Genomic DNA, 57,671 nt, shown 5'->3' with positions numbered 1-57,671 from the left:
GATCTCCACGTTCGAGCGATGTCAGGGCGCTTTGATAGCTACGGATCTTAAAAGGGTTTTCGTCGTGAAGCTCCATCAGCTGAATACTCAGCTTTAGTTTCTTTAAAATAGTTTTATGATCCAAAACAGTTAGTTTTTCGTGTCAGTATTCAGACAAATGTCTTTAATTATTGTTTCAATTTAAAGCTGATAAAGGTAACTTTTGAGAATGGACTGATGTCAGGTGACCGATGTCGGAAGAAAAAGAGAAGATAATTCAATAAATTGAAAAATATGAACTACTGGATGGTCAAAACGGAACCCAGCTCTTATTCTTGGGAGGATTTTGCGAAAAAAGGAGAAGACATTTGGGATGGAGTGAGAAATTATCAAGCCCGAAATTTCCTTAAAGAAATGCAGCAGGGTGACCCGGTTCTTTTTTATCACAGTGGAAAGGACAAAGCGGTAGTTGGGATTGCAGAAGTATCAGCGGAGGCATTTCCGGACCCAAAAGAGGAGACGTGGGTGGCCGTAAGCCTAAAGGCAAAACAAGCACTCAAGAATCCCGTGACCTTGGAAATCATCAAAGCTGAAGACGGGCTGACTGAAATGTTGATGTTACGTCAATCCAGACTTTCGGTGATGTCTGTGACTAAAGAAGAATTCAACTTGATTCTGACTCTGAGCAAATGAAAGCCTTTCTCACTCTATTGCTTTTTTTAAGTCTAGGTGCTGCACTTCTGGCTCAGGTGAAATTTGTTTCCAGATTTGAAGTACCCACAGAGCCCTATGATCCTATTTTTGAAATGATGCGTTTGCCCGATGGACTAGTCTCTTTTAGGACATTTCAAGCGCGCAGTTTTACAAGCCCAAAAGTTTTTCAATTTTTTGTTTCAGATTTTGATTTAAATACCCGGGGATTGGTTGAGCTCAGCCTCCGACCAGGGTTTGATATGATTGGCTACGACACGGATGGTTCAAATCTTTTTGTGTTGATGTCAAAAGGTTTCAATACCAACGCGGACAAGTACATTCTGCAAATTAATCTGGTGACCAATCAAGGCTTTGAATATGCCGCTGAGAACCTGCTCAACATAGAATTGGTGGAGTTTTTGGTTCAAAATCGCAAAGCGGTTTTTATGGGTAATGCCGAAGGAAGGCCAGCGCTTCAGATTTTTGATTTGGACGATAAAAGTATCCATACTGTGCAGGGAGTATATGGAAACAATACGCAAGTGCTTCAAATCCGGAAAATGCCTGAATTGGAATCTCTGGAAGTTGTGGTGAGCAGACGGGGACAATATAAAAAAAGGGAGACTTCTATTTTAACTTTTGATATGTTGGGGAATCTCGTCCGGGAAGTAAAGGTGGACCAGTTTGGCGAGCCGGGTCAGGAGATTCTTGAGGGTTTGCTCTTGGCGGATCAAAACTATCAACAGGTAATGATAGGGGCTTTTGGACTGGAGGGGCGAAGTGGATACCAAGGGGCTTATATTTTGGAAATCAATGAATTCGGAGAGTATGGTTTCAAACTCTACACGTTGGAAGACTTTCCGAATTTTTTCAATTACCTGCCGGAAAAGCAGAAAAATAAACGAGATCAAGCAGTTCAGAAGGAACTCGGGAGATCCAATATTCCCCTGATTAAAAACACATTTTCAATTCGGGATGTGAGGGAAACCAATGATGCGTATTACCTGTATTTTGATCAGATTAATATCATAAGTGCCAGAGGGGGGCGTCCGGGAGGATTCTCTCCAACAAATTCCTATCGCTATGACCGAATCAATCGCATGGGATATGTGCCATATCATATGGATCCATTTATTGCGCCGGGGATGCCACTGCAGGCCTACACCTTTTCAAACGAGTACCAATATGAGTCTGCGCATTTCATAAAAATATCAAAGGAAGGTCAAGTTTTATGGGATAATGCCGTGACCTTTAATGGGTTTACTACGGATTATCCTGAGCCATTTGGAGAAATAGCCATCGTAGGCGATGATTTATATCACCTCTATGCCGTGGATGACGTGATCAAAGCCAGTTTTTTCAGAAATGGGGAGAAGATTTTTGAACAGATGAGTTTTCCACTGGAGCCCGCAGATCCAAACGATCGAATCAAAAACACTGATTTTTCCACACTTCGCCTAGTGCATTGGTATGATCGGTATTTCATCCTGACTGGACAGCAATCGATTCGGTTTTTAAATTCCAGTGGAAGAGAAGAAATTCGCGAGGTCTTTTTTCTAAATAAAATTCTGGTGAATGGTGATTTGTACCAGCCAGTAGAAGTTCGGGAGTAGTTTTATTTTCTATATTTACGCCCAAATCCAACCCATGCAAAAGCGGCTCGTACTCGATCAGCAGCAGATTGCCATCACACTGAAGCGATTTTGCTACCAACTTATAGAAAATCACGACGATTTTGAGGATACCGTGATCTTGGGACTTCAGCCACGTGGCACTTTACTTTTAGACAAAATCGTAGCTCTTTTAAAAGGGATATCAGGGATTGAAGTCCCCTCAGGATACCTGGACGCCACTTTTCATCGGGATGATTTTCGAAGAAGAGATTTTCCCCTCAAAGCCAATGAAACAAAAATTGACTTTCTGGTTGAAGGGAAAAAAGTAATCCTCATCGATGATGTACTCTACCAAGGGAGGTCTGTGCGGGCAGCGATGGATGCGATGATCGCATTTGGGCGACCACAGAAAGTCGAATTGATGGTATTGGTAGACCGAAGACTGACACGGGATTATCCTATTATGCCTGACTACTTTGGTGTAAAAGTAAATACGCTGGACAGTCAATACGTGGTGGTGGAATGGAAAGAGCAGGGGAACCCGGCAGATGCAATTTGGATCACAGAGAAAGTTAAAAATTAACCATGTCGCAACTTAGCACCAAACACCTGCTTGGAATCAAAGACATCACCGAGGCCGATATTCGCCTGATTCTCGAGACAGCAGCCAATTTTAAGGAAGTGATCAATCGGCCAATCAAGAAAGTTCCTTCCCTTCGCGACATTACCATTGCCAATATTTTTTTTGAAAACTCCACCCGCACCCGACTCTCCTTTGAACTTGCCGAAAAGCGCCTCAGTGCCGATGTGGTCAACTTCTCCTCCTCAAACAGTTCAGTAAAAAAAGGGGAAACCTTGGTCGATACGGTCAATAATATCCTTGCGATGAAAGTGGACATGGTAGTCATGCGTCACGCGAGTCCGGGCGCGCCACATTTTTTGGCCAGAAATATCAAAGCAAACATCGTCAACGCCGGGGACGGTACACATGAGCATCCCACCCAAGCGCTTTTGGATGCCTTTTCCATGCAGGAAAAACTTGGAGATCTTGCAGGAAAGAAAGTCGCCATCATCGGTGATATACTTCATTCCAGAGTTGCCCTTTCCAATATATTTTGTCTTCAAAAGTTGGGGGCTGAGGTGATGGTTTGCGGACCGATTACACTTTTACCAAAGTACATTGCCAGCTTGGGAGTGAAAGTGGAGTTGGATGTGAAAAAGGCACTGGAATGGTGCGATGTAGCCAATGTGCTCAGAATCCAGCTGGAGCGGCAGCAGATCAAATATTTCCCAAGCTTACGAGAATACTCCCTTTATTACGGGATTAATAAAAAGATGCTTCAGGCACTGAATAAGGAAATTGTAATCATGCACCCCGGACCGATCAACCGTGGCGTGGAACTGAGTTCGGATGCGGCAGATTCCGAGCATTCCATCATTCTCAATCAGGTGGAAAATGGAGTGGCCGTACGAATGGCTGTGTTATACCTTTTGGCGGGAATCAAAGGGTAACTAAGAGTTGAGATTATAAGGAAGGGTTTGAAAAGTAGTATTTGTATCAAGGTTATGGGCTAAGTCTCTCTTAATCAGTGATATTATTTAAAAAATTGTGGCGTATCTTAAATTCAATTCAAAAAGATGTTTGTTTTATTAAGAGTAGTTGATGATGTCCAGAAAAGAGCGCCACGATCGCTTAATTAAGATTATTGAGAATTTTCCTGAAAGCAGATTGTATTGGTTGGAAAGTGTTATTGATATTTTAAACTGTCCTCATAGATTTGTTTTAAAGGACGAAAGCTCGATGCTCTATGAATGGTCATTGTCATTTGGTGATGCGTTGATGATTCATCACGCATTCTCAAAAGAGCCTTTTACAAAAGACAAATTTGAACACGCTTTAGTTACCACTGCGAATTTGGTTGGAATTGAGGCGGATTTTGCACCAAGAGGCTTTAGAGGACATGATATAATTGTTGAAAACACTAAGATTAGTCTTAAGACTCAAGCTGATAAATCAATCAAGATAGATTCTATTTGGATTAGCAAATACATGGAATTAGGTAAGGGAGACTGGTCAGATCAGCCTTCTCAACTATTCGGATTAGTAGAAGCCTTCACTAATCATTTGAAGGACTCAGAAAAAATATGGATTTTAAGATGCTTAACGAAGTTTCCAAATTGGAAATATGAATTAGTGGAAATTCCAAAAGATTTGTTACTTAGAAGTAGGGATGGGGTTTTAGAAATGAAACTTGACAGCCGGCAAATGCCTAAACCCGGTTATTGTTCTGTTTATGGTGGTTCTGGCAGTCTAGATTTTCAATTATACTTTGACGGAGGCGGTGAAAGAAAATTGCAAATTAAGAACTTGAATAAAGGATTATGTAAGGTAATTGGTGAATGGAGCTTTGAACCTTCACCCTACATCGTAGAATAGTAAAGGTTGTGCGGCCAAAATTCTTCTTTCTGCTAATTGAGCATAATTCAAATTTAATTCTATTCCGGTTCCCAAGCGTCCCAATCTTAGTGCCTCAGCACATACTGTACCCGATCCTAAAAAAGGGTCAAAAACAATGTCACCCGGTTTAGTTCCCGCTAGGATACAAGGATTTACCAAAGTTGGGGGAAAGGTAGCAAAGTGAGCTCCGTTATATGGTTCAGTATTAATATTCCAAACACTACGACGGTTTTTCTTAGCCAGTCCATCCTTTGTGTCTTCCATAATAGAATGTTGATTGAAGTAATATTTTTCAGACTTGGTCATTAAGAACATATATTCGTGACCAACTGTCAAACGGTCTTTAACGCTCTCCGGCTGACAATTTGGTTTGTTCCAAATTATATCATTCCTTAAATACCATCCGTCAAGTTGACATGCAAGGGCTACCATCCAAGCAACACCAATCAAGTCTTTCTTTTTAAGTCCTTCAGGAGTATCCGGTCTATATGACATGGCCCTCCCTTTATTTTTACCGTCTTCTTGCCTCCATTTTCTCCCGCCAGAAGTGTAGGTGTTTCCGATATTTAACCAAAAAGTCCCATCGTCTTTTAACACCCGACGAACTTCTGAAAAAACTTCGACGAGATTTTGCACATAGGAATTAATATCGGGTTCAGCTCCGATCTGACCTTTAACCTTATAATCCCTGACCCCCCAATATGGAGGAGATGTTACAGTGCATTGAATGCTTTTTGAAGGTATTTGACTAAGTATATCTCTTACATCTCCATTAGTGATAGTTATGGGGACTTCATAGGTTGGCGATTTGTAGGCAGCAGATATCATAGGTTAAATTTTTGTGATAAATTTAGATATTTCCCGATGTCGAAAATTAAAATTTACGAATAGTATTGCTATACAGAAGGTCTATTATCTGTAAAGAATTAATAACCAAGCAGTCTCTCCTAATTTCGTGTATTTTCGTTTGGGTGTCATTTCCTCCATCTTCCTCCTCCGACAAAAAAGCCGAGGGTAAATCCAAAGTATTCGTTGACAGCTTCTCCGATCACTTGACCGCTCACATTTTGAAGATCACTGGTAGGTACAAAATTGTATTCGGCACCAATTCGGAATTTACCTAATTCTACACCTGCTCTTAGCATCGGTGCCCAGGCAAAGGAGGCTTCCTAATTACCAACATCACCATCTCCAAAGTCAGAATCATCTATTTTGACACTACTCAAGGCATAGAACCCAAATCCTCCACCGATAAAAGGTGCGACACGACTGTTCCCATTATTGAAGTAGTAGTTTAGAGTTCCTGTCATCGAGGCATTCGCTGAAACCTCTCCATTATAATCCTGAGGAATGGAATAGTAAGTCACATCTTTTGCCAAAGCAGCTACTCCCAATCTTAATCCAAAGGCGAGATTGTCACTTAATAAAATCTGAGGCTCCAAGTTTACCAAAGCTCCGATTCCTCCTCCTTTAGGCATTGCCGCGCCAAAGTCCATTTGATAGCGAAAACCTCCCGCTCGCTGAGCATTCACCGCGTGAATTGAGAGCATAATCATCACTACTGTGAAAAGTTTTTTCATATTTTTTCGTTTTGAAATTTCAATTTTATAAAAAAGATTCAAATCAGCATAACAGGCAGGCTTAGCCATTGTTATTTCCTTTGAAACTTCATTGATGGATTAAATTCTGCACTTCTCTAAAGTAAACTAGGACATCCTTGCTAATTTGCCGAAAATCACGAAACTAATTTAAGATGCTCACAGTAACCAACCTGATCAAAAAATACGGCAAGCAAAATGCCGTCGATGATATTTCATTTGAACTCGACGGAGGAGAAGTCGTGGGGTTACTGGGTCCAAATGGAGCAGGGAAAAGTACGACCATGAAATGTATTGTGGGATTGCTTCGCAAAACGTCCGGGGAAATCACTATTGGAGGGCATGATCATTTGAGTGTCGAGGCCAAGCGCTTTTTTAGCTACATCCCTGAGACACCTTATGTCTACGATTTACTGACGGTGAAAGAGCACATGCAGTTTATTGCCCAAGCCTACGGAGTGAAAGACTGGCAGGGTAAGGCAGGAGAACTGATGGAAATGTTTGAATTGGATGATAAGGCCAATAAATTAGGTCGCGATCTTTCTAAGGGCATGCGCCAAAAAGTATCGATTTGTTGCGCACTGTTGCCTGATCCGCAATTACTGTTTTTTGATGAGCCGATGATCGGTCTGGACCCTAAAGCGATTAAAAACACCAAAGAGGTTTTTAAAAATCTGAAAGAAGCCGGAAAAACTATTTTAGTGAGCACGCACTTGATCGACAGTGTGGAGACGATCGCTGATCGGATTATGATCCTGAAAGACGGTAGCATCATCGGAAATGACACCATCGCCAATCTCAAGCAGCAAGCTGCGCAAAGTGAAATTTCATCTTTGGAGGATCTCTTTTTAGAAATGACCAAAGATGCATGAAATAAAACTTTTGCTGAGAAAGGATCTGTATATCCTTGTCAACAATCTAAAACTGATTTTGCGAAACCCTTTCCGGTTATTGCCCTATGCCGGATTCCTAGCCTATTTTGTTTTTATCTACAGCCAAAGATCAAAGGACAGAAGGTCGGAGGACTTGGGTGAGATCCAAAATTTGGATCTCAAAGGGATGCCACAAGCCGATTTCGGTGTTCAAAATGTAATCGGTGGAATTACCATTCTGGCTTTGGGTTTTTTGGTGTTTCAGCTTTTTCGAGCGACCAAAAATAATGTCAGCTTTTTCAAAATGGCAGATGTGAATTTGCTGTTCACCGCACCTGTTAAACCCGAAAACCTGCTTTTGTACTATATGGCGAGGTCGATTTTGCCTTCCTTAGGCGGGGCTTTGCTGTTTATTGTATACGGTGCCAGTCAGATGGCGAGCCAATTCGAATTGAACCTGGGAAATGCGATCTTTCTTGTTTTGGGTTTTGCGCTATTCTTTTTCATGATTTTCCCGATCCGGTTTTTGATTTACACCCTTCATACCAAATATGGCGTGATGGAATATATCCGAGGCGGAATCATTGGTTTGGGATTGGCCCTTACCTTGATGATCCTGATTCCCGGCCTGATGGCGGAAAAATTCTGGCAGGGCATGTTTTCATGGATTGCTTCTCCATGGTTTAGTTTATTTCCTCTGGTAGGTTGGAGCAGGGGAATTATGAGTTATGTATCTCATGGGAATGTTATTCTTTCCGTCTCCTTCATTGGATTGTATGGTTTGACCTATTTTACCGTGGTCAAGTTAGTGATTCGATATGCAGGATATTACTATGAGGATGTGCTGGAGGCGACCAAAACCAACGAAGACAAGCTGGACAAAGTCCGGGGTAAGCAGGAAGTGGATGAGGGAACGTACAGCCTAAATGCAAAAAAACAGTTGGCTTTGCCGGATTTTGGGGCTGGAGCCAAGGCGTTTTACTGGAGAAATTATGTGCACAGTAGCAGGCAAGACTTTCATCCTTTGTTTGGAATTTATTCCTTGAGTTTGGCAGGAATCGGGATTGTATTTGCCGGCTTATCCAATTTTGACTGGTTTTCCCACAAAGTGCTTTATTTCTACCTGCTTTTCATTCTCTTTTTCTACTTCATGGCAGGCATAGGCAGAGCCAATGTCGGGGATCTGAAAAAGCCGTTTTTTATTTTGGTGCCTGCCAGTTGGTCAGCCAAGTTTTGGAATATGATCAAGCTGGATATCGTACAGATTCTACTCTTTGCAGGCGTTTTAATCATTCCTTCCGTTTTATTGGCACATGTTAGTTTAGGTTTGATTCCTTTATTTTTGGTGGGGATAGTTGTGTTCTACCTCATTGGTTTTGCGATCAATCTTATTCCACAGATTGCGCTGGATGAGGGTTGGGATCGTAAGCTTATCAAACCCTTGATGATTGGTGGGATTTTCCTGTTTGGGGTGATTCCGGCCGTGATACTGAGTGTGTTGGTATTTATCATCACCAAGCAGTTTGTGTGGATGTTTCTTACCTGTGTGATTGGAATGTCATTTGTCGCGGCGATATTGCTTCATGTCACTTTGGATGTATTGAAGCGTTTGGAGTTTAAGGAAATGTGAAAAAGTATTCAGTGTTCAGTCTCAGTTGGCAGTTTTTCGATAAATCAAGCACTTAGGAGCAAAAAATTAGGCCTAAAGTCTAATGTTAAATCAGTAATTAGCCCTAGTCTTCGGAGTCAATAAGAATGGTTTTTTCACAAAATATTATTTGGTTAAAAAACCTTCAATTGGCTGAGTGCAGAAAAATTCCTGTAATTTTGGCTCATCCAAATGTAACAGCACTATGATCTATAACTCCATTATCGATACGATCGGAAATACCCCGATGGTCCGCCTAAATAAACTTGCCAAAGACATCAAAGGCGAAGTCTTGGTCAAAGTGGAATACTTCAATCCGGGCAATTCTATGAAGGACCGGATGGCGATCAAAATGGTGGAGGATGCCGAAAAAGCAGGGATTTTGAAGCCAGGTGGAACTTTGATCGAAGGCACAAGTGGAAATACCGGAATGGGACTTGCTTTGGCTGCAATTGCCAAAGGGTACAAGTGCATTTTTACCATGGCGGATAAGCAGTCAAAGGAAAAAATCGACATTTTGAGAGCAGTGGGAGCGGAAGTGGTAGTTTGCCCAACAAACGTCTCCCCCGATGATCCAAGATCCTATTATTCTGTGGCCAGAAAACTGAATGCGGATATCCCCAATTCTTTTTACCCCAATCAATACGATAATCTCTCCAACACAGCGGCTCATTATGAGACTACCGGGCCGGAAATCTGGAATGACACGGATGGCAAAATCACGCATTATGCAGCCGGTGTAGGTACCGGTGGATCGATGTGTGGCACAGCCAAATTCCTGAAAGAGCAAAATCCAAACGTCGTTACAGTAGGAATCGACACCTATGGCTCTGTTTTCAAGAAATATAAAGAAACCGGAATTTTTGACGAGAAGGAAGTGTATCCTTACCTGACCGAAGGAATCGGAGAGGATATCTTGCCAAAAAATGTGGATTTCAGCCTGATTGATCACTTTATCAAAGTGACGGACAAAGACGCAGCGGTGATGACTCGTCGCTTAGCACGTGAAGAAGGACTTTTTGTAGGCTGGTCTTGTGGATCAGCAGTGCATGGCGCATTGGAGTGGGCTAAAGAAAATCTGAAAGAAGGCGATCAAATGGTGATTATTTTACCGGATCACGGAACGCGATACCTGGGCAAAGTTTACAATGACGAGTGGATGCGAAATCATGGTTTTCTGGAGGATAAGACCTATTCCACTGCCCGCGATATTATCTCTCAGCGAAATGGAAGTTATGCTATCCTTGCTGTGAAAAAGACCGATTCAGTCAAAGAAGCAATTGCTTTGATGAATGGAAAAAGTATCTCTCAAATCCCTGTGATGGAAAATGGAGAAGTCGTAGGAAGCTTGACAGACAATAAGTTGCTGTCTAAAATCATCGATAATCCGGGTTTGAAAGATGGGAAAGTGGCCGATGTTATGGAAGGCTCCATGAAATTTGTGGCTTTGGATTCTACACTTGATGTGCTTTCTTCTATGGTGGAAAAAGAAAAAGCGGTCCTGGTACGAGATACCTTGGATAACATCCATATCATCACCAAGCATGATATCTTGGAGGCGTTTACTAAATAGAAGATAGTAGAAGCAAGAAGCAAGACACAAGACACAAGACACAAGAAGTTGACTTGGTGATCCAATAGTCAACATCGGATGTTTAGGATTGGAAATTGGGTGAAAACCTTGTAAAGTTTGAAAGTAACAAAGTTGGAAAACGGTTAGAAGTTTAACTCTATTTGTCCGCCCGTTAATCAAAAATCGTAACAAAAATCTGATATTGGGACTTCGAAAATCCACTCTAATTGAGCGAAAGCGTATTTTAAAATAATGACCCAAACTCAGATCGAAAAGCTCTTTCGGCAATTTCCTGAATTTAGTATCCAAGAAAATCTATTGAAAGGCTGGGAGATGTTCAAAGTGCAATGGTTGAATACCATTGCGTTTTCGATGATGGTTTTTACTATTCAGGGTTTTTCCTCTTATTTTTTGGACAATTACAGTCTATTAGTAAGCATAATAATTTCACCTCCACTCACTGCCGGATTCTTTTTGGTTGCCAATCGAATCAGTCGGGGAGTGGAGGTTTCCTTTTCCAACTATTTTGATGGGTTTTCTTATTGGGGAATAGTGATTGTAACTTCACTGATCTCAGGCATTTTGACCTTTTTTGGGATTTTAGCTTTGGTGATTCCCGGAATTTACCTTGCAGTCGCTTTTATGTTTGGAATTCCCTTTGCACTTTTTTCCGGGCTGGATTTTTGGACTTCCCTTGAACTGAGCCGAAAGCTGATCACCATGAATTGGTGGAAGTTTTTTGGGTTTGTGATCGTACTGATTGGGTTCAATATTCTAGGTTTTTTATGCTTTTTCGTAGGACTTTTGGTTACCATTCCAGTGAGTTATTTTTCCATTTACTCGATTTTCGAGGAATTGACAACTGATTCATTGGCGGAGTCTGAGGCGTCTTCTAAATCTACGTAATAGTCTCCATGGAGGCGTATTATTGATAACTAAAAGTCTATAGTCCTATTTTTTTAATAGGATTTTTCTAATAATTTCAAAAATGATAAAAATTAGTTTAAAATTTCGTTTTTCTTAAATAGGAAAAATGAACTAACGGTATTGATATTGGCGGGGGGGGAGGTGACCGAATTATATTCTGAAATTTGACCATAGAAAAATCTAATTATTGGTTTTTTAAGATTGAGGCATAGTTAATTTTTTGGAGCTTTGAAAAGCAATTGATATTTTTCATTTCATCTATAAATTTTTAACCATGAAAAAACACTTGCTTTTACTGAGTTTGGTCATCGTAGCAAACGGTTGTATTAATGAAATGGAAAATTCAGAAATTCCTGAAAATGAGTTGGGTCAAGTCAAACTTGACGACGGACTTTTAAAGTTTAAAACTGTTCTGGATTATGAACGGGCTTTAGAGATCAAGGAAAATGTACAAGATTTTTACTCCATGGCTAGTTTGCTAGCCGAATCCGGAGTGCCGGGTTCAGAAGGGTATCGGGTTCTGGAAGAAAACGGAGTCCTCTCGGATTTTCAGGACTCTTATCTGCTTGAGCTTCTAGATCCTAATGGTATGATAATGATAGATAAATACCTCATTAAACTAGATTTTTTCTCACAGACTGCTTATGTAACTGATAATTTTGAAAAAAGGCAAGCAATGATTGATGAGGAATATTCAGATTCCGATATTTTGACTTATTCATTTGAGGAGGAATTATTAGAAATTCTTTTTGGATCAGTGGTCGATTATGAAAATAATATTAAGACTTTTGAAGAAAGGGCAAGAATTTTAAGCTGTCCAGGTAGTTACCCACCTGGTTCTACTTTTCCACCAATGATTTTTAACTCTAATTGTGATAGTAGAAAATGTGAATGGGTAAGTATTTATCCAGAGGCTGGCTGGGAATACAAAGCGGAGGCCATGCATGCCTATCAAGCCGCAGCGATTTACTTCCGATTGAAAACCGAAATTGCTCATTTTAAAAGAAACACAACCACATCGGGCGGTTGGTCTAGTGAGCCTGATCCAAATATGAACATCGTTTATTGGGGGAATTTTACTCCAAAAAATAGATCCACAGTTACATTATCGGGATGTTATGATTCATGTCAGGGCTGTACTCCTCCTCCTGCAAATAGGGAAAAAGTCCAAAAAATTCACCATGAAGCAGGTAGAAGATTGACTAGCTACAATCTATATGGGATTTTTGATGTTCACTTGGGTGGGAATCATGCAGCAAGTGGTTACCCTGAAGTTTTTCAGTTAATTAATATCCAAGAATAGATATGAAAAAGCTGTTGATAGTAATTTTCTTCTTTAGTTTATTGGATACCACTTTTGGACAAAGCCGATTTTCTATTGGGATACAAGGAGGGGTTAGCAAGCTTTCCACTTTCTCAGGAACGCTAGGCAATGAACTGCCCGGGTTTTCGCCCAAAAGTACTGTAAGTGGGTTGGGACAGATTCACGGGACTTATACCATGAATTCAAACTTGTTTGCAAGAGTTGGAGTAGGAGGGATGCACCTGGGCATGTCAACTACTATGGAAGGCCTGCAGGGAAATGTACTGTCCTTGGGAAACCAAACGTTGAATCCCCAATTAATTGCCAGTCTGGGCAAGAACTTTCAGTTTGGAACCGGAGGCTGGGGAGGTTATTTGGCTGCAGGAATCTCGATGACCAAGCTGGATTTAAGCGGGGAGAGAATTTATTCTTTGGAAAGCGAGGAGGGGATTCGGTTTCAGGGTGCATTAGTGACCAATGATCAAGGCGCTGTGGGAGAAGTTTTGGCCCATAACATGAGGATATATAATACTGGAAATAATATTCTTTGGCATGTTAGGCCTGAAGTAGGTGTGTTTAAGCAGATTGGTAAGAGTAAAATCTCTTTGGCTTTTATCTACGGCTATCAGTTAAGGGAAGAATTGTATGTGGTGAGTTATAATTCACTTTCATTATTTGAGGGAAATTATTCAGAAACTCATGGGACCTCCGGGTCTTTTGTTTCGCTTCAAATGGGTTATGAGTTTTCCTTTTGATTCAGAGGCTCATCACTCATGAGCCACAATCATAGCTTCAAGCCGATTTTTACACTTTTCTGTGAAATCATTTACAGCATCATCAGATGATTCTGGAGGAATAATTGGAGCCGAGAAATAAACTTTCACCTTCCCCGGAGAAAGCAAAAGTGATCCCCGCTTCATGATTCGATTCGCTCCGATTACTGCCATGGGCAAGATTGGAATACCTGTTTCGATAGACAGCCGAAATGCTCCTTTTTGAAATGGGAGTAATGTTTCATCTGTATCATTCCTGGTACCTTCGGGGGCAACGACTATCGAATTTCCTTGATTGAGGAATTTGACGAGCTTTTCCAGGCTGATCCTTCTGGATTCGGAGTCGCTCCGATCTACCCACACAGCCAACTTTCCGATGACTTGACCGAAAATGGGGATTTTGGAGAGTTCTTTTTTTCCAATGGCTCTCACTTCCTGGGGAATCACCATCGGAATGACAGGAGCATCGACAAAAGACCGATGATTGAAAATATAGATATAGGGTTTACTTCTGTCGATATGTTTTAGACCATGTACCTCGTATCGAATCCAGGAGAGAAAAGACCAAGTCCCTGCCCAAAGGCGGATGAAAAAGAAGGAAATTTTGTCGCCTCGCTGGCTGATCATCAAGGGAATCAGTACAAACAACCCAAATACCAGCATCAGCGCGATAAAAAGTAAGCCAGAATAAATGGTATAAATCCACTGGAAGAACTTGATCATCCGGAATAATAGTTATTTTTGAGTTCGAAAATTATCCTTTAACTCTTTGCTTGCAAAGCCCCGGAGCGATCTGGGGCTTTTATTTTTGTTTAAATATTGGGAATTTTCAAGCAGAAAAACGCAGATTGGCTCCTAGATAATCGCTGATATTTAATTGCTCATTCGAAACTTTTCTTTAAAAACTTCACTTTATGGAGTTGAAATTACCTTCAAATCATGCTGAATTTTCCATCATTTTAGCCGGAAATAAAAGAAAATCAGTACTTTTGCAATCCGTTCGGGTGAGCGGGGCGGTTTATAAGTTCAAAGCGCTGATTTCTAACCACAAAACTTCAGTCAGACGACTCTAAGACTGAGGCTAATCAGAGTCAAATTTCACTATGTCTAGTACAAAAGAATTTAATTGGGAAGCCTTCGATACCAAAGGTTTCGGAGAAGGTTACACCAAAGAGCAAAGAGCTCAGATGGAAGCTGTGTACACCGGTACTTTGAGCGAAATCACTGAAAAGGAAGTGATCAAAGGTGTCGTAGTAGGAGTAAATGACAAAGATGTAATCATCAACATCGGTTTCAAATCTGACGGACTTGTTCCGCTTTCCGAATTCCGAGATATCGCCGGCATCAAGCCAGGTGACGAAGTTGAGGTATATATCGAGGAGCAGGAAAATGCCTTGGGGCAGTTGATCCTTTCCCGTAAGAAAGCCAGGATCGTTCGTGCTTGGCAGGACATCGAAGGTGCGTTGGAAAATGACAGCGTAATCGAAGGTCTTGTGAAAAGAAGAACAAAAGGCGGTTTGATCGTGGATATCTACGGTGTAGAAGCCTTCTTGCCAGGGTCTCAGATCGATGTGAAGCCTATCAGAGATTTCGATGTCTATGTAGGCAAGAAAATGGAAGTAAAAGTGGTGAAGATCAACCACGCAAATGATAACGTAGTAGTTTCTCATAAGATCCTCATCGAGAAGGATTTGGAGAAGCAAAAAGCGGAAATACTCAACAACCTGGAAAAAGGTCAGGTATTGGAAGGTGTGATCAAGAACATGACCAACTTCGGTGTATTCATCGATTTGGGTGGTGTGGATGGTCTACTTCACATTACAGATATCTCTTGGGGTCGTATCAACCACCCGGAAGAAGTATTGCAGCTTGATCAGAAGGTACAGATTGTAGTTCTTGACTTTGATGACGACAAGCGAAGAATTTCTTTGGGCATGAAGCAGTTGACTTCTCATCCTTGGGATTCGTTGGCATCCAGCCTTGAAATCGGTTCAAGAGTACAGGGTAAGATTGTAAACGTAGCGGACTACGGTGCATTCCTTGAGCTTGCTCCCGGTGTAGAAGGTTTGATCCACGTTTCTGAAATGAGCTGGTCCCAGCACCTGAGAAACCCGGCTGACTTTGTGAAAGTAGGAGACGAAATCGAAGCAGTGGTGTTGACTTTGGACAAAGACGACAGAAAAATGTCTTTGGGTATCAAACAACTTACCGAAGATCCATGGACTAAGCAGGACATGAGTACTAAGTATGCGGTGGGTTCCAAGCACAAAGGTGTAGTAAGAAACTTGACCAACTTTGGTCTTTTCCTTGAATTGGAAGAGGGAATCGACGGTTTGGTTCACGTATCTGACCTTTCTTGGACTAAGAAAATCAAGCATCCATCTGAATTTGTAAAAGTGGGTGATGAGCTTAACGTTGCAGTTCTTGAACTTGATGTGGACAACAGAAGATTGGCATTGGGTCACAAGCAGTTGGAAGAAAACCCTTGGGATACGTTCGAAACTGTATTCCCGGTAGGTTCAGTGCATAAGTGTACTGTCAACTCCAAGAATGACAAGGGTGCTGTTCTTGAGCTTCCTTACGGATTGGAAGGATTCGCTACTGTAAAGAATTTGGAGAAAGAGGACGGTTCTCCGGTAGAGATCGGCGAATCTTTGGATTTCAAAGTGACCGAATTCTCTAAAGACGACAAGCGAATTGTACTTTCTCACACTGCAACTTTCAAGGAAGAAGCTAAAGCTCCTAAAAAAGCTGCTGCACCTGCCGGAAAGAAGAAAGAAGAATCAGTAGAGATGCCAGCTCAGGCTGAGAAATCAACTTTGGGTGATATCGGCGCGCTAGCTGAATTGAAGGAGAAAATGGAAGGAAAGAAGTAAGAAGCTAGATTCTAGATACAAGAATCAAAACATATTATTCTCAATATTGAAAATGCCGACTGAAAAGTCGGCGTTTTTTTTGAATATTTTTTTAATAAAAATCCCCAAGGAAGTATGGGATTCAGTTTGAGGTGAAAAACAAATTTTCAAATTAGCTTAAAAAGGCACTCGAGGTGCCACTGGTGCTTAGGATCCGGAATTGAGAGAGAGGAGAGGAACTGTTTGCCGATAAATTCTCAATTGTGCAGGATATTTTACATTGCCAATAAAAAATAAAAGCATCCGTTTGGACGGATGCTTTTGAAATGAGGTCGAGAGCGGATTCGAACCGCTGTACGAGGTTTTGCAGACCTCTGCCTAGCCACTCGGCCACTCGACCATTAGTTTTCGGATGGCAAATGTAAGATTATTATTTACTTCTTCAAACAATGATTTTTCAAATATTGGTTCATACATATTTGTTTTTTATAGAAACCAAGAGATTTATACATTTTCAATGAGGTAAAAGCTGATTATCAAGGGAGTACGACTTTTGATCGAAAATTTCATTATTTATATCAATTCTAAATAATATCAGGTCTAAAAAAAAAAATATAATTAACTGAATATCAATTAAATAAATATTAAAAAATAGCTAATTGAATCGTTTTAGTGTATCCGAATTCTTGTTTGAATAATTAGCGTCTGGTAGTACCTTTGCAGGGGTTAAAGAGAACCTTAAAACTATTTAATTAGCTAGTATATGTTATCTAAACGCTCGTTAGTAGGAATCCGATTGAGTTTCCAGACACTGGCAGTGCTGTTTTTCATGCTGATCGGAGCCTCGGCTTATGCAGTGGACCCTGCCGTGATAGACAGTGATGAAGCCATTGCGGTAGGCAAGACTGTGTTCAACGCTAACTGTAAGACTTGTCATAAGCTGGATCAAAAATATATTGGTCCGGCATTGAGAGGCTCAACAGTCAGAAATAGTGCTGAATGGGTTAAGAGATGGATTAAGAACTCAGGAGAGGTTATCGCTTCAGGTGATTCTTACGCGGTTGCCTTGTTCAAAGAGTATAACAACTCCATAATGCCTGCTTACACTTTCTTGAGTGATGCTGAGTTGGATGGATTATTATCCTACATCGAGTACGGGGACAAGGTAGATCCTGCAGCAGCAGCGGCCGTTGCCGGAGGAGCTGATGGCTCGACCGGTGCTGGAGGAGGAATTCCAAGTGAATACTTGACTGTGATTTTGGGAGTATTGGTTTTGGTACTGATTCTGATTTTGGTGGTTCTGGGATTGATTATTTCAGTGTTGACAAAATATATCAATAAGCAAGATCTTCCTGAGGATGAAAAAGAGTTCGTGTCACAGAAATTTGAATTCGCTAAAGTTTTTAAAAGTGATGGATTCATAATTGTAGTTACAGCACTGGTAATTGCCTTGGTGGCTAAAACAGCGATTGATGGCCTATATTCTGTAGGTGTGCAGCAAGGGTATGCACCGGCCCAGCCGATTGCATTCTCGCATGCGCTACATGCCGGTCAATATGAAGTTGCTTGTCAATATTGCCATACCGGTGTAGAAATCGGAAAATCGGCAAACATTCCTTCAGCAAACATCTGTATGAACTGCCATACTCATATCCAAAATGTGGGTGGGAAAGAAGGGATTTCCCCTGAAATCGCAAAAATTTACGCAGCAGTAGACAATAACCAACCAATCGAATGGGTTCGGGTACACAATCTTCCGGACTTGGCATACTTCAACCACGCCCAGCACGTAGCAGTGGGTGGTATCGAGTGCCAAACATGTCATGGTCCTATTCAGGAAATGGAAGTGGTTGGTCAGCATACCTCCCTGACAATGGGCTGGTGCATCGATTGCCACAGACAGACTGAAGTTGCAACTCAAGGTAATGCCTACTATGATAAGTTAGTTCAACTTCACTCTGATTCGAAAGATGCTTTGAAAGTCAAAGATATCGGTGGCCTAGAGTGTGCCAAGTGCCACTATTAATTCCTTATCCTATTTGCTAATTCATTCCTAGAAATAAAAATGAAGGAAAACAAAAAAACCTACTGGAAAGGGCTCGAGCAACTCAGCAACGATCCGGAGTTTGTAAAGCATGCCGACAAGGAGTTTGCAGAACTCCCAACCATACTGAATGAGGACGGCAGTGCCTCCCGAAGAGATTTTCTCAAAGTAATGGGTTTCAGTTTAGCCGCAGCGTCTTTGGCTGCATGCGAGGCTCCAATCAGAAAGGCAATCCCTTATGTAAATAAGCCGATTGATATCAACCCTTCCATTCCTAATTACTACGCATCAACATTCGCTTCAGGCGGTGACTATGCTGCTGTAGTGGTGAAAACAAGAGAAGGCCGTCCGATCAAAATTGACGGAAATGAGCTTTCCCCAATTAATAAAGGAAAAGTCAATGCCATCGTCGAAGCTTCTGTGCTTTCGCTATACGATAAGCAAAGACTCGCCAATCCTATGATCGGTGGAGCTGTGGCTGAGTGGGCTGCACTTGATACAGAGGTGAAAAGCAAGTTAGCTTCTGCCGGAACTGTCAAGATTGTAGCAAACACCATCCTTTCTCCATCCACGGAAAAAGCGCTTCAGGAATTCGGTGCAGCTTTTGGTGGAGCCGAATTGATCATGTATGATCCGATTTCAAACTTTGGCATTTCAAAAGCTGCAGAAACATTCTATGGTGCTGCTGTTATCCCTTCTTACCATTTCGACAAGGCCAAGACAATTGTCTCCTTTGGCGCGGATTTCTTGGGAACTTGGATTTCGCCGATTGAATTTGCCGGAGCTTACGCAAAAACAAGAAAAATCAGCAAAGAGAAGCCTGAAATGTCCAGACATTATCAGTTTGAGTCCAATTTGTCTATGACAGGTGCCAATGCTGATTACAGAACTCCAATCAAAGCTTCACAAAGCGGGTTGGCTGTATTGGCATTATATAACGCTATCGCAAGCAAGTCAGGTGCGGCTACCGTTTCTGCTTCAAAAGTAGAAATTGCAAATCTTGACAAAGCTGCTGCTGATCTTTTAGCTTCAAAAGGAGCTTCACTTGTCGTTTCTGGATCAAACGATCCAAATGTTCAAATAGTAATCAACGCAATCAATGAATTGCTTGGAAATAACGGTGCAACGGTAGATTTCGCAAATCCTGTTTTCTTCAGAAGAGGAAATGACGAGCGGATGAATCAATTCGTTGGCGAATTGAAAGGCGGACAAGTTGGTGGAGTAATTTTCTACAACTGTAATCCGGTGTATGACCATGCCCGTGGAGCGGAAATCGCTGAAGGTATTGCCAAAGCAAAAGTGAGTATCTCCACAAACGGAACGCTTGATGAGACTTCATCACTTGTTCAAATTGTTGCTCCTGATCATCACTTCTTGGAATCTTGGAATGATTTTCAGCCAAAGCAAGGTCAATTCTCTTTGTCCCAACCAACCATTTCCCCACTTTTTAAAACCAGACAAGCTCAGGAATCCTTCTTGATTTGGGCAGGTTCTACGACCAATTACTACGATTATCTTCAGGCAAATTGGAACGCTACTTTGTTTCCTCTTGCGGGTAAGGGTGCGTCTTTCCAGGAATTTTGGGATCAGGCACTGTTCAACGGAGTTGTATCTGTAGAAACTACTCCAAAAAGTGTATCCGCAATTGGAGATGCCTCTGCGGCAGCCTCAGCTGTTGCACAGACATACAAAGCAGATAATTCCGGTGCCGAATTAGTTATCTATTCTAAAGTAGGTATAGGAAGCGGTGCTTTTGCCAATAATCCTTGGCTTCAGGAAATGCCTGATCCAATCACAAAGGCAACATGGGATAATTACTTGACTGTATCTCAGAAATGGGCAACGGACAATGGTGTAACCATGTATGAAGAAAATACTCAAAAAGCTTCAATTACGGTAAATGGTAAATCATTGATCGTTCCAATTTTGGTTCAGCCGGGTCAGGCAAATGGTACTTTTGGTTTGGCTATAGGTTACGGAAGAACCAAAGCCGGCCGGGTTGCTGATGGAGTCGGGGTTAATGCTTACGATTTGCTGGATGCTTCTAAAGGCTTTGTAAATTTTGACATTACCACTGGCGTTGAGGTAGCTGTAACAGGAGATTCTTATAAAATTGCCCGTACACAGACTCACCAAACTTTCATGGGACGTGAAAACGTCATTCAGGAATCGGTTCTGTCTGCTTATCAGGCTGATGCTTCGGCCGGTCGATATAGACCAAAGATTTATAAGGATGGAGAATTTGTAAAGCCATCTAAATTATCCCTTTGGAAGGGCCATCAATATAGCCAGCACCACTGGGGGCTTGCCATAGACATGAACTCCTGTATCGGTTGCGGTGCTTGTACTGTGGCTTGCCAGGTAGAAAACAACGTAGCGGTAGTAGGAAAGCAGGAAGTTCTCAACAGAAGAGAAATGGCCTGGATCCGAATTGACCGTTATTATTCATCTGATGCTTCTGCCGAAGATTTGAAAGGGATGGAAATCGCCGCTGAAAATCCTGAAGTGACTTTCCAGCCGATGATGTGCCAACAATGTAACAACGCACCCTGCGAGACGGTATGTCCTGTAGCGGCTACTACTCACTCTTCTGAAGGTCTGAATCAAATGACTTACAACAGATGTATCGGTACAAGATATTGTGCCAACAACTGTCCGTATAAAGTACGCCGATTCAACTGGTTCAAATACCATGACAACAAAGACTTCGCAGGAGTGAACATCGCTCAGAATGATGATTTGGGTAAAATGGTATTGAATCCTGATGTCACTGTCCGAGTACGTGGTGTAATGGAAAAATGCTCCATGTGCGTGCAGCGAATTCAGGCAGGCAAACTTACTGCGAAGCGCGAGAAGCGAACCATTCAGGATGGAGAAATCAACATGGCCTGTGCTGTAGCATGCCCTACTGATGCATTGGTGTTCGGAGATATGAACGATCCAAACAGCAAAGTTTCCAAGCTTTTAAAGATTGAAGAGAATATTTCAGCCTTGAAGGAAGTGGGTGAAGAGCGAGCTTACCATGTGTTGGAAGAGATCAACGTTAGCCCTAACGTTTGGTATTTTACCAAGATCAGAAATAAAGAGAAAAACGAAGCGTAATCATAATTTTATAAACTATGCAGGTTACTTCATCCGTACGCCAACCGTTAGTTACCGGAGGTAAAACCTACCATGATGTGACACATGATGTGTCTCGTCAGGTAGAGGGAAAGCCTTCCATGCTTTGGTTTTTGGCTTTCCTTACAGCAGCCGGAGTTTTGGCCCTTGGATCAATTGCCCTCATTGCCACGCTCTGGGAAGGGATTGGAATGTGGGGTCTTAATAAAACTGTAGGCTGGGCTTGGGATATCACCAATTTCGTGTGGTGGGTCGGTATTGGTCACGCCGGTACTTTGATTTCAGCGGTATTGTTGCTATTCAGACAAAAATGGAGAACATCCATCAACCGCGCGGCGGAAGCGATGACGATTTTCGCCGTAATCTGTGCCGCGATGTTCCCGGTGATACACATGGGTCGGCCTTGGTTAGGTGCCTATTGGGCACTCCCGCTTCCAAATACATTTGGTTCACTTTGGGTAAACTTCAATTCACCACTTCTCTGGGACGTATTCGCGATCTCTACTTACTTCTCAGTTTCTTTAGTATTCTGGTATATCGGTTTGATTCCTGATTTTGCTACCATCAGAGATAGAGCAACAGGATTGAGAAAGACCATTTACGGAGCACTTTCATTCGGTTGGGATGGTGCTGCGAAGACCTGGATGCGTTACGAATCTGTTTCTTTGATTCTTGCCGGTCTGGCCACTCCTTTGGTACTTTCTGTACACACGATTGTATCCTTTGACTTTGCTACTTCAGTGATTCCAGGCTGGCACACCACGATCTTCCCTCCATACTTTGTTGCAGGAGCTATTTTCTCAGGTTTTGCAATGGTGTTGACGTTGATGATCGTCACGAGAAAGGTTTACAAGTTGGAAGATTACATCACAATTGGACACATTGAATTGATGAACATCGTTATCATCATCACAGGATCAATTGTAGGGATCGCTTATATCACTGAATTCTTCATCGCTTGGTATTCTGGCGTAGAAGCCGAACAATATGCATTCATCAATCGTGCTACAGGACCTTACTGGTGGGCTTATTGGTCAATGATGACTTGTAATGTGATTTCCCCTCAGCTTTTCTGGATCAAAAAAATCAGGACATCCATTGTCGCCACGTTCATTTTGTCGATCGTAGTTAATATCGGAATGTGGTTTGAGCGATTCGTGATTATTGTAACCTCCCTTCATCGTGATTACCTTCCTTCTTCATGGGCGATGTTTTACCCAACATGGGCTGATGTCGGAGTTTACCTCTTTACATTTGGCTTGTTTTTTACCTTATTCTTCCTTTTTGCGAAGTTCTTCCCGGTAATCAACATGGCGGAAGTAAAGGCTGTATTGAAATCTTCATCTGAAAAAGTGAAAAAATAATCATGGAAAGAGACACACATTTTATTTTGGGAGTGTACGAGGATGAGGACGTATTACTCCATGCAGTAGAAAAGGTCAGAAGTAATGGAGTTAAAATCCATGAAGTATATACTCCGTACCCAATTCATGGGCTTGAGGTTGTACTTGGCTACAAAAGAAGCCGCCTTCCAATAGCCGCCTTCCTTTTTGGAATGTTAGGGACCACATTGGCGATGACGATGCAATTCTATATGATGAGCTTCGATTGGCCGATGATTATTGGGGGCAAAGATTACGCTGCATTCCCTGCTTTTATTCCCGTCGGATTTGAGATGACAGTTCTTTTGGCTGCTTTCGGTATGGTGGGAGTCTTTATGATCAGTTCTAATTTGAAGCCCTGGGCTCAGCCTAGAATATTTGATATTAGATCGACTGATGATAAGCATATCATGGCTATCGATATTGCCAATAACAGTGCAATGGATTTGGAAAAGATTAAAGAAATCTTGAAATCATCCGGAGCTACTGAGATTAATAATAAAAGTTTTGAATAGAAAATCCGGATATATGAAAATTGCAAATGCATTAATTTTCGGAGGTTCTGCACTGGTTATTTCACTATTGGGCGGATGTAAAGCCGGTGGTGAAAATCCGGGGCTTGAATATGCACCTCAGATGTATCATTCCATTGCTTATGAACCTTTGTCTCAGATTAAAGATGAGTCTCAAGGCGGCTGGCTATCTACTCGTGAAGACGGTAAGGGGGAATATTATAATTCCAATGAAAATAACCCGCACGGAATGAACATGCGTGAACCAGTGGCTAACACGGTTCCAAGAAACAAACAAGGGTATCTTCCTTATCGATTGAAGGCTTTTGAATTGGAGCAAGCAGCTTTGATTAAAAATCCGGTAAAATCTTCAGATCCAATCTTGAAAGATGGAGAAGTGCTTTACCTTCAGTATTGCAATGCTTGTCATGGCAAAGGTGGAGAGGGTGACGGAAAAGCAGGAGAAGTAATTGGTGGGGTTGCCAACCTAAAAGGCGGTGCTTACGTCAATCTACCTGAAGGCCAAATTTTCCATGTGATTACAAAAGGAAAAGGAAGAATGGGCGCTCACGGTTCTCAAATTCCTGAAGAAAGCAGATGGAAAATCGTTCACTATGTTAAACAAGTTATCCAAGGTCAAGCTACAGCAGCCGCTCCTGCAGCGGAAGTAGATTCTACCACGGTGGCACAAGTAACCCCAGCTAACTAATCATGGCTCATCACGGCGAACAACATTATAATTTGGAGCAGCGATTTGATTTCACTGCAGCTACGAAGAAGTCTATCATGACCGTTTTGGTCATTGGTGCAGTCATCTTGGGCCTTGGTATTGTCCTAGCTATGACCGGTGGAGGTCATGATGAGGTAGGCGAGGCCGGAGGGCATGCGTTTCACTGGTACGAGCGTTTGTATGCCAACCTTTGGATTAACAATGTGTATTTTACCGGTATTGCAATCGTAGGAGTATTCTTCTTTGCCATTCAATATGCTGCTCAGGCAGGTTGGTCCACACCGCTTTTGAGAGTAATGCTATCCTTTGGATATTGGCTGCCTTTTGCAGGCATATTAATGCTGGCTACTTTCTTCCTTGCAAATCATGACCTGTTTCATTGGACTCATTCCTATCTTTTCGATAAGAACGACCCGCAGTATGACAGCATCATTGACGGAAAAGGGGCTTTCTTTTTCTGGCCGATGGCAAAGGGAACATTCCCAATCTTCTTTATTGTGAGAATGGTTCTTTTCTTCGGACTATGGGTATTTTTCTTCAAAAAGTTTCAACAAATAAGTGATCAAGAAGATCAATTGGGAGGTAATTCCTATTGGATTAAGATGAGAAGCTGGTCAGCTTTCTTCTTAATTTTCTTTGCAGTGTCATCCTCTATCTCTGCATGGGATTGGGTAATGTCCATTGATACCCACTGGTTCTCCACATTATTTGGATGGTATGTATTTTCTTCATGGTTCGTTGCAGGACTTTGTGCAATTACGCTGTTGACCATTTTCCTTAAAGGAAAGGGTTATTTGGAAATGGTCAATCAAAATCACATCCATGACATGGGCAAATTCATTTTCGGATTTTCCATATTTTGGACCTATCTCTGGTTTTCTCAGTTTTTGTTGATTTATTATGCCAACATACCTGAAGAATCAGTTTACTTTATTGAGAGATTGACGAGCGACGTGTATGGACCGTTCATTTTCGTAAACATCGGTCTAAACTTCTTCCTTCCCTTCCTTGTTCTTATGACTAGAGATGCGAAAAGACATGGAGTATTTCTAAAGTTGGTTTGTAGTATCCTTTTGGTTGGTCACTGGATAGATTTCTTCCTGATGGTTCAGCCGGGTACATTAGGGCATAACGGAGGTATCGGGCTAATGGAAGTTGGAATGTTCCTTGTCTATGGTTCAGCGGTGGCGTTGGTAGTGTTAGGAGGTCTGGCTAAGAAAAACCTGATTGCTAAAAATCATCCAATGCTTGAAGAAAGCTATCATCATCACATTTAATTAATTATCCGAAAAAACTAAGATATGTACGGATTTCTGATTGGAGTAGGGGTTTTATTGTTATTGTCCATTATCTGGATGGTTTACAGAATTCAGACCTTGGTTTCTGTTGTAAAGGGTTCTGATAAGAAGATTGCATCAGGAAGTAATAAAGTCAATGCGATTTTATTTGTATTATTTCTTGTGGGTACCACCATTTTGATGTTTTGGTACTCTATTAAGGAGTTTAAAAATTATCAACTTCCAATAGCTTCAGAGCACGGAGTTGTTACCGATCAATTGTTTTGGATAACCATGGCAGTTACCGGAATTGTATTCCTGATCACACACGTTTTGCTCTTTGTTTTCCCATACAAATACCAGTACAAGGAAGATCGAAAAGCAACTTTCTACCCGGATAACAATAAGCTCGAAATCATTTGGACTATTGTACCCGGTGTGGTTTTAGCCGGTTTGGTGATTTCAGGTTGGATGGCATGGTCAGATATCACTGCTCCTGCGCCGGAAAAAGCGCATGTAGTAGAAATTATGGGTTATCAGTTTGCTTGGGAGATAAGATATCCTGGTCAGGATAATGTATTGGGAGATTATGATTATCGATTGATCACTGCTTCAAACTCGCACGGAGTTGATTTCACAGACAAAAATTCAATTGATGATTTTCCTTCTTCTAAAGTTGTAATTCCTAAAGGTGAGCCTGTGCTTTTCAAAATTAGAGCACGTGACGTACTTCATTCCGTTTTTGCTCCTCACATGAGATTGAAAATGGATGCTGTACCAGGTATGCCCACTCGTTTTTGGTTTGTCCCTACAAAGACAACCGAAGAAATGAGGGCTGAATTAAATAATCCTGAATTTGAATATGAAATCGCCTGTACGGAAGTATGTGGTCGCGGACATTTCTCCATGAGAAAGGTGATCGAAGTGGTAGAGCCGGAGGCTTACCAAAAATGGATGGTAGAACAGAAATCTTTCATTCAGCAAAATCCTGCTTTGGCGGAGAATCTAAATGCTGAAACGAAAGAACTTGCGGAGATTCAAATTAGTAAAAGCAAAAAATAAAATTATAGGTTATGGCTACAGCAACTGTTGCACCTCATGACGAGGCAGCTCACGAACACCACGAGCATCATGATAATTTTATAACAAAATATATTTTCACCCAAGATCATAAAATGATCGGTAAGCAGTTCCTGATTACCGGTATGTTTTGGGCGATCATCGGTGGATTTCTTTCGATTCTTTTCAGGTTTCAGTTAGGTTTCCCTGAAATGAGCATGGAATTTCTTCGCCCTCTTTTGGGTGGTTGGATTGATGAATCAGGTGCTTTGGATCCCAATTTTTACCTTGCTTTGGTTACCATGCATGGTACCATCATGGTATTCTTTGTATTGACTGCAGGTTTGAGTGGTACCTTTTCGAATTATCTGATTCCGCTTCAAATCGGTGCGCGTGATATGGCTTCCGGCTTCATGAATATGCTATCCTACTGGTTTTTCTTCCTTTCCGGTGTGATCATGTTCATCTCCCTGTTTATCAAAACTGGCCCTGCCAGTGGTGGTTGGGTGGTTTATCCGCCACTTTCCGCTTTAGAACAAGCTATCCCCGGCTCAGGACTTGGTATGACTTTGTGGTTGATTTCAATGACATTTTTCATCGTATCCTCACTTCTTGGAGGTATCAACTACATTACTACAGTAATCAACCTGAGAACGAAAGGAATGTCTTTCTCAAGACTTCCGCTCACAATTTGGGCCTTCTTCCTAACGGCTGTCATCGGTCTTCTTTCCTTCCCTGTTTTGTTCGCTGCAGCTTTGTTGTTAGTGTTTGACAGAAGCTTTGGGACTTCCTTCTATTTGTCTGATATCTATATCGGTGGAGAAGCTTTACCAAATACTGGTGGTAGCCCGGTTCTTTACCAGCACTTATTCTGGTTTCTAGGTCACCCTGAAGTATATATAGTATTGCTTCCGGCATTGGGTATTACCTCTGAGGTAATTGCAACCAATTCGAGAAAGCCAATCTTTGGATACAAAGCGATGATTATTTCCATGTTGGGAATTACGATTCTTTCATTCATTGTGTGGGCTCACCACATGTTTGTGTCTGGTATGAATCCTTTCTTGGGTTCGATCTTTATGTTCTTAACTTTGATCATTGCGGTACCTTCTGCTGTAAAAGTATTTAATTACCTGACCACACTCTGGAGAGGTAATCTAATTTTTACACCGGCGATGTTATTTTCCATCGGCTTGGTATCGTTCTTTATCTCCGGTGGATTGACAGGTATTTTCCTTGGCAACTCAGCGATTGATATTCAATTGCATGATACATATTTTGTGGTAGCTCACTTTCACTTAGTAATGGGATCTGCATCGTTCTTCGGTTTGATGGCTGGTGTATATCATTGGTTCCCTAAAATGTTTGGAAGAATGATGGATGCCAAATTGGGATACATTCACTTCTGGCTGACATTCACCGGGGTGTATCTTGTCTTTTTCCCAATGCACTACATCGGTATAGCTGGCTTCCCTAGAAGATATTATTCTTGGACAAACTTCAACTTTGCAGACATGTACACCGATCTCAATATGTTTGTATCGGTTGCTGCAATCATCACGTTTGCCGCACAATTTATCTTCATATTCAATTTCTTCTACAGTATGTATAGAGGTAGAAAAGCCACTTTGAATCCTTGGAGATCTAATACCTTGGAGTGGACAACTCCGCTCTATCCAGAACATGGTAACTGGCCAGGAGAAATTCCAACAGTATATCGTTGGCCTTATGATTACTCAAAGCCTGGTGCTGCTGAGGATTTTATCCCGCAAACTGTTCCTCTTTCTGCAACTCCGGAGTCCAATCTTCCTCACGAGCAGGAAATGGTAGCACTTGAAATGGAGATTATGAAAGATGAATCGGAGGTTCTGGTAGCTAATGAATCTAAGCACTAAAAAAGCAATAGACAGCTTTCGGAGCGTTTCTACGTTCACGGTTATCGCTGTTTATTTTCTGATACTGGTTGGAGGGATAGTTCGAAGTACAGGCTCTGGAATGGGCTGTCCCGATTGGCCAAAATGTTTTGGGAGTGTGGTTCCGCCTACAAGCGTGGATCAGCTCCCAAAAAATTATCAAGATATTTATCTTGATCAACGAATTGCTAAAAACGAACGGTTTGTAGCGACACTTGAAAAACTTGGTTTTAAAAATGCAGCTAATAAAATTGCAAATGATAAATCCATTCTAATTAAAGAAGAGTTTAATGCCACCAAAACGTGGATCGAGTATCTTAATCGGTTATTGGGTGTCGTCATAGGATTGTTGATTCTTCTGACGGTTTGGAAGTCTTTCCAGCTGTGGAGCGTTGACAGGTGGATACCGATTTATGCTGTGGTTTCGCTGGTTCTCGTGCTGTTTACAGGTTGGATAGGCTCGATTGTCGTCTCTACCAATTTGTTGACTTGGATGATTACCTTTCACATGCTTCTTGCTTTGGCTTTGGTAGCTGTACTACTTTACATTAGACACCGATCTGAAAGATTACAAAGCAAAGGTGGTGTTTACATGGATGTGCCTTCCAAGGTTCAATGGGTTTTGATAATCGGTACGGTATTGATGGTATTTCAGGTAGTACTTGGAACACAGGTCAGAGAACAAATTGATCAAATTTCTTCATCGCTTGGAGATATGCTAAGAGGAGAGTGGGTTGATAGAGTTGGGCTTAAATTTCTAATTCATCGCTCCTTTTCACTTGTCCTACTCGGAATTCACGTCTTGTATTTCTTTTGGGCATTTCGTTATACTGTACGAAGTTCAAAAGTAAATCTTTGGTCACAAGTGCTGATGCTGGTTCTGCTGTTGGAAATTGCTTCTGGTTTGGGAATGGCTTATTTCGGTATTCCGGCTTTTCTTCAGCCAATTCACTTATTACTCGGGTCTTTACTGTTGGGAATTCAATTTACTTTGATACTTCAATTGAGAGACCAAATTCAATTTAAGCTAAACACTAATTGAAAATGGGGACAGTTAATGCGGCTGACCAATCTATAGTTTCTTTGATTCTTTACAGGATTAAAGCGTATTCTGATCTTATTAAGTTGAGACTGTCAGCCTTAGTGACTTTCTCTGCTGTTTTCGGGTATATTCTCGGCGATAGAGGAGTTAGTTTTGGTTGGACGGGCTTTGTAGGCCTGGCCTTGGGAGGATTTTTGATTTCCGGAGCCTCTGGAGCTGCCAACGAAATTATGGAGCGAGATCTGGACAAGTTAATGAAGCGAACTCAAAATCGGCCGCTTCCCCTTCAGATTATTTCCCTTCAGGAAGCTTATTGGTTTACATCCTTAGTAGCTATCCTTGGAATTTCTCTCCTTTGGATTTTCACTAATCCATTGACTACCTGGCTCGGAATACTTAGTATGGTTTTGTATGTATTTGTATACACACCTTTGAAAAGAGTTGGTCCTATTGCTGTTTTTGTTGGAGCGATACCTGGTGCTATGCCTCCTTTATTGGGTTGGACAGCGGCTACGGGTTCGATTTCCTATGAAGCCTTGATTATTTTCGGTATACAGTTTATTTGGCAATTTCCCCATTTCTGGGCGATCGCTTGGGTAAGTGATGAGGACTACAAGCGTGCAGGTTTTAAACTGCTTCCGAGTGGGGGAGGTCAGGATTTGAACACTGCCATCCAAATCATGATCTATACGCTATTCCTTCTTCCATTGGGATTGCTGCCAAGTTATTTTGGGCTTACAGGTTTGAATTCAGGTATTGTCGCAACTGTTTGTGGAGTCCTGTTTTTAGCTCAGACATTCTCTTTGATGAGAGATTGCTCCAGAAAGTCTGCTTTGAAAATTATGTTTGGTTCATTTCTTTATTTACCTATAGTGCAGATCGCTTACCTTCTCGATAAAACGCCTTAATCCATGGAAAAAGAACTGAAATATGTAGATATGGTCGAGCAGCCCATTTCCATGCACCCAAAGAAATTTGCGCTTTGGTTGTTTATGGTATCGGTTGTAATGGTCTTTGCGGGATTGACCAGTGCCTATATCGTAAGACAGGCTGAAGGAAATTGGTTGGAATATGATCTTCCGGAAATTTTCTGGATTACGTCTGGTATTGCACTTTTAAGCAGTTGTACCCTTCATTGGGCTTATTTCTCTGCTAAAAAAGACAATTTTTTGAATCTTAAAATTGGAATGGGTCTTACTGTCCTTCTTGGAATAGCATTTCTGATAGGTCAGTGGTATAGTTGGGTTGCAATGGTAGATCGCGAAGTTTTCTTTGTTGGCAATCCAGCCGGCTCATTTTTATATGTTTTTACGGGTCTTCATGCTGCACACCTGATCAGCGGTGTGATATTTCTGATTATTGTATTAATTTCGACACTCAGATTGCAAGTGCACTCCAAGGCAATGGATGTGATGGAAATGGCCGCCACATATTGGCATTTCTTAGGAGGCTTGTGGTTATATCTGTTTATGTTTTTGCTTCTTAATCATTAAATAATAACCTGGTACAAATCAATAATTTATGTCTGCGCATTCTACTGTTATTGGAGTAAGCTCGAAAAGAGGCGTTTGGGGAGGAGGAAATGAACCCCTGAAAGCAAGCTATGGAAAACTCATGATGTGGTTTTTCCTGCTTTCCGATATTTTCACTTTTGCTGCATTTTTGATCACCTATGTTGCAACTCGCATAACCTATCCGGCCTATGAGGGGCCTGCAACTGAGTTTGTTGGATCAAATGAATATTGGCCTGTGCCAGAGCTTGTCTTTGAGGCACTTCCGTTTCTTCATGGTGTTCATGCTCCACTGATCTTTGTAGGAATTATGACTTTCATTTTGATTGCCAGTTCAGTCACAATGGTATTGGCTGTAGAAGCAGGTCATCGAAATGATCGAAATGATGTGGTTAAATGGATGCTCTGGACCTTACTTGGAGGTATTACCTTCCTTAGCTGTCAGGCTTGGGAGTGGAATCACTTCATTCATGGAACTGAAAGTGGAACGGTTTTGACCTATATTAATTCATTGAATCAAAATGTAACCGAAACGGTATATGGAGCTAATCTAGTCGTCAATGAATATGGCCCGGCTTCTTTCGCTCAATTATTTTTCTTTATAACAGGATTTCACGGATTTCACGTAACCATAGGAGTATTTCTGCTTTTCCTTTGTTTTTACCAAGCAGCAGTGGGTGTGTATGATAAGCGTGGACACTATGAGATGGTAGAAAAAATCGGTCTTTATTGGCACTTTGTAGATCTTGTATGGGTATTCGTGTTTACGTTGTTCTATCTGATTTAAGCATTTAAAATTCCTCGAAATATGGAAATTCAAGAAAACAAATCGACACTTATAGTTGAAGCCCGCGACGAGCAAAAGATTAAGAAAGTCTGGAAAACAGCTTTTATTCTTCTTGCGATCACAGTGGCGGAGTTTATTATGGCTTTCACTATGGATAGAGGACTCATCCTTTATTTCCTGTTTATCGCACTGACTGTGTGGAAAGCCAAATACATCATGATGGAATTTATGCACCTTGGAGATGAGGTTAAGCCTTTGTTCTATTCAATTATTGTCCCGCTTATATTCTTGGTGTGGCTAGTGATTGCATTGGTAAAGGAAGGCTCTGACATCTTCCTGATGCGTTGGTAAGGTTCTAAAAAAAAACTAAAAGTGCCCATGATCCCGTAATTACGGGATCACACAGGGGGATGCCCCGAGCTATCGGGGCAGGGCATTATCCCGATGAAAGATCGGGACAGGCTATCTGACCAAAAAAAATCAAATTATAAATAGAATAATTGGCAGGTTGAAGTGAATCACTTTAACCTGCTTTTTTGTTAGTAAAATACCATTAAATCGAGCATGACCCAACGCGACACACAGAGGGATGCCCCGATAGCTATCGGGGAATCCATGCGAAGATTCCACCTGCCTGCCTGCAGTCAGGTGTGGCAATAAAAAAACAAAATATAAACACATGAAATGCCCATGAGAAAGGCTTCTCACACAGGGGAATGATTATCCAGGGCATTCCATCAGACCATTAAACAACAAAATATAAACAGATGAAATACCCATGTCGAAAGAGCGACACACAGGAGCATGATTATCTGGGGGTATTCCATGTGGCAATTAAAAACCAAATTATAAACACATGAAAGGATTGCGAATATTACAGGGAATGGTGTTGGTCTGCATATTACTGATCCCTGTCTTGGTGTTTTTGTTTTTAAGAAGCTTTGGTACCAATTCGTATGATCTCCCTATTTTTTTTGAAAAGGGTGTGGACAATCCTTTTCTCGAATGCCCTGTCGCCGATACTACCCAGCATTTTATACCTGATTTTACTTTTACCAATCAGGATGGACTTGCTGTAGGCAAGGCAGAAATGGAAGGGAAAATCACGATTGTCGATTTCTTTTTCACATCATGCCCGAGCATCTGTCCGGTCATGTCCAAAGAAATGGAACGTGTCAATGATATGTTTAGAGATGAACCCAATGTTCAAATTATGTCCATCAGTATCGACCCGGAATTTGATACTCCGACTATTTTAAAGACTTACGCCACTGAACACGGAGCGGTCAGCGGAAAATGGCATTTTCTTTCAGGCCCGAAAGATGAAACTTATCAGCTAGCTCGATGTGGTTTTATAATTCCCACACTTGACGGAAATGGAGTGCCCGATGATTTTGTTCATAGCGACAAATTTATCTTAGTTGATGAATTAGGAAGAATTAGAGGCTATTACAGCGGAACAAATAGGGAAGATGTTGACTTATTGATGTTAGAAACAAAAGTCTTATTACATGCAAGCAAATAAAAGTTTAACGCTTCAGGAAGAAGCAAAAGTTAAAAATTGGATTATTGGGATATCCATTGCGATTCCCTTGGCAGTAGCAGTCTTACTGTTTATGCCTACTAAGATTACGGCTTTGGGTGACTGGGTCTATTTTCTGCCTCATCTCAATGCAGTAATCAATTCGGCGGCTTCAGTGGCACTGTTAGTAGGGTTGATTTTTATCAAACAGAAAAAATACACCTATCATGGGGCAACGATGACCGTTGCGTTCATTTTGGGGGCTATATTCCTCGTCTCTTATATAATCTATCACGGTGCAGCGGAAAGCACTAGTTTCGGCGGAGAGGGATTCATTCGTACGGTTTACTACTTCCTGTTGATTACCCACATCATTTTGGCAGCAGTAGCACTGTTCCCGATTTTATTTGCCTACTATTATGGATATACCGATCAGCGTGATAAACACCGAAAAGTGGTTAAATTTGCTTATCCGATCTGGTTGTATGTGTCAGTCACAGGTGTGATTGTTTACTTAATGATCAGTCCTTATTATGTGAATTGATCATGAAAGGATCCATAAATCTTAACCCTGAATACCATGAAAATTAAATTTCTGATTCTGACTGTTTTCTTTTTTGGAATTCAACTGGTGAGCTTTGCACAGTGTGCGATGTGTAGAGCTTCTGTGGAAAACAACGTCTCCAACGGTGATACCAGTATTGGTGCCGGACTGAACAATGGTATTTTATACCTCTTTGTCATGCCTTACCTTTTGGCGGCGGTGATCGGCTATTTATGGTATAAATCAGCCAAAAAGAAAAAAGCAAAACTCTCACTTAGATAAGAGATCCAAAGGCAAAGTTTGATACCAGACTTTGCTTTTTTATTTTTAACATAAATGAGCCTCAAAACCCGAAGGCTGGTCATCTTGATCAGCGTAATTTCTCTACTCTTCGTTCTGATTTTAAACTTTTTCGTTTTGCAGAAAAGCGAAGAGGAGAAATATTTTGAGTCCATCCAAACTAAAATTCATAAGGTGAACTCCCAGTTTGACGAGGATTTTATCCGTGTTCTGATGGATGTAAGACCTGAGGACTCCATTACTTTTGAACATGTCAGTAACCCGAATCATATCCATCCTTTTTTCATTTTAAACACTTCGGGAAAACTCCTTTTTTGGTCTGATTTCACTACCACCCTTGATTTCTCATCCTTAGACTTCAATCAAGAATTCCAGCTACTCGAAGATCCATTTGGAACTTTCTTTGTCAAAATCAGAAAAATCAAGCGAGCTACCACTGACTACTACCTCGTTCATGCCTTACGACTGATTTGGCCTGGATCGATCGAAAATGATTACCTTAAAACCGGTCCGAATCCTGATTTTTTCGGAAATGATCGATTTCAACTTTTTGAAAATCCTGCAGACGGAACTTTTCAGGTCAGTTCTAATTCAGGAAAGCCAATTTTTGGAATAAGTTTTCAAGTAGGTTATGAACCGGTGGGTAGAGTTTCCAATACACCCCTGCTGATTTTTATCTGCTCCATATTTTTGCTTTACTTTATTTTAAGCTTTGATTTTTTAAGAAAAAAATGGAAAAACGGCTACCCTTGGCAGACGATAGGCTATGGTTTTTTGATCTTGTTTACCATTAGAATTTCCATGCTTTTGCTTGATTTTCCGGGTGAATTCTTTGAAACCTCCCTGTTTGATCCAGCGAATTATGCTTCTTCCTGGTTGAATCCAAGTTTAGGGGATTTGTTTTTCAATACCCTTTGTCTCGGATTTATATTGGGTTTGATCATTTTTCAATTTGCCTCTAAGAAGGCCTTTCAACAGGTGGTAATCTTAAAAAATGACAAGAAATTTCGACTGGCCTTGATTTTTTCTTTGCTCATGAGTACGTTTTTTTTTAGCCTAGTGTGGTTTCTTCCCAGGGATTTGATCTTCAATTCTCAATGGGTGTTGGATATCCGGTCTATTCCAACATTTGATCTATTCAAAGGCTTGAGCATTTTGATTTTGTTTTTGTGGGGATCAGTGTATGTGTTACTGTCGCTAAATTTATTCAGCTTATTGCTTAGTGTCAAAAAAGAGAAGCAGATTTATTACCGATACTTGAGTGGAATTGGTTTTCCGCTTCTTCTTGTTGCGGGGTATTATAGTTTTTGGTTAGGTGTCGCGGGATTGATTCATTTGTTTTTCCTTTTTAGCATCATTCGTTTTGAGCTTTATCAAAATGTATTCAGGTTGGGACTTGATACATTCTTGACATTCTTCTACGCCTGCTTAGTCACCGCAGGGATAATCGGGGTCAGTACTTTTCAATCAGAAAGGGAGCGACTTATACTTTCCAAAACAAGATTTGCAAATCAAAACCTGATTGAAAACGATGTGATGACGGAATTTTTCCTTGGAGATATTTTTTCCAGGGTAAAAAATGACCTTTTCATCCTTAACAGGATGGCTGACCCATTACTCTCCAAAGATCCTATAGAAACTAAAATCCGAAAGATTTATCTGGATAATTACTTCGATCAATTTGAGGTTGTCATCCGCATTTTCTCGGCTTCAGGTCAGCAAACTCAAGGGCCTCCGGAAGGACAGGATCTGAAGACATTGCGTCAGCAATATGTCAAAAGTGACTTTGCTACAGGTGTCCGTGATCTTTATTTTATCCGCGGAAAAGAAACTATTGCCAGTAATAAATTCGTGGCATTCGTTCCGGTGCTACGCGAAGATAATTTGCAGGGAACTCTTTATCTGGAGTTAAATCAGTTGCGGATTCAGCCGGGAAGTGTCTATCCCAAACTCTTGTTGGATCGAAAATATGCCGAAAAGCTAGATCCCTTAAATTATGATTATGCAGTTTTGAGAGACAAAGAATTGCTTCGCAGTTCCGGTACTTTCAATTATAATCAACCTGATTTCCTGACAATCCTGGATCGTAATCAGATCTTTCAAAGTGGGATATTAGTTCAGGGTTTTCATCATTTTGGACTGAAAAATGGAGAAGAGGTCATTATTCTCTCTTCCCCCACGATTTCTATTTCCCAGTTTTTTGGAAATATTTCCCTCTTTTTTGTGGCGTTTGTGTTTTTGACGTTTCTGGCTATTTTACTCAATACCCTTTTCAAAGGATATCGGAACTTTGAGTTCAATTATTCCACCAAGCTTCAGTTATACCTCAATTTTGCCTTCTTTTTTCCCATCATTATTATTTCCATTATTACGATAGGCCTCTTGGGAGGAAGCTATAAAGACGACCTCAACAGGCAATACATCGAAAAGGCGAGATTGATCCGAAGTAATCTCGGGGAATTCTTCAACAACCAAAACCCCGCAAGTATCGACCGGGATCTACTCAATGAGGAAATAAATACGCTGGCAAATACCATTGCAAGTGATATTCATCTCTATGCACCGAATGGTTACCTTGAGTCGTCCAACAGATCGAATATTTTTGATAAAAAAATTCTGAGTCCCTGGATCAATCCTTTGGCGATGTCAGGGATTATGGAAAAAAATCAAATCCAACTCCTGGCAGATGAAAAAATCGGTAAGCTAAAGTATCAGACCGTCTATCTGGCGGTACCCTCCCAGATCGATCAGTCCAATATCGGCATTTTGGCAGTACCCTTCTTCGAGTCCGAGACCGAGCTCAATTCTTTGATTTCTGTTGTATTGAGTAATATCTTCAATGCTTTCGTAGTTATTTTCATTCTCTTTTTGATTGTTTCATCCTTTGTTTCAAAAAATCTGACTCTTCCGTTTAAGTTGCTCACCCAAAAACTCAAAGCGACCAATCTTGAAAATAACGAACCGATGTATTGGGGCTCTAAGGATGAAATCGGACTGTTGGTCAACGAATACAATAACATGCTTTTCAAATTGGAAGCCAGTAAAAAAGTACTCGCTTCCACTGAAAAGGAGTCCGCTTGGCGGGAAATGGCCAAACAGGTAGCGCATGAAATCAAAAACCCGCTCACACCGATGAAATTGACTTTGCAGCATTTGCTTCGGTTGGATCAGGAAGGAAAGCTCGATGATCAGCAAAAACTTCGAAAATCACTGGAGACCTTGATTCACCAAGTGGATGCGCTCAGTGGGATAGCTTCTTCTTTTTCGACTTTTGCAAAAATGCCATTGCCAAAAAATGAGCTGATGAACTTCAAGACTGTTTTGATGCAGGTCTTGGAATTGTTTAAAAATGACAAGCGGGTGAAGATTGATTTTTTGGATGATTCTTACACTGAGGAAATCATCATCATGGGAGATGATAAACTTTTTGGCCGGGTGATTGCCAATCTTATCATCAATGGGATTCAAGCGATGGAGCAGGGGAAATTTCCTCACATCAAAATCTGGCTTTGGATGACCGAACAGTCGGTTTTCCTGGAGATCGCTGACAATGGTAAAGGGATTCCTCAGGAACTGAAGGATAAAATTTTCATCCCCAATTTCAGCACTAAATCTACGGGTTCGGGACTTGGACTGGCCATTGCAAAAAGTGGGGTGGAGACAGCAGGTGGAAAGATTTGGTTTGAAACCGAGGAGGGAAAAGGGACAACCTTCTACCTTACATTTCCTTTGGTCGAATAGTTTTGGCTTTTTAGTACATTGAAAGAAAAAGGGCCGAATGTACTGATGCGTGTTTGGATAACTTCCTTGGTTTTGTTTTTTGGGTTGAGTTGGACTGTTCAAGCTCAGGAAAAATGTCGCTGGTTCCCTGCCGATAATTTTGAAAAGCCTGCGGTATTGGACTCACTTTCTGCGATTGAAGCAAGCATCCTTGTCAATGATAAAAACGGGAATTCGTATCCTTTTCGCTATAATCTTTCAGATCGCACCCTTCAAGTCACTTTTGACCCAAGCTCGAAGCCTGACTCCATTCGAGTTTGCTATCGTACATTGACCATCAGACTGGATCGGACTTTTGCAAAACGAACCTTGGCCGAGAATTATGACTCTACGGCAATTTTTAAGGATAACCGAGTTCAGACTGTTCCTGGCTTTGACATACGAGAGGAACTTTTTCCAAGTACAAATTTGTACAAAACCGGAAGCCTGACACGTGGCGTTTCGTTTGGTAATACGCAGAATGTTTTTGTGAATTCTGCTTTGAACCTTCAATTGGAAGGAGATATTGGGGAAAATCTTAAAATCCGTGCGAGCATCACCGATCAAAATGTTCCATTCCAGCCGGAGGGGAATACCCAGCAAATTCAGGATTTTGACAACGTGTTGATCGAGCTGTATAATGATGATTTCAGTCTGGCAGCAGGAGATGTAGTCCTGCAGCAGCGGCAATCTGAATTTCTCCGATACTACAAAAATGTGCAGGGCCTTCAGTTTACCTCCAAATACAAACTGAAAAAAGGCTGGGAGGCAAGTTCTCAGGGTTTTGCTTCAGTGGCTAAAGGAAAGTTTGCCTCCATCCAATTGCCCATTCTTGAAGGGGTGCTTGGGCCGTATCGTGTAAGCGGCCCAAACAATGAGCGCTTTGTCATCATTATGGCAAATTCCGAGCGGGTATTTCTGGATGGCCGGCAGCTTCAGCGGGGCTTCAATGCGGACTATGTGATAGATTATAACCAAGCCGAAATCACCTTTACGCCCAAAATCCTCATTACCCAATATTCCCGCGTTCGAGTCGATTTTGAATTTGCGGAGCGAAATTATTCCCGATCCATTCTTGGGGCTAATCATCTTCAGACCAATGGAAAAGTAGATTTTTATCTCAATTATTATCAGGAAAAAGACAATCGAAACCGACCGCTTTTCACGGAGTTCACACTATCGGAACAAGCACTTTTGGCCGCTGTTGGGGATAATATTGAAAATGCGGTAATTCCAAGAATCGACTCAGTCGCCTTTGATCCTACCCGGATATTATATCAAAAGGTAACCGAGGTGGATGTTTTTGGAAATTCGGTGATTTACTACCGCTACTCGACCAATCCTGAGTTGGCCAATTTTGCTTTGGCGTTTTCTTTGGTTGGTGCAAATCAGGGGGATTACAGAAGAATTTCGCAACTTTCCAACGGGACGGTCTTCGAATATGTCCCCCGGGTGAGCGGTCAGCCTCAGGGAGATTATTCCATATTGACACAACTTCCCGCTCCGGACAGCAAACGGATGACCACTGCCGGAAGCAGAGTTAAGTTGGGGGAATTTGAAAAGGTGTATACAGAAGTGGCACTTTCGTCCACCGATAAAAATCTCTTTTCAACTACTGATGATGGGAACAATCAAGGCTTGGGATGGAAAATAGGCCTTCAGTCAGAAAACCGTGAATTGAGTCTTCTCAAAGGGTATCGATTCAGGGGCTTGACTGAGTTTGAGTATAATTCAACCAACTTCCAGTTTATTGACCGCTTCAGATACATTGAATTTGATCGGGATTGGGGGCTTTCACCTGAAATTTTGAAAAACCCGGCTGCCGAACGTTTTTTCCTGACTCAGGTCGGTTTGGAGAAGGACTCCAAAAACACCTTCAACTACAAACTTTACCTCAGAAATCGGGAAAATGTACTCAGCGGTTCTCAGCACACTGCAAATTGGAATACTGAAATCGGAAAACGGCTACTGTTGCGCCAGGAGTTTTTCAGCCTGAAAAGTGATCAGGATACCCTGACTTCGGATTGGACTCGTTATCTGGGTAATGTGAGCTTCCAATCCAAAATTCTGGTTCCGGGTTATCAGTTTTCGCTGGATCGTAATGCATTCAAAAATACCGAGACTGACTCTGTGTTGAGTACCGCAATGAACTTCAAGGAGCATTTGCTCTACCTGCGCAGTAATGACACCCTGAGCTATTCATTTTTGGTAGATGCGGCCTGGAGAGAAGATAAAGCTCCGGTAGGAGGAAGGCTGGTGGATGACACACGGGGATTTACCTCCAATTTCACCTTTCGTAAGCAGTGGACACAGCATAACCTATCCAGCACCTTTACCTATCGGGAATTGAAATTTTTACAGCGGGATTTGCCGACTGAATTGACCGTCATGGGAAAAGTAGATTATTCCGGAAGTTTGGGGAAAAATCTCATCCGAAATGAGGTCAGCTATGCCATCGGAAATGGTCGTGAGCTTCAACGCGAATTTGTCTACCTGCCCGCACCAAATGGAGACGGCTCGCATACTTGGCGGGATGACAACGGTGACGGAATTCAGCAATTGAATGAATTTTACATTGCAATCAATCCTGAAGAGAAGCAGTACATCAAAATCTTCGTCCCCACAGATACCTATGTCCAAGCTTACACCAGCTTGCTCAATTACCGCATACAGGCACGTTTTCCCGAGACATGGAAAGAGGCAGGGGGAGTACGGGCCGTTCTGCACAGATTTTCAAACACCTCCAGTCTAAGTGTGGAGAAAAAAGTGACTTCGGATGACTTTGGAGACCGGATCAATCCATTCATCGGTTCGATAGACCGGGATCAGATTCTTTCACTCCGGCAGATCATTCGGACAAGTTTCTTTTTCAACCGGGCATCAGCCAAATATGGTTTTGACCTTTCGCTCTTTGATTCTCAACTGAAACAATTGCTTTCCGGAGGTTTTGAAGATCAGATTCAGCATGACTGGAAGCTCAATACCCGATACAATTTCAATTCAGTGCTGACTTTGAGAGTTCTGGGAAGCACAGGGAACAGAACTTCTGCTTCTGACTTTCTGGAAAACCGAAATTTCACCATCCTTCAGTCGACCCTAGGACCGGAATTGGCTTGGCAGCCAAGCCCATTTTTCAGAACCACGGGTTCTTATTCTTTCACAAAGAAAGAAAATGCCCAAAACAAGGAGTATGAAGAAAAAGCCTCAACCCATCAAGTGGGACTCGATATGCGCTATGCGAAAGCGATTAAGACGACCTTATCGGGCAATCTTCGCTTGATCCAAATCAACTACAACGGGGAAGTCAATTCTCCGGTGGGCTACGAAATGCTCCAAGCTTTGACAACTGGCACCAATTTGACTTGGTCACTCAACTGGCTTCAGAAAATCGGCGAAGGTCTTCAGCTCAATTTGGTCTATGAAGGAAGGAATTCGCAAGGGCTTGCGCGGACTGTGCATGTGGGGAGAATACAAGTCTCCGCACTGTTTTGATAAATTAATGTAACTTTGCCAGCTCTAGATAGTTGTCATACTAACTATTAAAACACGAACAAAATGAGCAAAAGTATCCTCGTCACAGGAGGCACCAAAGGTATCGGCAGAGCAATTATTGAACGCTTCGCGAAGGAGGGATTCGATATTTATACCTGTGCCCGGAATGAGAAAGAGTTGGTGTCACTGAAAGCTCATTTGGAGGAAAATTTCCCGGGAATTAAGGTTTTGGCTCTTCCGGCTGACCTTTCTAAAAAAGAGGAAGTTGCAGTTTTTTCGGCGGCGGTGAAAGCAATCGGTTTGCCTGACGTACTGGTCAATAATACTGGTGTTTTTCTGCCGGGAGCACTTCATAATGAACCGGAGGGGAATTTTGAGTTCATGATGCATACCAATCTATTTTCTGCCTATTACCTTACCCGGGCTTTCGTCAATGAAATGATTGAGCGAAGGTCCGGTCATATATTCAGTATGGGCTCGATCGCGGGATTGACTGCCTATCCCAACGGAGGAACTTATGCCGTCACCAAATGGGCAATGCTTGGTATGACCAAATGTCTGCGCGAAGAACTAAAACCTCATCAAATTAAAGTAACTTCCATTCTTCCCGGCGCTACTTACACAGCGAGTTGGGAAGGAGTGGATTTGCCGATCGATCGGTTTATTCGTGCCGAAGATGTGGCAGAGAGCGTATGGGGTGCATATAACCTTTCGCCTCAAACTGTTGTTGAAGAAATAATAATCCGCCCCCAACTAGGAGATCTATAAGCTATGGAGTCATTGATCAAATCCCTCGATTCCCTGTATTGCGACAGCTTGACGCAGTATTCCCGAAGGAAAACCATCCCCGTCCGAGTCGGTGACATCACCATCGGTGGTGATAATCATATTGTAGTGCAATCCATGACCACGATTGACACCATGGATACCATGGGATCGGTGGAGCAGTCCATTCGTATGATCGAGTCAGGTTGTGAATTGGTGCGCATCACTGCTCCTAGTATCAAGGAGGCGGAAAATTTGAGAAATATTAAGGCCGAGCTTCGCAAAAGAGGCTATCAGACACCACTTGTAGCAGATATTCATTTTACCCCCAATGCTGCTGAGTTGGCAGCACGGATCGTGGAAAAAGTCCGGATCAATCCGGGGAACTACGCCGACAAAAAGAAATTTGAAGTCATTGATTATACTGATGCGAGCTATGCGGAAGAGTTGGATCGAATAAGGGATCGCTTTTTGCCGCTGGTGAAAATCTGCAAAGAAAACGGGACTGCGATGCGTATCGGAACAAATCATGGTTCACTCTCGGATCGGATTATGAGTCGATATGGTGATACACCGCTGGGAATGGTGGAATCAGCCTTGGAATTTTTAAGAATATGTGAGAATGAAAATTACCATGACATCGTCATTTCGATGAAGTCATCCAATACGCAGGTGATGGTGCAAGCTTATCGATTGTTGGTGCAAAAGCTGAACGATGGTGGATTCAAACCGTATCCGCTGCACTTGGGTGTGACAGAAGCCGGTGAGGCCGAAGATGGAAGAATCAAATCAGCGGTGGGAATTGGGACCTTGCTTGAAGATGGCTTGGGAGATACAGTTCGGGTTTCTTTGACCGAGGATCCGGAGTTTGAAGCTCCTGTAGCCAAGGCTTTGATCGATAGATATACTGGAAGAAAAGCTCATTCTCCGATTGCAGAAATATCCCATTATCCAGTTACTCCTTTTGAATACAACAAGCGACACGTCTCTGAAATCTATAATTTTGGTGGGCATAATGTCCCAAGAGTAATCACTGACATCTCGAAAATCGAAAAAGTAACTGACAGAGAGATGAAAGTTGTCGGTCATTTCTACTTACCTGAACTGGACAAGTGGAAAATGAATGATCAGGGCTGTGATTTTGTGTATTCCGGATCCAATCCGATTCCTTTCATGCTGCCAAATGGCATGAAGGAAATTCAAAACCTGTCCGTTTGGGAAAAGTCAATTGATCCGGTTAATAAATTCCCGCTATTCAGACTTGAGGAATACAAATCAGCGGAAAGATTCCATTCGGAATTGAATTTTCTGGAGATATCAGATGAGGAAATTGAGACTGCTATTGCTGTTTTGACTGGAAGGAAAGACACGGTTCTAATCCTGAAAACTTCTAATACGCACTCCATGCCTGCTTTGCGAAGGGCCTTTGTGAGTCTGTTGGAAACCAATTCTGAAATTCCGGTGGTACTTAAAGTAGCCTACCCCGATCAGTCAGCCGACGCTACTACACTGCATGCTGCTACGGACGTGGGAGGTTTGCTGATCGATGGATTAGGCGACGGAATTATGATTTCTCTGGAAAAAGAAGCCGAACATACCCGTCAGGAGATTTTGGATCAGATCAAATTGCACAATTCCGTGAGTTTTGGTGTGCTTCAGGCAGCCCGAACCCGCATGTCCAAAACTGAATATATTTCCTGTCCCTCCTGTGGTAGAACACTATTTGACTTGCAAGAAACTACCGCAATGATCCGAAAGCGAACAGATCACTTAAAAGGGGTGAAAATCGGTATCATGGGATGCATTGTCAATGGACCCGGTGAAATGGCCGATGCAGACTATGGCTATGTAGGTTCGGGCAAAGGCAAAATCACACTCTACAAGGGAAAGGAAGTCATGAAGAAGTCGGTCCCTTCCGAAAAAGCCGTGGACGAATTAATCAACATCATCAAGGAAGATGGGATGTGGAATGAGCCTGAGACTATTTAGGGAAAAGTTGAAATACGGTTGAAATATCATTGAAATAAATAACGCTACGCGTCGTGAAATACTTACGAACGTGTTTCCACTATTTCGCCGAAGGCGTATCTCATTTTGCGAAGCAAAAGTTATTTCAACTGTATTTCGCGTAGCCTTTTTCGCTCAGCATATTTCACAATAAAATAAACTTATCCCTAATTCAATCTGTTAAAACCTCAAATTCAGTAATCATGTCAGAAAACAGCAAAGTCAAAGAATTCTTCAAGTTGGGTGAGGTTGGAAATTATTTCTTGAATGTTTTCAAAAAGCCTGATCCAAACAAAACGACCAATTTCAACTTGCGGATGATGCATGGAATTAATAAAATATCCATTATCGTTTTCCTGTTTGCAATAATCGTCTGGACAATTAAGCGTTTCATATAAATGGTAAGCGCTCTCTCAATAAAACTTCAAAGCTGATTCCTTATCAGCTTTTATTTTTTCCAAAAATCCGTTGAAAGGGTTCTACGTTTTGTCCGATAAAATCCTCGGGAAAATGATCTTCATCAGGCAACCCAACAGGTAAATTTTCATCATCGGATGGCCAGTAGTTAGTGCGGAAAATGAAATCCTAAACACTCAAAGTAATCCCGTAATTAAAGCCATTTGGATGACTTTCGGGAAGATTACGTGCATGGTGCCAAAGATGCATTTGGGGGCCATTGAGAATGTATTTGAATGGGCCAAGAGGGATTTTTAAGTTGGCATGACCAACCTGACCGACGACCAAAGTGAAAATATGAACGATAAAAAAATCGGTGATCCCAACTCCGATCATTGCCAAAGGCAAGTATTCTAAGGTCCGGTAGATTACATTTTCCATCCAATGGAATCGAAGTAAGGCAGCAAAACCCATTTGCCTCGTGCTATGGTGCACTTTGTGAAATTCCCACATCCAACCCACATGATGATACATGCGATGGATATTCCATTGCATGAAGTCCCGGACGATGAAAATCAATATGATTTTCCCCCAAAAAGGCCATGTTTCGATATGAATTGCCACTAAATTGGAAAATCCAAAAAGCCCAAGAAAGTCATTAAATAGCTCCACTGCAACCATGGAAAGCGCATTGTAAGCGACCAGCGCAAAAAGGAAGTAATTCCAAAAAAGGTAAAACAAATCCATCCAAAAGTCCTGTCGAATGGCAGGTTGATCTTTTCTCCAAGGAAAAACCAATTCCAAAATCCAAATCAATAAAGAAGCCCCAATTAGCCAATAAAAGTAGTTGTGCCAACTTGGATTAAGTATTTCATTGATCAGGTAATTGGCATAGCCATAGTAGCCATCCACAATTGCCTTGAAGTATTTTTCCATTGGTCAAATATCACGAATCACGAACAAAACCGATTGAGGAACAAGCTTGTTTAGCGGAATATTTTTTCAAGGACTTTTATTTTCTAACTTATCTAGGCTAAATAATTCCTCCCATGATCGACCTGATGTTTTCCTTGATGCTTGTTGCATTGATTTCGCTTTCATCTGATTCTGATGAAAATTATTATTCGATGAATGAATTTCAAAAGGTCAGAAAAATCGATACCCATACGCATCACAATTCAGAAAGCACGGCTTTAATAGAAGCTGGCATCGAGGCTAATTTTTATCTTCTGACTGTCAATGTTGATGTTCCGAGTTATCCTCCATTGCCGGAACAGATCAGGCTTTCACTTTTGCAAAAGTCGAAAAACCCGAAGCATATCGATTTCCTTTCCACCATTTCACTTGAAAATTGGAAAGATCCCAATTGGGCTGAAAAGGAAATTGAGCGGATCAAAAAGACCTTTGCCCAAGGTGCAATCGGGATCAAAATCTGGAAGAATATCGGAATGACCTATAAAGACGAAAATGGAGAATTCATTATGGCGGATCATCCCCGCTTAGAACCTATTTTCCGATTTGTCCAAGATCAGGACAAGACACTGATGGCACATTTGGGCGAACCCAAAAATTGCTGGCTTCCGCTGGATGAAATGACTGTCAACAATGATCGCAATTACTTTAGAGATCATCCCGAATACCACATGTACTTGCATCCTGAATACCCAAGCTATGAGCAACAGGTGGAGGCGAGGGATAATTTACTGGCAAAATTTCCCGAAATCCGATTCGTAGGAGCTCATTTGGGAAGCCTGGAGTGGGACATCGACGAGCTCGCAAAGCGGTTGGATCGATTTCCAAACATGGCAGTAGATATGGCTGCAAGAATTGGTCACCTTCAGTTTCAAAGTCAAAAGGACCTGCAAAAAGTCAGAAACTTCATAATCAAATACCAAGACAGGCTGATTTATGGGACCGATTTGGGGATTTCGGGAGATCCTGATCCCAATCGGGTTAAAGCGAATGCCAAAGCGACATGGGAAGCCGACTGGAAATACTTTGTCACATCTCAAACCATGGAAAACAGCGTGGTAAGCGGAGTCTTTCAAGGCCTGAAACTCCCCAAAGAAGTGGTGGATAAAATTTACTTTCACAATGCGGTGAAATGGTTTAGACCTGATATATGAGGTTTTTAGTAAGTGTGACTTTTATCAACTTTTAGCATAGGATTACTCATATTTTTTTAGCCGGATTGCCCGTAAGTTCATCTTCCTAAATAACTGAAGATGAAAGATCTAATAATTCCTTTTGAGCGTCTAAAAATTGTGGATGTCGCCCGAGTAGGAGGAAAGAATGCCTCCTTAGGCGAAATGTTTCAAGAACTCCATCCGCTCGGGATCGAAATTCCCGACGGTTTTGCCGTCACAGCAGATGCTTATCGACTTTTTATTCAGGAAAATGAATTGGAAGATTTTATCAGACTCGAGTTATCCAAGTTGGATCAGCATGATTTTTCCAACTTAAGGGAGGTGTCATCCAGGATAAAGGAGAGGATGCTTAAAGGTACAATTCCTCAGGTATTGGCTGACCAAGTTCATTCTGCCTATCAAAAACTTTGTGAAAAAGCGGGAAGAGAATTGGATGTGGCAGTTCGCAGCAGCGCCACAGCGGAGGACCTACCGGGCGCGAGTTTTGCCGGACAGCACGACTCTTTTCTCAATATCAGAGGAAATGAAAAACTTGTTTCAACGGTTCGTTCATGCTTTGCTTCCCTTTACAATGGGCGTGCGATTAAGTACCGCTTTGACAAGGGCTACGACAAACATGTCATAGCGCTCTCCGTTGGCGTTCAGCTGATGGTAAGGGCAGATTTAGCCTGTAGTGGTGTCTGTTTTTCAATCGATCCCGAATCGGGCTTTTCCGATGCCGTGTTAATAACCGGATGTTGGGGGTTGGGTGAAAATATTGTTCAAGGGGCAGTCATACCTGATGAGTTTTTGGTTTTTAAACCTTCCCTGGCAAAAGGTAAAAGGGCGGTCATTTCGAAAAAAGCTGGCTCAAAGACCAAGACGATGGTGTATTCAGAACAAGGTGGTGTGCTCAACTTGGATACTGATCCTGATAAACAAAGAAAGTTCGTTCTCAATGATGATGAAATCGAGACTTTAGGTCGCTGGTCAGTAGCAATTGAAAATCATTATGGCATGCCTATGGACATCGAGTGGGCTAAAGATGGCATCACAGGAGGGCTGTTCATTGTTCAGGCTAGACCAGAAACAGTCCATTCTGAAAAAGACCCCTTTATTCTCAAGGAATATTCACTTACCCAAAAGGGGAAACTTCTGACTTCAGGATATGCAATAGGCAGTGGGATTACCTCCGGAAAAATAAAGATTTTGCATTCCCCAGCTGAAGCTCATCTCTTGAAGGAAGGTGAGATATTACTTACAGAAATCACCAATCCGGATTGGGATCCGATTATGAAAAAGGCAGCAGCCATCCTAACAACGAAAGGTGGAAGGACCAGTCATGCGGCTATCGTAGCCCGGGAAGTTGGCGCTTTGGCAATAGTGGGAGCGGAGGGTGCGCTTGATGTCCTGAAAACCGGTGATCTGGTAACAATTGACAATGCCTCTGGCAAAATAGGGAAAGTCTATGAAGGAAAACTCCAATGGACTTCAATCAATCACAATTTCAGAGGGCTGGAGCTTCCCAAGACTAAGCCCATGTTCATTCTCGCTGACCCAGATAAAGCATTTGATCTTTCATTTTTTCCCAATCAGGGCGTTGGCTTGATGCGGATGGAATTTGTGATCAGTAAAAGCATCCGAATTCATCCCATGGCCCTAGTGCATTTCGATCAGTTGGAAAATGAACTGGAAAAAGGAGAAATAGAAAGCCTTTGCCAGGATTATTCAGACAAAAAGGCATATTTCGTGGATAAACTTTCGCAGGCAGTGGCAACCGTCACCGCCGCCTTTTATCCTAAAGAAGTGATCTTGAGGATGAGCGACTTCAAGTCCAATGAATATGCAAACTTGATCGGAGGAAGTCAGTTTGAAGAGACTGAAGAAAACCCCATGTTGGGTTTTAGAGGAGCTTCGAGGTATTATCATGAGCGATATCGGGAAGGATTTGCCTTGGAGTGTGAAGCGGTACGACGGGTTCGGGAAGATATGGGTTTGGTAAACCTGAAGCTGATGATCCCATTTTGCAGGACCCCGGAGGAAGGGAAAAAAGTCATCTCCTTGATGGAAGAGATGGGACTGAAGCAAGGGGAAAATGGTCTTGAAATCTATGTGATGGCCGAGATTCCATCCAATGTCATTCAGGCCGATCAATTTGCGAGCATTTTTGACGGATTTTCCATTGGGTCAAATGACCTCACTCAACTTACCCTCGGTGTAGATCGGGACTCTGAGGTTTTAGGGGAGATTTTTGATGAAAATAACACTTCTGTTAAGTGGATGATCTCTGAAGTAATTCGAGTAGCTCGTGCTAAGGGCAAGAAAATCGGTCTTTGCGGTCAGGCTCCAAGTGATAATCCACAGTTTGCCAAATTCCTTATCGCCCAGGGAATAGACAGTATTTCATTTAATGCTGATGCCCTGCTGAAAGGAATTGAAAATATGATCCATGCAGAACGAGCGATAAAAAATTAAATAAATAAAATCGAGGCTGCCTGTGGTAGACAGGTGTGAGATTCTCTGTTACCATAAAAAATCAGATTATAATCCTAGGAAGAGGATGTATGATTCGATGACCCGGAATCTTCTGAAAATTTTATTCATCAAAAAATAAAACCCATTCTTGCCACCAAGCTGTGAAATAAATAGGTGGTTTCTGTAATGGAACTGTAGCCGGGTGGAAGCTTCGAATTGGTAAATGGCCTAGGGGTTGGGTTGAAATCAAAATTCCCCATAAAATAGCCCAGCTCCTGTCTTTTGTAAGCAATACTCATGGTAAGCGCAGTTTTTTTACCCCTAGTGGAGGGTAATTTTACGCCGATGGAAGGACTGAGCAATAGTCCACCTTGGTGCCAGCTTTCATACCATTCTGTTTTTTCCTTTTTTTCAAGCAAAGCAAACCCTCCTCCAAGATCAAATCCTCCGATGAGTTGAGGCCTGTTTTCTTTGCCCAGAAATCCCCTCCAACCCAATGCGACGGGAAAAACCGTAAGCGGTTCGTATTGGTCAAGGCCTACTGAAAGTCCCAAAACCTGATTTTTGGAAATTTCTGCGCCATGAAATGATATCAATGAAAAATCAACTCGGTTTTTGTTTTTCCCACTCCAGTTTTCAATAGGATTTCCTATTAAAACTCCCAGCTCAGTTTGATTGAAGTAGGGTCTATTTTGGCCAAAAGCTGGAAGGTAAGCGAAAATCCAGAAGCCTAAAATCAGTAGTCTTGTAGTCATTTTATCACTTTAGAATTTTGGCCCAAAATAGTGGAGCACATGAGCTCCTACTGTACGTTTACCGGATTTTTCACGTTGATGCAGCTTAATTTCTTGAGCTTGGAAGGTGTGTTGTAGTCAAACTGACAAACGCCATCAGGTCCGATCACAATCAGGGACTTTGGACCGGGAATGATGTCTACAGATTTCATTGATTGCAGAAACTCCAGCTGGTTTTGATCAATCCCCATTACGTTGGCGACATTGAAGCTTTTCAAGCCATGCTTTCCTTCGGCCACGTAGAGGAAATCGCCTGCCAAAGCCAAACCGTGGGGATTGAGCATCGGATACGCCTTTACTAATTTGGGTTGGCGTAGATTGGCAATGTCCACTACCTGAAGTTCATTGACACCGTTAAAGCAATTTCTCCCATTCCTGAGTGTGACAAATGCAAACTTTTCATTGACAACCACAGGATCACATGCTCTGACATGCTCAAAAACCGACATTTTTTGTGGATTGGAGGGAGTCTTGGCATCATAGATATGCATGCCTGAGTTGGATCCGATAAAGAGATTTTCCTGGAAGGGGAAAATGGTCTCTATTCCCCAGCCAAGATTAATGTTTCGGATATGCATGGGCTTGGCAGGATTTTTTACATCAAAAACCCGCAGACTGTAATCATCCACTGCGTACAGATGTCCGCTCATCAGTGTGAATCTCGCCATGGATCCGCCCTGACCATAACTTTGCGCGGCACCTGAAAAATTGGATGCAAAACTTGCACGGGAATCGCTCAGAAAAAACCCTCTTCCCATAAATCCATGATCCGATTCACTGGTTAGGACGGTATCTTTGAAAGTCAGAATAACTCCGGTGTCCGATGTGGTATATAGGTGATTGAAGACATCCTTCACCCGTTCCACCAGTTTGATAGATCGGATATTGCTGATATCAAACACCAGTAAATCGACGTAATTGTCAGCGTAAAGCATGTTGTTGTTGACAGCGAGATCCACATTGCCTTTGATGGGAATGAAATTCAGGTTTACGGGCGAAGCCGGATTGGTATTGTCTAATATGTGAATACCCTCCTGCGGCTCGTTGATCAGTAGGTAATTTCCGTAGAGGTAGATTTTGCCCGGATTCTCCAGTTCATGTGCGGGTTCGATGGTAATCGTTCTGGCCCGAACATCACTCATCTGAAGGTAAACAGGCATCATTGCCCGATACGTGTAGGTAGTAGTGACTTCGTCTTGGCAGGAAGAGAAAGAAATGGCCGAAATCAAAATTAGGATTGAGGCGAAGACTGAGTTCAAATTTTTCATAAAAGGCAGTATTTGGATTTGGAAAAATCGAATTACCTGTAATACGTTGGTCAATCGGGATTTGCTACATTACCCTCATAAGAAATATTGGATTTCTATTTTTTAAAGTATAAAAGATCGCTCATGCGTCCTTCCTCGGTCATTTAGTTGGGCGTTTTTTTTAATTTCATTGTTCAATTTCAGACCTACACTTCCGAATGACCCTGGAATATTTTCGAAACCATTGCCTTTCACTTCCCGCAGTGACTGAAGACACGCCTTTTGATCCTACCACACTTTGCTTTAGGGTGGGAGGTAAGATCTTTGCGATTATGGATATGGAGGTTTTCGAATATGTCAATTTGAAATGTGATGCGGAGCGTGCGATCGAATTACGAGAGCGCTACTTAGGAATTACTCCGGGGTATCACATGAACAAAAAACTTTGGAATTCGGTCAGCGTGCGGGGAAATGTTCCGGATCCATTGGTTTTGGAACTTGCCAATCACAGTTATGAATTGATCATAGAAAGCCTGCCTAAGAAAGTGAGGGAGAGTTTACAGTATAATCAGTAGGCATTAGGCAGTCGCAGGTGAGGGACCATGTATGTTGTAAACGGTGAAAAGTAAGCGGTAAAAAGTACGATTTGCGATTTATGGAATACTAGGATTTGGGTGAGTTCATCGGATTGGCTCTAGCTGATTTTTGAAATAAGAGGTTGTGGGTAAGGTGATGCATTTGACCCTATTTAACTTTACAACCTTCCAACTTTATAACCTTTCAATCTTAATCTTGAAATACGAGATACGAAGTACGGGGTTATGGGTGAGTTGAGGCATTCGACTTTGGTAAACTTTACCGCCTTGCAACTTTACAATCTTCCAACAATTACAAATTTTTCAATTTTTCAATCTTCCAATTTTTCAATCGGTCAATAATTGTCGAATATCGATCATCGAATCTCAAATTCCGAACCCCAAATTTCAAATCCGATTATGTCCTATTTCTCCATCCGCAAGGTTTCCAAAACGTACGATTTGCACCCTGCCCTGCATGAGTTTTCACTGGAATTGGCCAAAGGGCAATTTATTGCCATTGTGGGAGAAAGCGGATCAGGAAAAAGCACCTTACTGCGAATCATGGCAGGCTTGGAAACTCAAAGTTCGGGTGAAGTTTGGCTTAGAGATCAACAAATCCAAAATCCAGCCCAAAAGCTGGTTCCCGGATATGATGAAATCAAACTGATCCATCAGGATTATCATCTGAATGCCAATTCCACTGTGGAGGAAAATATTTTTCGTCCGCTGCTCAACTATGACCGGGAATATGCCCGTAATCGGGTGGATCGTTTATTGTTTGATTTGGGACTTGAAGGGCTTAAGTATAGGCATCCGCGTCAGCTGAGTGGTGGTCAGCAACAGAAAGTCGCCATAGCGGCGGCGATTGCCGTGGAACCGGATGTGCTTTTACTCGATGAGCCATTTAGTAGTTTGGATGCGATTCAGAAGCATAAACTGATCGCAGAACTCAAAGCGTTGTTTTTGGAGATGAAGACAACTGTGGTTTTTGTGACCCATGATCTGGACGATGCCCTCCGGCTTACGGACAATCTGATCATACTCCAAAAAGGGAAAGTGGTACAAAATGGAGGGTCTCAGGAGCTCTGTGAGCATCCTAAGACGCGCTATGTGGCACGGCTTTTTTCCACAATCAATCTGATCCCGGACCGGTTCAATTCCTACCTCCGACCATCGGATGTAAGGCTGCGAACTAAGGGAGAATTGATGGGGCATGTGATCGATCAGCGGTATTTGGTTCATTACAACTCCCTTTCGATTCGCTTAAAAAACGGAGGACAAGTCTGGGAAGTCGATGATCCGTTTCGGAAGTATAAGGTTGGGGATCGAGTGTATCTGCATTTTGATGAGGAGAAGGTGCTGATGTTGAAGTCCTGATTTTTTAAAATGCTCACAGATTACACAGATGAGCACAGATAAAAGATATCTGTGAACATCTGAGTCATCCGTGAGAAAGTTTGATTTTTTGTCCAACTGAGATTAAAAACTGATCACTTATTCCTCGTATTCTAAAAAGTGTTGATGCTGAAGTCCTGATTTTTTTTTAAAAGCTCACAGACTACACAGATGGGCACAATTAATTGCTTTGTTGAAATAACATATTTCGTTTGCGGAAAGAATCTTTTGCACTTTTTTTTAACCGCAAAGACTGCGCAAAGAAAGAAAATCGAGTATAAATCTCCATTTGATCTTCAAATGATTTAAAGGAAGCAATCCTTTTCAAATACACAAAGTAAAAAAGCTAAAGCTTTTTCATCTCGTTTTTAAATTCAGCTGAGTTTTAAAAAATCATTAGGCTTAAAAAAAGCAAGTAGTCAGTAGCAATCCACTTACAACTGACTACTTACAACACTTAACAGGAATTATTAACGATTTATGTGAGCTGATCACTACCTACTGATCACTCACTCCTCGTGCTCCCCGTGCTCTCCATGCACATGGCCATGAGCAAGTTCCTCTTTTGTGGCTTCCCGCACTTCCAGGATATTCCCTTCGAAATGTAGTTCAAATCCCACCAAAGGATGGTTGAAGTCCAACAATAGATTTTCACCCAGATCTTTCAGCACTTTTGCCTGCATGCTGTAGCCATTTTCGTCCATCAGCGGAAGAAATTCTCCTTCTTTCAACATCTCAGGAGAGAAGCCTCGTTCTCCAGAAAATTGCTCCTTTGGAAGTGTAATGAGCAATTCCTCGTCAGGTTCTCCGTAGGCTTCTTCTACCTTCAGGACGAAAGCAAAATTCTCTCCCTCTGCTTTTCCACTGAGCAGTTCCTCGAATTTCTCAGGAAGCCCACTTTGCCCATAGATAAAATAAAACGGGTCTTCTTCGTCCCGGATTTCCACACTGAATGGAGCAGATTCGATGTCGTCCTCGTTTTTACTGACTTTGAGTTCGTAGGTCAGGCCTACCACTACATTTTCCTGGATGTTCATTGGTTGGGGGTTATTTGGTTAGGCCATATTTCAGGCGAATGAGCAGTCGTTCTTTCAATACAACCCACTTGCTGCGTGGCGTAGAGGTTTTTAGCGGTTTTGCTGCGCGAAAGACAAAGTACTGGTAGTCTTTCTCGGCAAAGAAAAGCGAATAAGTTTCCATCTTTTCAAGGTAAAAACCTGCATTGGTGATGCTTTTGATCAAATCCCCTGAGTCCAAAGGCTGATCGATCACCTGTAGTTTTTCGGGTTCATTCTCGATCATCCATTGCAAATAACGGGGCGATGGTATGTGAATAAAAATTACCGATTCCTGATGCGCATGTTTGCTGATATTCTGGAAAAGTCGAAAATGCTGATCCACCGGAATATGCTCCAACACATCCGGAAAGACGAAGAAATCAAAGGTCTTCCCCTTTTTGTCAAAGTCCGACATATCCGAAACCTCGAAGCCCAGATTGGCCTGTGATTTCCAGAGCACCTTGGCTTTTTCAATACTTTCCGGAGAAATATCCACCGCCAAAACTTCCCCATTCGTGACCTGCGTAGCCAGCAAATGAGAGACAGTTCCGATTCCGCAACCTACCTCAAGGATGCGGTGATTTGACTTCAGTCCGGCAGCTTTTACCTTGTCCAAAATGCTCAGGTGACGGGAATTGATTCCGGTTTTCTGTTGCTTCTCGGCAAACTGATCGTAAAAACTAACGACTTTATCTTTCTGATCCGGCTTAGGCTCTTGCATGGTTTTCTTTATATGTGAAGAAGATTCCGCCAATCAAAGTCAGGACAATCAGGTATTGGAAAATCACCATCGGAGTTTTGGTCGCGTAAAAGCTTTTTGGGGCAAAAGTAAAAACAACCTCATGCGCTCCCGCGGGGATTTCCAAGCCTCGGAGCAGGTAATTTACACGGAGTATTGGAGCCTCCTTGCCATCAATTGTTGCGATCCAGCCCTTTGGATAATGGATTTCTGAAAATACTGCCAAGCCTCCTTGATTCATAGAAGCTTGGTATTTCAGTTCATTCGGAGCGTTGGAAGTAAGTGAGATTTGACCGGATCCTGCGCTGATTTGTCCAAATTCAGTTGTATTGAGGGTTGCTTGGGATTTTGTGTCTATTTCTCCCAAAGCCTCAATTTCTTCCTGATTTGAAGTCACGGAAACAATTTCAAAGGGTATCCAGGCCGCACCGTTTGCCTCCGGATTTTTGAAGACCGCATTAGCTTCTGTCCCCGCAATGAGGTATTTGGTGTTCAGCATATTCATGATACCTGATCCTTCCCAGTCAAAATTTCCCTCCTGAGCTTTTTTGATAAAGGCCTCCAATTCAGGCTGGAGTTGATTTTCTACTAAATCCTGGTAGCGACGAAGCTTTGCTCCATGGTATCCTCCCAAGCTGTTGAACCGATAGCTTGTTCGGGCGCCTTGGGTCAGTCCTTCGGTCAAGGGAAGCACCCGGAAATATTCCTGATCCTGGGCAAGGGACTTTTCTGCGGGAGTCTCGGCAAAAAACTGTCGGGAAGGATTGCCCTGAAATGAATCTGCATTGAGATAGCGACGGTTGATCGTCCAGACATCAATAGTGATCAAGGCGATCAATCCCATTCCTAAAATCAAGTCGGAAATTTTGCCTTTCAGGTAGAAATAAATCAAGCCCATTGCGGCGACTATAAATGCCAAACTTTTCCAGGCAGAAGCAGAAAGCATGGACTTTCGGTCGGTTTTCAGCGCTGAAGCAAGCCAATCCGGATAATTTACATCTGCGGCACCTTCAAATCTGAAGAAAGCTCCGGAAGCGACCGCCAATATCAAGACTAAACCTCCAACGATTCCACCCGAAATCAACAGGGGCTTGAGTTCCTTTTTTTGTGCCAGCCTCTCCAGCGAAATCATTCCCAAAATCGGAATTGCGAAAAGTGTCATGCCCAAGGCCATGGACACGGCTCGAAACTTATTATACCCCGGCAAAATATCGAAAAGCAGGTAGTTGAACCATGCGAGGTTTTTACCCCAACTGAGCATCACGGATAAAATGATGATAGTTCCAAAGGTGATCAGGCTTTCCTTTGGCGCAGCCCAAATTCCCAGAATCGCAAGAAAAACCAGAATCACGCTTCCGTAAATCGGTCCGCCTGTAAATGGCTGATCGCCCCAATACGTAGGTGCGCCTTGGATAAATCCGTTGATCTGGGCAGGATCCATTCCCTGGGAGCGGAGGACTTTTTCGGATGCGGAGTCTTTGGGGAGTGGCGTACTGCTGCCTCCTCCATAAAAGTCTGGGATCAACAAAGTGAGTGTTTCCAGTTTACCGTTTGACCATCCAAAAGCATAATCTTTATCCAAACCGGAGGATTTTGCTTCTAGGGTTGAATTTCCCCGTGTTGAATAGGGGCTATATTCCAATGCTGTTGCCAGTCGCCCGATATTTCCGCCAACTGCCAAAACTGCTCCCAAAACCAGAAAACCAATGGTTTTGGAGAGCACGGGAATCCCTTCTTTTTTCCAGTCAAAAACCATCCGGACTACCACATAAATCACAGAAATAATCAAGGTGTAGTAGGTGATCTGAAGGTGATTGAATTTGAGTTGGAGCAAAAGTCCCAAGGCTAGAAGTGCTGCGCCAAGGATGCGTTTTCGCTCAAAAGCGAGATGAATGCCCGCTAAAATCAGGGGGATCAAACAGACTGCCCAGATTTTGGCATTATGTCCGGCTTCGAGAGAAAGTAAATTATATGTGTTAAAGGAGAAAGCAATTGCACCGCCGATGGCGAAAACCGGTCTGACTCCAAAGCTTAAAAGTAAAATGTACATTCCCAGCATCCCGAAAAACAAGCCGTTGATCGGGTGGGGAAGTCCAAGAGTCAGGACTGAAATCACAGCATTGGTGATATCACCCGGGAACTCCAAGCTGATGAAATAGGCCGGCATGCCACCAAACATGTTATTGGTCCAGAGTAGCTGTTCCCCGGTGTTCTCCCGATGATCCAAAACGGCTTTTGCCGAACCTTCCCATTGTAAGATGTCTCCCTGAAAGATGATTTTCCCGTCAAAAACCATCGGAGAGAAATACAGGACTACAATGAGGTAGAAAAGGACTATGCCCAGCAGGTGGGGAAGCAGGTCTTTTTGAAAATTAAGTTGCATCAATAGGGATGATTTGCTACGCTCCAAAATTAAGTCTGCAAATTAGGGATTTAATGGGAAAGAGCGAGAGGATATGATTTTTGGTAATATGTGTATTCGGTTAGCTGCACGTACCCAAATAAAGGTAGAATTAAGTTCCAATTGAATGTGCTGTGGACTGTTGACAGTCGTCTGTGGACGTGTATCCGCATACAAAATACCCCAAATCTAGTCCACGTGCATCAGTGCGGATACACATATGTGTGCCTTGAAGCGGAGGAATAAGTCCTACGCATGCTGTTGAAAAGATGATGGTAGGTCCATCGTGTAGGCTGTCAGCCAGACTTCACAAACCACTTTATGGTGCGTTTCACCGAAAGGTACTCGTATTGAGCGATAAAGAAAAGGCGGAGGTCATCCGTCAGGTGAGTAACGGGGAGTTG

The 57,671-nt window shown here is 42.1% G+C and carries 48 protein-coding genes, 1 tRNA gene and 1 pseudogene (1 of these 50 running past the window's edge); 38 read left to right on the top strand and 12 right to left on the bottom strand.

Annotation, left to right across the window (positions count from 1 at the left end):
* On the bottom strand, positions 1-124 hold the 5' portion of the coding sequence (locus BLQ81_RS04950; protein ID WP_092728849.1) for a helix-hairpin-helix domain-containing protein. 1,580 nt of this gene lie to the left of the window's left edge; 124 of the gene's 1,704 nt are visible here — the first part of the coding sequence; the start codon lies at positions 122-124; its stop codon lies off the left edge, out of view.
* 149 nt (positions 125-273) lie between these two features.
* Here BLQ81_RS04950 and BLQ81_RS04945 point away from each other — a divergent pair, with 149 nt between their 5' ends.
* The 5 genes from BLQ81_RS04945 to BLQ81_RS04925 all read left to right on the top strand — a co-directional run bounded on the left by BLQ81_RS04945 (position 274) and on the right by BLQ81_RS04925 (position 4,722).
* Complete coding sequence (locus tag BLQ81_RS04945) at positions 274-672, top strand: EVE domain-containing protein (protein ID WP_092728848.1); 399 nt, start codon at positions 274-276, stop codon at positions 670-672.
* Complete coding sequence (locus tag BLQ81_RS04940; protein ID WP_092728847.1) at positions 669-2,285, top strand: hypothetical protein; 1,617 nt, start codon at positions 669-671, stop codon at positions 2,283-2,285. Before BLQ81_RS04945 ends, BLQ81_RS04940 begins: the two co-directional genes overlap by 4 nt.
* A gap of 34 nt (positions 2,286-2,319) precedes the next feature.
* The gene (gene pyrR, locus BLQ81_RS04935) at positions 2,320-2,868 is read left to right on the top strand and encodes a bifunctional pyr operon transcriptional regulator/uracil phosphoribosyltransferase PyrR (RefSeq protein WP_092728846.1); all 549 of its coding nucleotides are present in this window, start codon (positions 2,320-2,322) and stop codon (positions 2,866-2,868) included.
* 2 nt (positions 2,869-2,870) lie between these two features.
* Positions 2,871-3,797, top strand: coding sequence for an aspartate carbamoyltransferase catalytic subunit (locus tag BLQ81_RS04930; protein WP_092728845.1), 927 nt, complete (start codon positions 2,871-2,873; stop codon positions 3,795-3,797).
* Positions 3,798-3,951: 154 nt separating this feature from the next.
* Positions 3,952-4,722, top strand: coding sequence for a hypothetical protein (locus BLQ81_RS04925; RefSeq protein WP_092728971.1), 771 nt, complete (start codon positions 3,952-3,954; stop codon positions 4,720-4,722).
* Here the strand turns inward: BLQ81_RS04925 and BLQ81_RS04920 are convergent.
* The 3 genes from BLQ81_RS04920 to BLQ81_RS04915 form a co-directional block, all read right to left on the bottom strand.
* Positions 4,702-5,571: a DNA-methyltransferase gene (locus BLQ81_RS04920; protein ID WP_092728844.1), complete on the bottom strand. Its 870-nt coding sequence runs from the start codon at positions 5,569-5,571 to the stop codon at positions 4,702-4,704. The two genes, BLQ81_RS04925 and BLQ81_RS04920, sit on opposite strands and share 21 nt — an antisense overlap.
* A gap of 146 nt (positions 5,572-5,717) precedes the next feature.
* Complete coding sequence (locus BLQ81_RS22625; RefSeq protein WP_245693178.1) at positions 5,718-5,888, bottom strand: hypothetical protein; 171 nt, start codon at positions 5,886-5,888, stop codon at positions 5,718-5,720.
* Between the two features lie 24 nt (positions 5,889-5,912).
* Complete coding sequence (locus BLQ81_RS04915; RefSeq protein ID WP_245693177.1) at positions 5,913-6,323, bottom strand: hypothetical protein; 411 nt, start codon at positions 6,321-6,323, stop codon at positions 5,913-5,915.
* Between the two features lie 173 nt (positions 6,324-6,496).
* Between BLQ81_RS04915 and BLQ81_RS04910 the strand changes: the two genes are divergently transcribed.
* The 6 genes from BLQ81_RS04910 to BLQ81_RS04885 all read left to right on the top strand — a co-directional run bounded on the left by BLQ81_RS04910 (position 6,497) and on the right by BLQ81_RS04885 (position 13,419).
* Entirely contained in the window at positions 6,497-7,213 is a 717-nt protein-coding gene (locus tag BLQ81_RS04910) for an ABC transporter ATP-binding protein (protein ID WP_092728843.1), read from the top strand.
* Positions 7,206-8,843, top strand: coding sequence for a putative ABC exporter domain-containing protein (locus tag BLQ81_RS04905; protein ID WP_092728842.1), 1,638 nt, complete (start codon positions 7,206-7,208; stop codon positions 8,841-8,843). Before BLQ81_RS04910 ends, BLQ81_RS04905 begins: the two co-directional genes overlap by 8 nt.
* 223 nt (positions 8,844-9,066) lie before the next feature.
* The gene (locus BLQ81_RS04900) at positions 9,067-10,434 is read left to right on the top strand and encodes a pyridoxal-phosphate dependent enzyme (RefSeq protein WP_092728841.1); all 1,368 of its coding nucleotides are present in this window, start codon (positions 9,067-9,069) and stop codon (positions 10,432-10,434) included.
* Between the two features lie 252 nt (positions 10,435-10,686).
* Positions 10,687-11,340, top strand: a complete 654-nt coding sequence (locus tag BLQ81_RS04895; protein WP_092728840.1) for a DUF2189 domain-containing protein — start codon at positions 10,687-10,689, stop codon at positions 11,338-11,340.
* A 355-nt stretch (positions 11,341-11,695) separates the two neighbouring features.
* On the top strand, positions 11,696-12,664 hold the full coding sequence (locus tag BLQ81_RS04890) for a hypothetical protein (protein WP_139183563.1): 969 nt from the start codon (positions 11,696-11,698) through the stop codon (positions 12,662-12,664).
* A 2-nt stretch (positions 12,665-12,666) separates the two neighbouring features.
* Entirely contained in the window at positions 12,667-13,419 is a 753-nt protein-coding gene (locus BLQ81_RS04885) for a hypothetical protein (protein ID WP_092728838.1), read from the top strand.
* A gap of 12 nt (positions 13,420-13,431) precedes the next feature.
* On the opposite strand, the gene BLQ81_RS04880 is transcribed toward BLQ81_RS04885, so the two are convergent.
* Positions 13,432-14,160 carry a lysophospholipid acyltransferase family protein gene (locus BLQ81_RS04880; RefSeq protein WP_317042019.1) on the bottom strand — a complete coding sequence of 243 codons (729 nt, stop codon included), beginning with the start codon at positions 14,158-14,160 and terminating at the stop codon, positions 13,432-13,434.
* Between the two features lie 191 nt (positions 14,161-14,351).
* On the opposite strand from BLQ81_RS04880, the gene BLQ81_RS22470 reads away from it, so the two are divergent.
* Both BLQ81_RS22470 and rpsA read left to right on the top strand, forming a co-directional pair.
* A complete protein-coding gene (locus BLQ81_RS22470) occupies positions 14,352-14,510 on the top strand; it encodes a hypothetical protein (RefSeq protein ID WP_217636647.1) in 159 nt (52 codons plus the stop codon).
* Between the two features lie 30 nt (positions 14,511-14,540).
* The gene (rpsA, locus tag BLQ81_RS04875; RefSeq protein WP_092728837.1) at positions 14,541-16,313 is read left to right on the top strand and encodes a 30S ribosomal protein S1; all 1,773 of its coding nucleotides are present in this window, start codon (positions 14,541-14,543) and stop codon (positions 16,311-16,313) included.
* Between the two features lie 308 nt (positions 16,314-16,621).
* Here the strand turns inward: rpsA and BLQ81_RS04870 are convergent.
* A tRNA-Cys gene (locus BLQ81_RS04870) sits at positions 16,622-16,692 on the bottom strand.
* 363 nt (positions 16,693-17,055) lie between these two features.
* Here BLQ81_RS04870 and BLQ81_RS04865 point away from each other — a divergent pair.
* The 21 genes from BLQ81_RS04865 to BLQ81_RS04765 all read left to right on the top strand — a co-directional run bounded on the left by BLQ81_RS04865 (position 17,056) and on the right by BLQ81_RS04765 (position 44,456).
* Positions 17,056-18,318 (top strand): c-type cytochrome, encoded by a 1,263-nt coding sequence (locus tag BLQ81_RS04865; RefSeq protein ID WP_092728836.1) that lies wholly within the window; start codon positions 17,056-17,058, stop codon positions 18,316-18,318.
* A gap of 39 nt (positions 18,319-18,357) precedes the next feature.
* Positions 18,358-21,438: a TAT-variant-translocated molybdopterin oxidoreductase gene (locus BLQ81_RS04860; protein ID WP_092728835.1), complete on the top strand. Its 3,081-nt coding sequence runs from the start codon at positions 18,358-18,360 to the stop codon at positions 21,436-21,438.
* 17 nt (positions 21,439-21,455) lie between these two features.
* The gene (gene nrfD, locus BLQ81_RS04855) at positions 21,456-22,820 is read left to right on the top strand and encodes an NrfD/PsrC family molybdoenzyme membrane anchor subunit (RefSeq protein WP_092728834.1); all 1,365 of its coding nucleotides are present in this window, start codon (positions 21,456-21,458) and stop codon (positions 22,818-22,820) included.
* 2 nt (positions 22,821-22,822) lie between these two features.
* Positions 22,823-23,353 carry a DUF3341 domain-containing protein gene (locus BLQ81_RS04850; protein WP_092728833.1) on the top strand — a complete coding sequence of 177 codons (531 nt, stop codon included), beginning with the start codon at positions 22,823-22,825 and terminating at the stop codon, positions 23,351-23,353.
* A 13-nt stretch (positions 23,354-23,366) separates the two neighbouring features.
* Complete coding sequence (locus BLQ81_RS04845; protein WP_092728832.1) at positions 23,367-24,059, top strand: c-type cytochrome; 693 nt, start codon at positions 23,367-23,369, stop codon at positions 24,057-24,059.
* Between the two features lie 2 nt (positions 24,060-24,061).
* On the top strand, positions 24,062-25,357 hold the full coding sequence (locus tag BLQ81_RS04840) for a quinol:cytochrome C oxidoreductase (RefSeq protein ID WP_092728831.1): 1,296 nt from the start codon (positions 24,062-24,064) through the stop codon (positions 25,355-25,357).
* Between the two features lie 24 nt (positions 25,358-25,381).
* The gene (locus BLQ81_RS04835) at positions 25,382-26,419 is read left to right on the top strand and encodes a cytochrome c oxidase subunit II (RefSeq protein WP_092728830.1); all 1,038 of its coding nucleotides are present in this window, start codon (positions 25,382-25,384) and stop codon (positions 26,417-26,419) included.
* Positions 26,420-26,430: 11 nt separating this feature from the next.
* On the top strand, positions 26,431-28,311 hold the full coding sequence (locus BLQ81_RS04830; protein WP_092728829.1) for a cytochrome c oxidase subunit I: 1,881 nt from the start codon (positions 26,431-26,433) through the stop codon (positions 28,309-28,311).
* Entirely contained in the window at positions 28,295-29,371 is a 1,077-nt protein-coding gene (locus tag BLQ81_RS04825) for a COX15/CtaA family protein (protein ID WP_092728828.1), read from the top strand. Before BLQ81_RS04830 ends, BLQ81_RS04825 begins: the two co-directional genes overlap by 17 nt.
* A 2-nt stretch (positions 29,372-29,373) precedes the next feature.
* On the top strand, positions 29,374-30,279 hold the full coding sequence (cyoE, locus tag BLQ81_RS04820) for a heme o synthase (RefSeq protein WP_092728827.1): 906 nt from the start codon (positions 29,374-29,376) through the stop codon (positions 30,277-30,279).
* A 3-nt stretch (positions 30,280-30,282) separates the two neighbouring features.
* On the top strand, positions 30,283-30,864 hold the full coding sequence (locus BLQ81_RS04815) for a cytochrome c oxidase subunit 3 (RefSeq protein WP_092728826.1): 582 nt from the start codon (positions 30,283-30,285) through the stop codon (positions 30,862-30,864).
* A 28-nt stretch (positions 30,865-30,892) separates the two neighbouring features.
* Positions 30,893-31,669 carry a cytochrome c oxidase subunit 3 gene (locus tag BLQ81_RS04810; protein ID WP_092728825.1) on the top strand — a complete coding sequence of 259 codons (777 nt, stop codon included), beginning with the start codon at positions 30,893-30,895 and terminating at the stop codon, positions 31,667-31,669.
* 21 nt (positions 31,670-31,690) lie between these two features.
* Positions 31,691-32,020 (top strand): cytochrome C oxidase subunit IV family protein, encoded by a 330-nt coding sequence (locus BLQ81_RS04805; RefSeq protein ID WP_092728824.1) that lies wholly within the window; start codon positions 31,691-31,693, stop codon positions 32,018-32,020.
* 505 nt (positions 32,021-32,525) lie between these two features.
* Positions 32,526-33,194, top strand: coding sequence for an SCO family protein (locus BLQ81_RS04800; RefSeq protein WP_092728823.1), 669 nt, complete (start codon positions 32,526-32,528; stop codon positions 33,192-33,194).
* Positions 33,181-33,735: a DUF420 domain-containing protein gene (locus BLQ81_RS04795; protein WP_092728822.1), complete on the top strand. Its 555-nt coding sequence runs from the start codon at positions 33,181-33,183 to the stop codon at positions 33,733-33,735. Before BLQ81_RS04800 ends, BLQ81_RS04795 begins: the two co-directional genes overlap by 14 nt.
* 36 nt (positions 33,736-33,771) lie before the next feature.
* Complete coding sequence (locus tag BLQ81_RS04790; protein WP_092728821.1) at positions 33,772-34,017, top strand: hypothetical protein; 246 nt, start codon at positions 33,772-33,774, stop codon at positions 34,015-34,017.
* Between the two features lie 54 nt (positions 34,018-34,071).
* Positions 34,072-37,776 (top strand): sensor histidine kinase, encoded by a 3,705-nt coding sequence (locus BLQ81_RS04785; RefSeq protein WP_092728820.1) that lies wholly within the window; start codon positions 34,072-34,074, stop codon positions 37,774-37,776.
* 45 nt (positions 37,777-37,821) lie between these two features.
* Positions 37,822-41,286: a hypothetical protein gene (locus BLQ81_RS04780; RefSeq protein ID WP_092728969.1), complete on the top strand. Its 3,465-nt coding sequence runs from the start codon at positions 37,822-37,824 to the stop codon at positions 41,284-41,286.
* A gap of 63 nt (positions 41,287-41,349) precedes the next feature.
* Positions 41,350-42,054, top strand: a complete 705-nt coding sequence (locus BLQ81_RS04775) for an SDR family oxidoreductase (protein WP_092728819.1) — start codon at positions 41,350-41,352, stop codon at positions 42,052-42,054.
* A gap of 3 nt (positions 42,055-42,057) precedes the next feature.
* Positions 42,058-44,040: a (E)-4-hydroxy-3-methylbut-2-enyl-diphosphate synthase gene (ispG, locus tag BLQ81_RS04770; RefSeq protein WP_092728818.1), complete on the top strand. Its 1,983-nt coding sequence runs from the start codon at positions 42,058-42,060 to the stop codon at positions 44,038-44,040.
* Between the two features lie 221 nt (positions 44,041-44,261).
* Positions 44,262-44,456: a DUF6728 family protein gene (locus BLQ81_RS04765; RefSeq protein ID WP_092728817.1), complete on the top strand. Its 195-nt coding sequence runs from the start codon at positions 44,262-44,264 to the stop codon at positions 44,454-44,456.
* A gap of 43 nt (positions 44,457-44,499) precedes the next feature.
* Here the strand turns inward: BLQ81_RS04765 and BLQ81_RS04760 are convergent.
* Positions 44,500-45,390 (bottom strand): annotated as a pseudogene (locus tag BLQ81_RS04760) (sterol desaturase family protein).
* 113 nt (positions 45,391-45,503) lie between these two features.
* Here BLQ81_RS04760 and BLQ81_RS04755 point away from each other — a divergent pair.
* Together BLQ81_RS04755 and ppsA are read left to right on the top strand one after the other, a co-directional pair.
* Positions 45,504-46,580, top strand: a complete 1,077-nt coding sequence (locus BLQ81_RS04755) for an amidohydrolase family protein (protein ID WP_245693176.1) — start codon at positions 45,504-45,506, stop codon at positions 46,578-46,580.
* A 99-nt stretch (positions 46,581-46,679) separates the two neighbouring features.
* Positions 46,680-49,055 carry a phosphoenolpyruvate synthase gene (gene ppsA, locus BLQ81_RS04750; protein ID WP_092728816.1) on the top strand — a complete coding sequence of 792 codons (2,376 nt, stop codon included), beginning with the start codon at positions 46,680-46,682 and terminating at the stop codon, positions 49,053-49,055.
* Positions 49,056-49,183: 128 nt separating this feature from the next.
* On the opposite strand, the gene BLQ81_RS04745 is transcribed toward ppsA, so the two are convergent.
* Positions 49,184-49,810 carry a hypothetical protein gene (locus tag BLQ81_RS04745; RefSeq protein ID WP_092728815.1) on the bottom strand — a complete coding sequence of 209 codons (627 nt, stop codon included), beginning with the start codon at positions 49,808-49,810 and terminating at the stop codon, positions 49,184-49,186.
* Between the two features lie 47 nt (positions 49,811-49,857).
* Positions 49,858-51,117: an LVIVD repeat-containing protein gene (locus BLQ81_RS04740; RefSeq protein ID WP_092728814.1), complete on the bottom strand. Its 1,260-nt coding sequence runs from the start codon at positions 51,115-51,117 to the stop codon at positions 49,858-49,860.
* Positions 51,118-51,314: 197 nt separating this feature from the next.
* Here BLQ81_RS04740 and BLQ81_RS04735 point away from each other — a divergent pair, with 197 nt between their 5' ends.
* Together BLQ81_RS04735 and BLQ81_RS04730 are read left to right on the top strand one after the other, a co-directional pair.
* Positions 51,315-51,671 carry an MmcQ/YjbR family DNA-binding protein gene (locus BLQ81_RS04735; RefSeq protein ID WP_092728813.1) on the top strand — a complete coding sequence of 119 codons (357 nt, stop codon included), beginning with the start codon at positions 51,315-51,317 and terminating at the stop codon, positions 51,669-51,671.
* 420 nt (positions 51,672-52,091) lie between these two features.
* Positions 52,092-53,051 carry an ABC transporter ATP-binding protein gene (locus tag BLQ81_RS04730; protein ID WP_092728967.1) on the top strand — a complete coding sequence of 320 codons (960 nt, stop codon included), beginning with the start codon at positions 52,092-52,094 and terminating at the stop codon, positions 53,049-53,051.
* Between the two features lie 527 nt (positions 53,052-53,578).
* On the opposite strand, the gene BLQ81_RS04725 is transcribed toward BLQ81_RS04730, so the two are convergent.
* From BLQ81_RS04725 to BLQ81_RS04715, 3 genes are read right to left on the bottom strand one after another with little or no spacing between them, the layout of a single operon-like run.
* Positions 53,579-54,106 (bottom strand): FKBP-type peptidyl-prolyl cis-trans isomerase, encoded by a 528-nt coding sequence (locus BLQ81_RS04725; RefSeq protein ID WP_092728812.1) that lies wholly within the window; start codon positions 54,104-54,106, stop codon positions 53,579-53,581.
* A 10-nt stretch (positions 54,107-54,116) separates the two neighbouring features.
* Positions 54,117-54,848 carry a class I SAM-dependent methyltransferase gene (locus tag BLQ81_RS04720; protein ID WP_092728811.1) on the bottom strand — a complete coding sequence of 244 codons (732 nt, stop codon included), beginning with the start codon at positions 54,846-54,848 and terminating at the stop codon, positions 54,117-54,119.
* The gene (locus BLQ81_RS04715; RefSeq protein ID WP_092728810.1) at positions 54,835-57,249 is read right to left on the bottom strand and encodes a YfhO family protein; all 2,415 of its coding nucleotides are present in this window, start codon (positions 57,247-57,249) and stop codon (positions 54,835-54,837) included. The genes BLQ81_RS04720 and BLQ81_RS04715 overlap by 14 nt, the downstream gene beginning before the upstream one ends.
* Positions 57,250-57,671: the final 422 nt, after the last annotated feature.

It is taken from the genome of Algoriphagus alkaliphilus, from assembly GCF_900103735.1.
GTDB classification, from domain to species: Bacteria; Bacteroidota; Bacteroidia; order Cytophagales; family Cyclobacteriaceae; genus Algoriphagus; species Algoriphagus alkaliphilus.
The sequence above is the reverse complement of the archived record's forward strand: the minus strand, read 5'-3'. Positions and strand labels throughout refer to the sequence as shown.

What these genes read in the sequence shown, in the direction of transcription:
- BLQ81_RS04745 (WP_092728815.1), bottom strand. Translation starts at nt 49,810, where the DNA reads ATGACTACAAGACTACTGATTTTAGGCTTCTGGATTTTCGCTTACCTT.
- rpsA (WP_092728837.1), top strand. Translation starts at nt 14,541, where the DNA reads ATGTCTAGTACAAAAGAATTTAATTGGGAAGCCTTCGATACCAAAGGT.
- cyoE (WP_092728827.1), top strand. Translation starts at nt 29,374, where the DNA reads ATGGGGACAGTTAATGCGGCTGACCAATCTATAGTTTCTTTGATTCTT.
- BLQ81_RS04805 (WP_092728824.1), top strand. Translation starts at nt 31,691, where the DNA reads ATGGAAATTCAAGAAAACAAATCGACACTTATAGTTGAAGCCCGCGAC.
- BLQ81_RS04920 (WP_092728844.1), bottom strand. Translation starts at nt 5,571, where the DNA reads ATGATATCTGCTGCCTACAAATCGCCAACCTATGAAGTCCCCATAACT.
- BLQ81_RS04840 (WP_092728831.1), top strand. Translation starts at nt 24,062, where the DNA reads ATGGCTCATCACGGCGAACAACATTATAATTTGGAGCAGCGATTTGAT.
- BLQ81_RS04930 (WP_092728845.1), top strand. Translation starts at nt 2,871, where the DNA reads ATGTCGCAACTTAGCACCAAACACCTGCTTGGAATCAAAGACATCACC.
- nrfD (WP_092728834.1), top strand. Translation starts at nt 21,456, where the DNA reads ATGCAGGTTACTTCATCCGTACGCCAACCGTTAGTTACCGGAGGTAAA.
- BLQ81_RS04830 (WP_092728829.1), top strand. Translation starts at nt 26,431, where the DNA reads ATGGCTACAGCAACTGTTGCACCTCATGACGAGGCAGCTCACGAACAC.
- BLQ81_RS04815 (WP_092728826.1), top strand. Translation starts at nt 30,283, where the DNA reads ATGGAAAAAGAACTGAAATATGTAGATATGGTCGAGCAGCCCATTTCC.
- BLQ81_RS04730 (WP_092728967.1), top strand. Translation starts at nt 52,092, where the DNA reads ATGTCCTATTTCTCCATCCGCAAGGTTTCCAAAACGTACGATTTGCAC.
- pyrR (WP_092728846.1), top strand. Translation starts at nt 2,320, where the DNA reads ATGCAAAAGCGGCTCGTACTCGATCAGCAGCAGATTGCCATCACACTG.
- BLQ81_RS04755 (WP_245693176.1), top strand. Translation starts at nt 45,504, where the DNA reads ATGATCGACCTGATGTTTTCCTTGATGCTTGTTGCATTGATTTCGCTT.
- BLQ81_RS04910 (WP_092728843.1), top strand. Translation starts at nt 6,497, where the DNA reads ATGCTCACAGTAACCAACCTGATCAAAAAATACGGCAAGCAAAATGCC.
- BLQ81_RS22625 (WP_245693178.1), bottom strand. Translation starts at nt 5,888, where the DNA reads ATGCTAAGAGCAGGTGTAGAATTAGGTAAATTCCGAATTGGTGCCGAA.
- BLQ81_RS04915 (WP_245693177.1), bottom strand. Translation starts at nt 6,323, where the DNA reads ATGAAAAAACTTTTCACAGTAGTGATGATTATGCTCTCAATTCACGCG.
- BLQ81_RS04790 (WP_092728821.1), top strand. Translation starts at nt 33,772, where the DNA reads ATGAAAATTAAATTTCTGATTCTGACTGTTTTCTTTTTTGGAATTCAA.
- ispG (WP_092728818.1), top strand. Translation starts at nt 42,058, where the DNA reads ATGGAGTCATTGATCAAATCCCTCGATTCCCTGTATTGCGACAGCTTG.
- BLQ81_RS04740 (WP_092728814.1), bottom strand. Translation starts at nt 51,117, where the DNA reads ATGAAAAATTTGAACTCAGTCTTCGCCTCAATCCTAATTTTGATTTCG.
- BLQ81_RS04785 (WP_092728820.1), top strand. Translation starts at nt 34,072, where the DNA reads ATGAGCCTCAAAACCCGAAGGCTGGTCATCTTGATCAGCGTAATTTCT.
- BLQ81_RS04940 (WP_092728847.1), top strand. Translation starts at nt 669, where the DNA reads ATGAAAGCCTTTCTCACTCTATTGCTTTTTTTAAGTCTAGGTGCTGCA.
- BLQ81_RS04925 (WP_092728971.1), top strand. Translation starts at nt 3,952, where the DNA reads ATGTCCAGAAAAGAGCGCCACGATCGCTTAATTAAGATTATTGAGAAT.
- BLQ81_RS04735 (WP_092728813.1), top strand. Translation starts at nt 51,315, where the DNA reads ATGACCCTGGAATATTTTCGAAACCATTGCCTTTCACTTCCCGCAGTG.
- BLQ81_RS04725 (WP_092728812.1), bottom strand. Translation starts at nt 54,106, where the DNA reads ATGAACATCCAGGAAAATGTAGTGGTAGGCCTGACCTACGAACTCAAA.
- BLQ81_RS22470 (WP_217636647.1), top strand. Translation starts at nt 14,352, where the DNA reads ATGGAGTTGAAATTACCTTCAAATCATGCTGAATTTTCCATCATTTTA.
- BLQ81_RS04800 (WP_092728823.1), top strand. Translation starts at nt 32,526, where the DNA reads ATGAAAGGATTGCGAATATTACAGGGAATGGTGTTGGTCTGCATATTA.
- BLQ81_RS04895 (WP_092728840.1), top strand. Translation starts at nt 10,687, where the DNA reads ATGACCCAAACTCAGATCGAAAAGCTCTTTCGGCAATTTCCTGAATTT.
- BLQ81_RS04945 (WP_092728848.1), top strand. Translation starts at nt 274, where the DNA reads ATGAACTACTGGATGGTCAAAACGGAACCCAGCTCTTATTCTTGGGAG.
- BLQ81_RS04880 (WP_317042019.1), bottom strand. Translation starts at nt 14,160, where the DNA reads ATGATCAAGTTCTTCCAGTGGATTTATACCATTTATTCTGGCTTACTT.
- BLQ81_RS04890 (WP_139183563.1), top strand. Translation starts at nt 11,696, where the DNA reads ATGGAAAATTCAGAAATTCCTGAAAATGAGTTGGGTCAAGTCAAACTT.
- BLQ81_RS04765 (WP_092728817.1), top strand. Translation starts at nt 44,262, where the DNA reads ATGTCAGAAAACAGCAAAGTCAAAGAATTCTTCAAGTTGGGTGAGGTT.
- BLQ81_RS04780 (WP_092728969.1), top strand. Translation starts at nt 37,822, where the DNA reads ATGCGTGTTTGGATAACTTCCTTGGTTTTGTTTTTTGGGTTGAGTTGG.
- BLQ81_RS04720 (WP_092728811.1), bottom strand. Translation starts at nt 54,848, where the DNA reads ATGCAAGAGCCTAAGCCGGATCAGAAAGATAAAGTCGTTAGTTTTTAC.
- BLQ81_RS04860 (WP_092728835.1), top strand. Translation starts at nt 18,358, where the DNA reads ATGAAGGAAAACAAAAAAACCTACTGGAAAGGGCTCGAGCAACTCAGC.
- BLQ81_RS04795 (WP_092728822.1), top strand. Translation starts at nt 33,181, where the DNA reads ATGCAAGCAAATAAAAGTTTAACGCTTCAGGAAGAAGCAAAAGTTAAA.
- BLQ81_RS04905 (WP_092728842.1), top strand. Translation starts at nt 7,206, where the DNA reads ATGCATGAAATAAAACTTTTGCTGAGAAAGGATCTGTATATCCTTGTC.
- BLQ81_RS04715 (WP_092728810.1), bottom strand. Translation starts at nt 57,249, where the DNA reads ATGCAACTTAATTTTCAAAAAGACCTGCTTCCCCACCTGCTGGGCATA.
- BLQ81_RS04835 (WP_092728830.1), top strand. Translation starts at nt 25,382, where the DNA reads ATGTACGGATTTCTGATTGGAGTAGGGGTTTTATTGTTATTGTCCATT.
- BLQ81_RS04825 (WP_092728828.1), top strand. Translation starts at nt 28,295, where the DNA reads ATGAATCTAAGCACTAAAAAAGCAATAGACAGCTTTCGGAGCGTTTCT.
- BLQ81_RS04775 (WP_092728819.1), top strand. Translation starts at nt 41,350, where the DNA reads ATGAGCAAAAGTATCCTCGTCACAGGAGGCACCAAAGGTATCGGCAGA.
- BLQ81_RS04900 (WP_092728841.1), top strand. Translation starts at nt 9,067, where the DNA reads ATGATCTATAACTCCATTATCGATACGATCGGAAATACCCCGATGGTC.
- BLQ81_RS04810 (WP_092728825.1), top strand. Translation starts at nt 30,893, where the DNA reads ATGTCTGCGCATTCTACTGTTATTGGAGTAAGCTCGAAAAGAGGCGTT.
- ppsA (WP_092728816.1), top strand. Translation starts at nt 46,680, where the DNA reads ATGAAAGATCTAATAATTCCTTTTGAGCGTCTAAAAATTGTGGATGTC.
- BLQ81_RS04885 (WP_092728838.1), top strand. Translation starts at nt 12,667, where the DNA reads ATGAAAAAGCTGTTGATAGTAATTTTCTTCTTTAGTTTATTGGATACC.
- BLQ81_RS04850 (WP_092728833.1), top strand. Translation starts at nt 22,823, where the DNA reads ATGGAAAGAGACACACATTTTATTTTGGGAGTGTACGAGGATGAGGAC.
- BLQ81_RS04845 (WP_092728832.1), top strand. Translation starts at nt 23,367, where the DNA reads ATGAAAATTGCAAATGCATTAATTTTCGGAGGTTCTGCACTGGTTATT.
- BLQ81_RS04865 (WP_092728836.1), top strand. Translation starts at nt 17,056, where the DNA reads ATGTTATCTAAACGCTCGTTAGTAGGAATCCGATTGAGTTTCCAGACA.